Raw genomic sequence first — 45,117 nt, forward strand, 5'->3', positions numbered from 1 at the left:
AGGCTCCACCAGAGCCTGGGCTACCGCACGCCGGCTGAAGTCGAAACCGAATTTTGGGAACACCACCCCAGTCGAGAAATAATGGAAATCAAGGCACAAGCCTAGGAACAAAACCCGGGACACTTCACTCTCATTAGTTTACTGTGCCAGCATAGCCGACATTTTTCTTTGCTGGCGGAGGGTACGAAAAAGACCCACCGCCGGGCTCGTGCTTTAGAGCACAAGGGCGTTGGGTCTTTAATCGTGTCTGTTAAACGTCTGCGGGCAGCGACGCTTTAAGCGCGCAGCCCTGCTGCGCAGCCACTGCGCATCCCCTTTTTGCAAAGGAGACGGCTATTTAGCGGCTGTGGAAGGGCAGGAGTGCCATCTCGCGCGCGTTCTTCACGGCGGTGGCAACCTGGCGCTGCTGCTGCGGGGTCAGGCCCGTTACGCGGCGAGAGCGAATCTTGCCACGCTCGGAGATGAACTTACGCAGCAGGTCGTAGTTCTTGTAGTCAACCGTCTCAATGCCCTCGGCCTTGAGCGGGTTCTTCTTCGGGCGGCGGGACTGTTCCATCCGCGCCTTCTTCATGTTGGTGCGCTTCATTGTTAAAGCTCCCCCTTACCAGCTGGACTTGCGTACGCCCGGCAGCTCACCGCGGTGAGCCATGTTGCGGACACGTACACGGGACAGGCCGAACTTACGCAGGTAGCCGCGCGGGCGGCCATCGGCTGCGTCGCGGTTACGGACGCGAACCGGGGAAGCGTCGCGGGGCTGACGGTTCAGCTCCCACTGTGCATCCAGGCGCTCCTCGTCGGTGCTGTTCGGGTTTTTGATGATCTTCTTGAGCTCAGCGCGACGCTCCGCGTAGCGGGCGACGATTTCCTTGCGCTGCTCGTTCTTCGCGATCATGGACTTCTTAGCCATAAATTATCGCTCCTCGCGGAATTCGACGTGCTTGCGGGCGATCGGATCGAACTTCTTCAGGGTGATGCGATCCGGGTTGTTGCGCTTGTTCTTACGGGTGACGTAGGTGTAACCGGTGCCAGCCGTAGACTTCAGCTTGATGATTGGGCGGATATCGTTACGTGCCATAGTTAGATCTTCTCCCCACGGGCGCGGATCTTGGCAACGACAGACTCGATGCCGTCACGGTCAATGGTCTTCAGACCCTTAGTGGACACGTTCAGCGTGATGGAACGGCCCTCAGAGGGCAAGTAGAACGTACGACGCTGGATGTTCGGGTTCCAGCGACGGTTCGTGCGGCGGTGCGAGTGGGACACAGACTTGCCGAAGCTCGGCTTGCGTCCCGTGACCTGGCAATATGCCGACATGGGTTTTCTCCTTCCGCCGGAGATCAAAGGTGCCAGCGCCGCGCACATCTAAAACCCATGGTTAGACGGGCCTTGAGTTTTACGTGGTGGGGCGCTGTTTTTAGCCTTAAATCCGTCCGGCGATGACGTTTACATAGACAACAGCGGGAGCTAACTTTACCCCACGGGTGCGCTATAACCTAATCGCTCTTTGTGACGCCCTATGCTCCCGTCGCGCCGTGCTGTGACACCGTCCCAGCACGGCAAACGCGATTTTATTAATGAGGTGTTCGTTCGCTATCATAGTCCCTCGTTGTGCGACTAACCTTGTCGCGCCTTGATAGCTCCTCGGTAACCGAGTGGCCTGAAGGGCGTCAATAAAGAAGGCAGAGAAGGCGCACTGCTTTTTATGACCCGACTCAGGCACGACCTTCGTAACAGATTCGCAGGACCGACCTGATGTACACACACCTAAGGGAATAAGAGGAAACCATGAAGAAGGATATCCACCCCGACTACCACCCCGTAGTCTTCAAGGATGCGAGCACCGGACACCAGTTCATCACTCGCTCCACCGCTACCTCCGACCGCACCGTTGAATGGGAAGACGGCAACGAGTACCCGCTCATCGTCGTTGACGTGACCAGCGAGTCCCACCCCTTCTGGACCGGCGCTCAGCGCGTTATGGACACCGCCGGCCGCGTGGAGAAGTTCCAGCGTCGCTACGGCAACATGACCCGCCGCAAGAAGAAGTAAGAACTCTTCTCACTAAACAGATCCCAAGAAATCTATTTCACACCTTTAATAAGGAGGTAGAAGACAATGGCAGTACCGAAGCGCCGTATGTCTCGTGCAAACACGCACTCCCGCCGTTCCCAGTGGAAGGCCGACAACGTTGCTCTGCAGAACGTTAAGGTCCAGGGCCAGGAAGTTCAGATTCCTCGCCGTCTGGTAAAGGCCGCTCAGCTGGGTCTCATCGACCTGGACTAGGTCTGATTCCATAGCGATTTTAAAGCTACGTTCGTAGCGTATCGATCCCCACCGCACACACAGTGTGGTGGGGATTTTGCCTTGTTAAGACATATAAGAAAAGCTGTGTGTTCATTAAAAAAGTGGTTGCGCACGAGCATGGCCACAGATTCGAAGGCACAATGGTTCGTATGAAGATTCTTGTTGTAGATGACGACCAGGCAGTGCGTGAATCCCTACGCCGTTCCCTGATCTTTAACGGCTACACTGTCGTACTGGCGACGGATGGTGAAGAAGCTCTGGAATCCATCACCAATGAGCGGCCAGACCTTGCCATCCTTGACGTGATGATGCCGAAAAAGGATGGGCTGGATGTCTGCCGCGAACTGCGCAGCCATGGCGATGATCTGCCTATCCTTCTACTCACTGCCCGCGACTCCGTGGAAGAGCGCGTTGCCGGTCTCGATGCTGGTGCAGACGACTACTTGCCGAAGCCCTTTGCGTTGGAGGAGCTGCTGGCGCGTACCCGCTCACTGTTCCGTCGCGCTGCCCGCCCGGCGATTCAGGAGGGTGAGTCCCACGAACCGCTGCGTTTCGAGGATCTAACCCTCAACCCGGAGACTCGCGACGTGTACCGCGGCGACCGCCAGATCAGCCTGACCCGCACGGAGTTCGCCCTCCTGGAGCTGCTGATGAGCAACCCGCGAAAGGTTCTTTCTCGCAACACGATCCTGGAAGAGGTTTGGGGGTACGACTTCCCAACCTCCGGCAATGCTCTGGAGGTGTACATCGGTTACCTCCGACGCAAGACCGAGGCCAATGGCGAAAGCCGTTTGATTCACACTGTGCGGGGAGTGGGCTACGCGCTGCGTGAGACTGCACCGTGATCCTGCGTAGGCTCCCGGAGGAGAATCTTGCGGTCGAGCCCGGAACGGATTACACCCAGGCCGAGAAAGACGGTGGCTCTAGCGAAAGCAGAAGCGGCCGACTAGTAAAGTCGGTGCGTTTTTCTCTGCGCGGATTATCTCTGCGTGTCCGCTTGGCTGGGCTCACAGCCATCGTAGTGATGCTGTGTATCGCGATTATCACCGTAGCTTCCTATGCCACTGTCAAGCAGGTGCTATCGCAAGAAATGGATAAGACGCTGCAGACTCAGGCACAGGCTTATATCGATTCTGGATTCGAGTTTCCAACCAGTGAAACCGGCGAAGGGGAGAATTACCGCCCTCGCTTCTTTGACTCCGACAACAACATGAGTGTGCTCGTCGTCCCCGCTGAGCAGGCGGGACGGCAGGCAGATTTATCGAAGTTCGAGGGTATTCTCAGCGCCGACGAAGTCGGTGTGTTGGTGGGCGATGACCCATACGTTTTCGAAAGCAACGGCGATACCCGCAGTTTCGCCATTGCTGCGCTAGACGGTCGTGTCATCGTGCTGCGTCTGGATATTTCCTTTACCAATCAAACCCTGGAATCTCTGTGGCTAGTGTTGATTCTCATTGCCACGACAGGTTTTATTGCCTCGATTATCTTGGGCATAGCGGTGGCGAACTCCGGTGCTCAGCCGATCACCCGGCTGCGCCGGGCTGCTGATGAAGTCTCCCGTACCGGTGAGCTGCGGCAGATCCCCGTCTACTCTCAGGACGAGCTAGGGGCGCTGACCGTGTCGTTCAACAACATGATGAATGCGCTGCAAGAGGCCCAGACGAAACAGAAGAATCTGGTTGCGGATGCCTCACACGAGCTGAAGACACCTCTGACGTCGCTGCGTACAAACGTGGAGCTGCTGATGTTGGCGTCGCAAAGAAAAGACGGTGACGGTCCCGGCATAAGTGATGAAGACCGCAAAGACATAGAGCGAGACGTCATTGCGCAGATCGACGAAATGAGCGGTCTGATCGGCGATCTTGTTGACCTAGCCCGTGAGGACTCCGACCCAGAGGTCTTGAGCACTGTCGAGATTTCCGAGCTCATCGCGCAAGGCATTACACGCGTGCAAAGGCGTCGTCCCGACGTGACCTTCGATACCCACCTCATTGAGTGGAACCTGCGGGGAGATTCTTTCGCCCTGTCGCGTGCGCTGCTTAATTTGCTGGATAATGCGGCCAAATGGTCGCCCGAAGGCGGTGTGGTGCGGGTCTGGATGCAGCCGATCGCTGGTGAGGGATGTGACGCCGCAGCTTCCCATCTAGAAGATTCAGCATTGCAAGAGGTGGAGATTCGTGTGGCTGATTCGGGGCCGGGCATTCCGCAGGAGGATCGAGAACTTGTATTCGATCGCTTCTATCGGTCAATAAAGGCTCGATCAATGCCAGGATCCGGTTTGGGGTTGGCGATCGTGAAGCAAGTTATTGAGCGCCACCACGGTGTGATCGTGGTTGACGAGTCCGATGACGGCGGTGCTCTCATGCGTGCCGTTCTTCCTGGACTGCCTGGGGAATCGCAGGAGTGACGTGGGTCGGGAACATTTGTCCGCTGATTTTTCTTAAACTGGCAGAAAAGTTACAGCGTTCGTAGCGCTGACCTACATATATGACAGACATACTGGTGTCCATGAACGAAAGGGAACACGATATGGGTGAGAACACTTCGGGGAATGGGCAGCGAATGCCGGGCGAACCGGACTTTTCCGATGGGGGACGGGAAGCAGCTCAGAATCCTGGAGCTAGTGCAGGCGCTAGCGGCGCCAACGCGGACGCTAATGCAAACGGTAACGTCGGTGGTGGCACAGAGGCTCGCAAGATAGGGCGCGAGCATATTCATTGGAATGGCGAGCAAGGTACGCCACAGTATCCGGCAACGCACGCTGGCTCGCCGGTGCAACCGGGAGCGTGGCCAACGGGTCTGGAGGATAATCAGACTCAACAGATCCAGGCTCAGCACATTCAACCCCAGCAGATGCAGCCCCAGCAGGCGCAGAGCCAACCGTTCCAGGATCCGCTAGTGCCACAGGATCCGATGGCGCCGCAGCCACGGGAGAAGAAGCGTTGGTCGACACCAGCGGTTGCTGCGTTGTTGCTGACCGGTGCCGTGGTGGCCTCCGCGGTGACTTACGTGGGCATGGATGCCTTGAATGAGAACAAGCCCAGCAACAATGCCACAACGTCTTTCGACAGCTCTAACACCACCAATAAGTCCGCAAAGGAAAAAGAGGCTTCTAACCCGGTAGAGCCGGGAAGCACCTCCGATGTGGCTAACAAGGTTCTACCTTCAGTCGTGTCAATTCGCGTCACCACGTCTCAAGGCGGTGACGAGGGATCTGGCTCGATCATTTCCTCTGACGGTCTCATTCTGACGAATAACCACGTTGTCTCTGCCGCTGAAGGCGGAAAGGCGAAAATGAAAGTGGCTCTCAACGACGGTCGTACTCTCGAGGCGGAGGTCGTAGCCACCGATCCGCAGACTGATATTGCGGTGATTAAGGCCAAGAACGTCACGGACCTTAAGCCCATTGAGTTCGGTGATTCGAATGCTGTGAACGTGGGCGAAGACGTGATGGCGATTGGTTCCCCCCTTGGGCTATCGGCCACGGTGACGACGGGCATTGTTTCTGCTAAGAACCGTCCTGTACAGGCATCTGGCGAAGATGGTGGCGAAGCTTCTCTGATTGATGCGATCCAGACGGATGCTTCCATTAACCCCGGCAACTCCGGTGGTGCACTGGTGGATATGCAAGGCAAGCTCATTGGCATCCCCTCTGTTATCGCCTCCACTGGTGGTGAGTCAGCGGGCTCCATTGGCTTGGGCTTTGCCATCCCGATTAACCAGGCCGAACGCATCTCTAAGCAGCTGATCGATAAGGGTAAAGCAGAGCACCCGATTATCGGTGCGAAGGTCAATACTCGATCCAATGAAGTGGGCGCCGTCGTCGTCGACGTCAACAAAGACAGTCCTGCGGATAAGGCTGGTTTGAAGAAGGGCGACCTGGTTACTCACGTCGACGAGCGACGTGTGGATTCCGGCGTTGCTTTGATTGCGGCTATCCGATCGCACGCAGTGGGAGACACTGTAAAGCTCAAGGTTAAAGAAGGTCGCGATGGAGAAGAACGTGAGGTTGAGCTCACTCTAACTACCGCCGAGTAGTCCGGCATTCCCGTTCGCCTGTACAGCAGTAGGCGGACGGGATATTTTATTAGTTACGTTCGTTTATTTATTCAGGAGGATCGCAGTGGCCGTTCGGAAGGCTAACCCAGAGTCTGCGGACATCAATGAAGTCGCGGTCATGAAGTCCGTGGATCACGCACAGGTGGAGCGACTGGCAGAGGAGATCCCCGAGCCGGATGACGCACTGTTTCACTCCTTGGACGCCAAGGAGCGAACCCGCGAGCAGCTTCTCGATGATCCGCCCCTGCACGCCATGGTTGTTCTCGTAACCGATTTCCCTGAGGAAAAAGCGAAGAACGGGGAACTGGTTGCAGAGCTGCTGGTCGAGGAAGGTTTCTTGGTCGACGCCGTTCTCAGCGTTGAGTCCCGAAAGGGGGCGATCCGCAAGGCTATTCAAACCGCCGTTGTCGGAGGCGCGGATCTTGTTGTCACCATCGGCGGAACCGGAACCGGTCCGCGGGATAAGACGCCGGAGGCTACACGCGCGGAGTTGGATCGCAAGATTCCGGGCATTGCTGAAGCGCTTCGATCCTCGGGCTTGGCGGCGAACTCTTTGGATGCGGGCCTTTCCCGCGGTGTTGCGGGCATCTCCGGTTCCACCGTGGTGGTGAACATCGCCGGTTCTCGCGGAGCGATTCGCGACGGTATGGCCACTTTGGGGCCGCTGGTTCGGCACGTTGTCGACGATATGAATAACCGGGCTTAGCATGCCCCGACGGCACTCGGGTTCGAACCAACCCGGTTACCGCAACCGCTATGACCTAGAGGTTCCACAACCCGTTTCTGGTCGTCGCCGCAGGTTCTTCGGCAAGGTCGGCCAGGCGCAGAATCCGGGGACTTCTTTTCTTGACGCCATCGCCTCCAAAACGACGAAACCCCACTCAGACCTTGTTCAGGATGAGTGGGGTGATGAGCTGCCTTCTGCGGAATTGGAACGCCGCTACCTAGAGGAGCAGCGTCCACCGCATTGGGGTTAGTCCGGTGGACTTTAGTTGGCGTGCTTGCCGGTCGGCTCAGCCTCGCCACCGCGTTGCTCGATGAGCAGGTCTCGGATCTCGGCTAGCAGCTCAGTCTCGGTTGCAGTAGCCTCCTCCGGCTCAATGCCCTTACGGCGAGCGTTGATCTCTGCCAGCTTGTTCATCGGCATGATCATCAGGAAGTAGATAACGCCAGCGATGATCAAGAAGTTGAAGATTGCGGTCAGGATGCCACCGATATTGACGAAGGTGGCGGGGTTACCCTCACGCAGGTGGAAGCCAAGGCCAAACTCAGGGGATCCACCAACGGCTGCGAGCAGCGGTTCGATGATGCCACTGGTGAAAGCAGTAACGATTGCGGTAAACGCACCGCCGATGATAACGGCAACGGCAAGCTCAATAACGTTGCCGCGCATGATGAACTTCTTAAAACCTTCGAGCATTGTGCTGAAAGACCTTTCTTGTCCGCGACGCATGCGCGGTCAGTACAAGCAACTACATGACGGGAAAGAAACCGAGGTCGTTGATCACAGCGTCGACGACCAAGTCGTGCTCCCGGCTAGGGACGATGCGTGTGAACTCTTCGTGGTCCACCACTGCCCACACATTGATGTGTGAGGGGCGGTCGGCCAGTGCCCGGTCGTAGAAGCCACCACCTTGCCCGAGCCGTATCCCATGATAATCAATCGCCAGCGCAGGTGTAATAATTACATCCGCGCATGTTGGAAAAGTGTGAATCGCATTACCTTCCGGCTCAAGAATCCCCCAAGTTCCAGCAACCAGGTTCGGGTTTTCGGGGTGAAACTCGACCCATTCGAGGACAGGGACGTGAGTAGATCCTTCAACGGTGCCGTCGCTGGGGGAGCCGTTTGAAGCTGAGGCATTGTTTCGGGACACCCTTGGGAGAAGAACTCGCGCGCCAGTACTAGCAATAACGTCAGGGAGATCAGCGCCTCCGGGCTCGCCAGGTAAGGGGACATAGCTGGCGATAGTGAGAGTTGAGGGTGCTGCAGGCAATTTCGTGAGGGCTTTAAGAAGATGGGACTGGATTGCGCGGTCGCGCGCTGGGCGCTGATCAGTTCGGGCGGTGCGAGCGGCACGGACTGCGGCGCGGGCAAGTTTTTTGCTGGTAGAAAGATCTTTCATCGCCTTCGAGCCTACTGCAGAGGGCAAAATGCTTGATCTGGGAAAGAAAACTGTGCATAGGCGGTGTGTAGAGCACAAATCGGTTCATAGAAGCGCTACTATTCCGGCATGACTTCTAGCCCTACGATCTCCACGTCCGAGCAAGCTAACCTGCATACCGTTGTGGTGCCAGCTGCCGGACTTGGAACCCGTTTCTTGCCTGCTACTAAGACTGTTCCGAAGGAGCTGCTTCCAGTTGTAGACACTCCCGGTATCGAGCTAATCGCCAAGGAAGCTGCTGACGCGGGGGCTGGTCGCCTCGCTATTGTGACAGCCCCGAAAAAGGGAGGTGTGCTCGGTCACTTCGATACCGACGCTGAGCTGGAAAGCACGCTGGAACAGCGAAACAAGACCGAACAATTGGCAAAGGTTCGAGCCACCGATGGATTGATCGATGTGGTCGCTGTGGAGCAGGAAAAGCCTTTGGGGCTGGGGCACGCTATTGGGCTGGCCGAGGAGACGCTGGATGATGACGAGGATTGCTTCGCCGTCATGCTGCCGGATGACCTGGTGCTGCCGATGGGCGTGATGGAGAAGATGCTGGCCGTACGTAAGCAGTATGGTGGGTCGGTCTTGTGTGCCTTCGAGGTGCCACGTGAGGAAGTAAGTAACTACGGCGTTTTTGAGATCGACGAGGCTGACCACGCCGATGTCAAAGTCGTCAAGGGCATGGTTGAGAAGCCGGCGGTGGAGGATGCTCCGTCGAACTTCGTTGCAACGGGTCGCTATCTGCTGGACCGTCAGGTATTTGACGCGCTGCGTCGCACCAAGCCTGGTAAGGGCGGCGAAATTCAGATCACCGATGCCATCGAGTTGATGATCACCGAAGGTCACCCAGTACACATTATTGTCCACCATGGTCTGCGCCATGATCTAGGTAACCCCGGTGGGTACATTCGAGCTTGCGTCGATTTCGCGTTGCAGAATGAGACTTATGGCCCCAGCTTGAAGACTTGGCTGCAAGAGCGCCTGGCACAAGAGAACTTGGGATCATAGAGAACTAACAAGCTTTTTAAGCTGAAGGGAACCTCTCATGCGATCGGTTGAAGAACAGCTGGCAATCATCACCTCTGCGGCGGTGACGCCTGAGCCAGTGCGCATCGCCATCACCGAGACCCTGGGCCTGCGCTGTGCAGAAAGGGTCGAAGGTTCCGAGCCTTTGCCGGGCTTCGATCAGGCAGCGATTGACGGTTATGCCGTGAGAAGCGTCGACATCCGCCAGGCACTTGCCCTCGCGCGAGGCGGGGATCACGGTGATACGTCAGAGGGCGGTAAAGCGGCTGAGAACCTCAGCGGAGTGAAGGAAACCCTGCCGATCGTTGGCGATGTTACGGCTGGTTCTCTAAGGCCAATTCGCCTACAACCGCGCCAAGCTGTGCGTGTTGAAATGGGAGCTCCGCTGCCGACCCTTGCCGATTCTGTGCTGCCGCTGGACTGGGTGGAAAAGGAAGGCCGTAAAATCCGCCCGCTGGAAGCCATCGCGTCCGGCGAGTTCGTCCACCGCAAAGGCTCTGATGTTCAGCCCGGAGACGTGGTCGTCGAAGAAGGTGCCGTCATTGGGGCAGCTCAAGTAGGGCTTTTGGCGGCAGTGGGACGCTCCAAGGTGCTGGTGTACCCGCGCCCGCGCCTGTCGGTGCTCTCCTTTGGACGCGAACTATTGGATATCGACCGTGACCCGGCCGTGGGACAGGTTTATGATGTGAACTCCTATGCGCTGGCTGCTGCTGCACGGGAAGCAGGCGCGGACGTCCACCGCGTCGGCATCTTGAGCGGTGAACCGCGCAAGATGCGAGAGGTTATCGAAAGCCAGCTACTCCGCTCCGAGGTAGTCGTCATCTCTGGTGCGATAGGCGGAGCCGCCAGCGATGAGCTGCGCGAGATTCTCTCTGAAATGGGAGAGATGGATATTCAGCGCATCGCTATGCACCCTGGTTCCGTAATGGGATTCGGCACCCTGGGACAAGACAAGGTGCCAACGTTCCTGCTGCCCTCTAACCCCTCGGCGGCGTTAGTGGCTTTCGAGGTTATGGTGCGTCCACTAGTGCAGCTGATTCGCGGACGTCGTCAGGCCACTCGCCGGGTGGTGTCCGCCCGCACGATTGCAGCCATCGCCTCTGCCCCTGGTCGGCGTGGATTTATCCGCGGTCAGCTGATGCGTGACCGCGAAACCCGGGAGTTCCTGGTGGATCCACTTGGTGCGGTCAACGGCGGCGAGCCGACCCACCTGTTAGGCAGCCACGGACAGGCAAACTGCCTGATCGTAGTTCCTTCCGACGTCACCGACGTGGCGCCGGGGCAGGTCGTTGACGTGCTATTCCTCAGCAACAAGGAATAGTCCGCTCGTGTTGCACCGCCTGCGCGCCGCTCTTTCCTCCGCAGCGCTCGAAACCCGTGCGTCGGAACTGCGAACGCGTACCGTCCTCAGCCGCGGTCATCTTTATGGGACTGCCGAAGACACTGATGACGCCTTCACTCCCGGCCTGCCAGTCTCTCTGCGTCCCATTCGCGCAAGCGATGGCTCTCAGTGGAGAGCTGCGCGCATTGAAGATCAACACTTGTTGCAGCCATTTGAACCAACCACAGCCGTGGGGTGGGACGACGCACACAGCCCGGAGGCGTGGCGCAAGAACTTCCACAATTTGCAAGTTCTAGCTGCTGATCGCCTTATCGTGCCAATGGTCATCGACGTGGACGGGGAGTTCGCCGGCCAATTGACGATTGGAAACATTCAATACGGAACTATCTCAAGTGCCTGGATTGGTTATTGGGTTCACTCGCGATTCCAAGGTAGGGGAGTGGCCACCGCCGCTGTCGCTTTGGGCGTGGATCTGGGGATGCAAGAGGTGGGGCTGCACAGGATAGAGGCAACGGTCATGGCGGAGAACGTGGCGTCACGAAGAGTCCTTGAGAAAACCGGCTTCCGTACGGAGGGGCACCTGCGTCGAAACCTGCACATTAACGGCCAATGGCGGGATCACTATCTGGTGGCACAGACGCAGGAAGAAGTGCTGCCTGAGGGGCTGGTTCGCAGGTTGGTGAACCGAGGACTCTTGGGGCTGGCTGTGAACCGCCAATAGCCTCGGCGTGGCACCGCAGATTAGCCCACTGCACGGGTAGCGTGGCAAGCACTTGACCACTCACGCTGCCCGCATAAAGAACCCGAGGAGAACTGATACTCGTGTCCGGCTCCCTATTGCTCATCGCCGCCGTATGGCTGGTGCTGTTGGCGCCACTTTTGCTGCGCAACCAAAAACCCGTGCGACGGACTGCTCAGGCACTGAGTGAAACGAGGGTGCTGCACCGAGGGGGAAGCGAGCTTAATGCAAAGCGCAAGCTCAAGCCCGCAAAGGGGCTGTACATGAGCTCCGATGACGAGGAGCTGGAGCTGGTAGACGCGGAGCCGGAGTACGTCTTGCTGGAAGACGAGGATTCCAACGCGAACAAGAAGAAGGGCGCGTCGCGTGGGCTGCGAGATCTGATGACTTCTAAGAGCTCTGCGGATGAGGAGGCCGAGAAGGCCGCCGAGGTGATTGATGGTGAGGTTGTGGAGACCAACGATGACGACGTAGAAGACACCGGCGACGTTGCCGAAAAGGTCGTTTCTTCTGACGTGAAGGCTCCCTCGGCGACCGCCAATGTGTCGGGTGCTGCTGTGCGCTACACCGCTCAGGATGAGATGGACACTGGAGAGTTTTCCCCGGTGAAGAAGGCAGAGATGAGCGGTGAGGCAGACGCGGAAGGTGCTGATAGCGCCGCCTTTGGCGCGAATTCCGACAGCACCGGTGGTGCCGAAGTTGCCGAAGAAAACGCTGAAGAAGACACCCAAGAAAACACTGAAGAAAACACCGCTCGCCAAGCTGCGTACGCCGCAGTTCCTACCCAGTACGTGCGCGGCGGGGACGTGAAGGCGTCACCGGGCTTGGTCGATGAAGTCGACGCAGCTCCGGCAGGTAAGGCTGTGGATATCCTCGAGGATTCCGACGAGCTGAGCGAGGCCGACCTGAAGTACCTCGCTGCTCGCCGTGGCCGCGGCGTATATGACCCCGTGGCTTCCGCGGAGCTGGCTCGCCAGCGGCAGAATCGTCGCAAGAGGGTTCTGCTGGTTCTGCTCGCGCTGTGCGCACTAACTTTCGGTACGAGCCTCGCGCTGGGCGGCGCAGTGTGGCTGACCTTTATCGCAATGGTTGCATTCACTGCGTTCTATCTAGTTATGCTGCGCCGACAGGCCGTTGAAGAACGTGAACTGCGGCACCGTCGCCTGGCGCGCATGCGCCGCGCTCGCCTGGGCGTGCGCAACACTGAGGACGACGAGCTGGGTGTCCCGGATCGCCTCATGCGACCGGGTGCAGTGATCTTGGAAACGGATGACAACGATCCGGCCTTGAGCAATCTGGAATACGCCGACGGCGCCGACTTCTTCGACATGCCAGGCACCGAAACGCACGTGGGGCCTGGGGCGAACTCCAACACCAACTTCACTAACCCCCGCATTGCCGATCGCGACGAAGAATACCTCGACCCGCGCTCCGGCATCCGCGCGGTATAGGAGCGATCCGCGCGCATGCTGAACCACCCCGCCACGCGTGACGCGGCTCTGCTGTTGGTACGCCTCGTTACTGGAGTGATTTTCATCGCCCACGGCTGGCAGAAAGTCTTTATCGACGGCATGGATGGCAAAACTGGAACTATTGCCACCTTCGAAAGATTGCATATTCCGCAGCCGAAAATAAGCGCCTGGGCGGCCGCCATTTGCGAGATGATGGGCGGAGCGATGCTCATCGCAGGCTTGCTGACCACAGCCGTAGCCGGACTGTTCGTGATCTACAGCGCACTGGTGCTCTACTTTGTGCACTGGTCAAAGGGTTTCTTCGTTACCGAAGGTGGCATGGAGTTTATGTTGCTCTTGGTCGTCTCCCTTATGATGATTGTTGTTTTCGGTGCGGGACGCGCGAGCTTGGACAAGGCACTGTCGCGCTTCGGCTGAGGTTAATAAACACGCAAGAGACGGGATGAGCGCATGGACTGTCAGGAAGTCAGAACTTCCATGTCGGCCCGCTTGGACGGAGAGACTGCGGAGCTGTCCGACGAGCTCATTGATGCGCACCTCGCAGGCTGCGAGGACTGCCAACGCTGGTACGCCACCATCACCGCGCTGGGCCGTCGCATGAATCTCACCACAGCGCCCGCTGAAGAGGAATCGAACCCCGGTGCTGAACATGACGACCGAAAGGCTGCACTGCTAGAGCAGGTTCTTGCCCAAGCTGATAGCGATCCGCAGATCAGTGTAGGACTCCGCCGTCGCCAGCTGCCTTTCGCGTTCGGTCGTTTTGCCCTGGTAGGGGTCGCCCTGGTCTATCTCGTGTGGGGACTGTCGCTGTTGTTCGGAGGGCCGATTGGGGACGACGCCGACTCGTCTCAACTCCACTTCGTTTCCGACGCTGCGACGATGCGCTTTGCCCTGGCTAGCGGATTGCTATGGGCGGCCTGGCGCCCCAAAGTTGCCTCTGCAGTCTTGCCGATCTACTTGGCCATGTGGGCTTTCGGCCTGGGTTTTGCCACCAGGGAAATCGTGCTGGGGCTAATAGGGGAAAGCGGCAACCTCAACGCCCTATGGCTGTTGTTTGTGCATCTTTTCGCAGTAGTGGCTTTGATTATCGTGTGGGCTGGGCGACGAAACGTGTTCATGCCTCTGAAGCAATCGTTGCGCGCGCTCATGGCTCAGCCTGTCACTTTTAGCCCCAGCGATGCGCGCCGTCACTCTACGTACGAGGTAGGTCAACCTCGCCCGCGCGGATGGGAATAACCCATACCTCGCCTACTTCTAACGCCAAGAAGGCAACCACATGCGCATGTCGAAAGCAGCGTCATTGAGGGGTGCGGCTGTGTAAATCGGCAAGAAATACAGGAAATTCCAGACCACCAGCATCAAGTAGATGACGACCAGCAGCTGTCCAGGGCGAGCCTTGACGAATGCTCGAGGGGAGGAATACGGCTGGGTTACGCCCGGGCGCTGCCAGCGCACCAACTGACCCAGAGCCATAGCCAATGCGATGGCAAGGAATGGAACCAGGTTTGCAGCGTAGAACAAGTACATCTGGCGATCGAGGTTAAACAGCCAAGGAACAAATCCAGCTGCGAAGCCAAGAACCGGCACCACCCAACGGCGATCCTTGTGCACGATGAGGCACCACAGACCCCACAACATCACTGGAACGCATACCCACCACACAGCGGGAGTGCCGACCAGCAGGATCACCTTATGGATACCTTCATCGTTGGAGGGACTGTAATACATTAGCGAACGGCTGGAAACGAGCCATGACCAGGGCTTTGATTCCCAGTTGTGGTGGTGGCCATTGGAATTGGTCAGCTCAGTATGAAAACGCAGGACAGACACGTGGTAGTAGATAAAATTCTGCACGGTGTCTGGCAGGAAAGACCAGAACCAACCCTCCGTAGTACTAGCGAACTCACCGGATTCCACTGCGTGACGGAACACTCCCGCTTCGGAGGCGAACCACGCGCGCCAACTGACGACGTACAGGATTACGGGCACGATCACGATGGAGAAGAAGGAGGGTACAGCGTCGAAGAAGGCGGTTCCGAGAAGGGGACGGGCTACGCCGAAACGGCGGCGTCGAAAATAATCAACCGCAACGATCGTCACGCCGAAAAAGGCCATGTAGTAGAGGCCATTCCACTTGACCGCCAGCGACAGGCCCAGCGCGACGCCGGCGGTAAAGCGCCACCAGCGATAACCCATGCGGGGACCAAAAACCGAATCCTGGATGCGATCCGAAGCCCAGACGCGCTGGAAGCGATCCTCCATCTGCTCAGCATCGCGGACGGCGCAATAAGCGGCCAGGCACAAAAGAAATACCTGGAAATGGTCCAACATTGCCGAGCGCCCGGTGACGAAAAGAATGCCATCGCAAATGGCGATGGTGCCGGCGAACATACCCACCAAATCCGACTTAGAAATGCGCCGAGCAATGGAGGCGATCAGCAGAATCACAACGACAGCCAGCAGAGCGGACATAATGCGCCAGCCCCACGGCGTATAGCCAAAAAGGGCCATGCCTAAAGCTTCGATTTGTTTACCGAGCGGTGGGTGGACGACCAATCCATAACCCGGGTTATCCTCGATGCCGCCAATCAGCGGATTAGACCAGCTCTGAAAAATTTGCCAGGCCTGCGGCACATAGTGTTTTTCGTCGAACACGGGAGTGCTCGCATCCGTTGGCCGCTGCAGCATCATGAGGCGACTCAGGGCGCCCAGCACGCCGAGGGCGAGCATGATGCCAGTCCAACGGGTCAGTTTGAATGACCGTGCCCGCGCAGCGATAGTTGCCCGACGTGCGCTTTTCCGTGCCCTTTCGGGGGTTTTCGGGGTAGCTGCTTTCACAGGCGTCGTCGGCGGCGTGGGTGGGGTCGTTGACGAGGTCGGCACGAAAGACAACCTTAGTAGAAGCACCGGACAAGCGGGAGCAATGGCGGGCATACTGGCGGTTATGAGTGATGCTGTTGATGCCGTAGCTACCGTTGATGCCAATGCGCTCGTCGCCCGCGCAGTCGAGAACCGTCCCTTGCCACGGGGCGGGATTATCCTGGCGGCCACGCCCTTGGGCAATCCACTGGATGCGTCTATACGCCTTATCGACGCCTTGGCGAGTGCCGATATCGTGGCCGCGGAGGATACCCGGCGTACTCGCACACTCGCGGACACACTGGGAGTGGAGATCGCAGGCAGGCTCTATTCAAACTTTGACCACAACGAATCCGAGCGGGCCGAGTTCTTCGTCGAGCAGGCTGAGCAGGGGCGTCGTGTGCTGGTGGTCACTGACGCAGGTATGCCCTCTGTTTCCGACCCCGGTTTTCCGCTGGTCGTTGCCGCTCGGCGCGCCGGAGTGCCGGTGACCTGCTTGCCGGGGCCTTCTGCTGTGCCGACTGCCCTGGCGCTATCGGGTTTGGGCATGGGGCACTTTGCATTTCTGGGATTCGCGCCGCGCAAGGACGGCGCCCGGAGGTCTTTCTTTCAAGCTTTTAGTGACGCCACCTACGCGGTTTGTTTCTTTGAATCTCCGCACCGGCTGGCCAAGACTCTGCAGGTGGCAGCAGACGAATTGGGGGAGTACCGCCAGGCAGCGGTGTGCCGTGAACTGACAAAAACTTTCGAAGAAGTAAAGGTTGGCGGATTGGGGGAGCTGGCTCAGTGGGCGGCTGAAGGTGTGAAAGGGGAAATATGCGTTGTGGTGGATGCCGCTGCAGAAACAGAGGAACCAGATGTTGATTCTCTGGTCGAACTGGTGGAGCAGAAGGTTGCACAGGGCGACCGGTTAAAGACAGCAGCCGGAGAGGTGGCGAAAGCCAAGGGAGTGAGCAAGCGCGAGCTTTATGAGGCCGTCCTGCGCGGTCGCGGGGAATGAAGCGGTTGAAAAGTTCCAGCGTAACCCCCACTATGTAAAGAATGACAGTGTCAAGAGAAGAAGTGTTAGCGAAAGAGACTGAAGAGGTGGATGCTGGCCAGCTCATGGATGAGTCTGAGCAGGATCAACCGATCGATTGGGTGGTAACCGGCAGTGCTGCGGCTTTGATTTTGGCAGTCGTACTGTGGGGCGTGTTCGGTGGCGATAGCTTCGCCGCATTCGCTTCTACTGCCCTGAGTTACGTGGTGGGCGACTGGGGCTGGCTGTACGTGCTGGCCGGAACCGTGTTCGTCGTTTTCATTCTGTTCATTGCGTTCAGCAAGTTCGGGCACATCCGATTGGGGAAAGATAACGAATCCCCAGAGTTCAACAGTGTGTCCTGGGTGGCGATGATGTTCGCTGCGGGCATGGGTATTGGCTTGATGTTCTATGGCGTCACTGAGCCACTGACTTATTACCGCAACGGCGTGCCAGGATCGAAGGATCACGACGTGGCAAGTTCCTTTGCTTCTACACTTTTCCACTGGGGCCTGCACCCGTGGTCTCTGTATGCCATCGTGGCGCTTGCTATCGCCTACAGCACCTTTCGCTTGGGGCGCAAGCAACTCCTCTCCGCAGCCTTCATCCCACTGATCGGAGAGAAACGCGCCGAGGGAGCACTCGGCAAGATCATTGATGTCGCCGCTATTTTCGCCACCGTCTTTGGCACCGCCGCGTCTCTGGGTTTGGGCGCTGTGCAGATTCAGTCTGGCCTGAAAGCAACGGATCTTATTTCCAACCCGGGTACTTCCGTGATCGTCGGCACGATTGTGATCCTGGGTCTGTGTTTCCTGGTTTCCGCTGCGTCCGGCGTAGGCAAGGGAATTCAGTACCTCTCTAATGCGAATATGATCCTGGCCGGTCTTATTGCACTATTTGTCCTGATTGCCGGGCCAACTGTGGTGATTTTGAATCTGATCCCGACTTCGCTGGGCAACTATTTTTCCCAGTTCTTCAGCATGGCAGCCCGTACCGCCGACTCGGGCGAGGGCGCGGGCGAGTGGCTGGGCTCTTGGACCATCTTCTACTGGGCATGGTGGGTCTCCTGGTCCCCATTCGTCGGGATGTTTGTCGCACGTATCTCCCGCGGTCGTACCATCCGCGAGTTCGTATCCGTTGTGCTCATGGTGCCTACTGTGGTCACCATCATCTGGTTTTCGATCTTCGGTGGCTCTGCCGTTCACGCAGAGGACACGGGCAACTCCATCTGGGGCGATGGTGAGGCCACCAGCCAGCTATTTAACCTGTTGCACACTCTGCCTATGGGCAAGGTCGCAAGTATCGTTGCGATGATTCTGCTGGCGACCTTCTTCATCACGTCCGCCGATTCTGCGTCCACGGTCATGGGCTCAATGTCGCAGCGCGGCAAGCTTGTCGCTAACCGTGGTGTCACGGTTCTGTGGGGCGCCCTGACCGCAGTGATTGCTCTCATGCTGCTGCTCACCGGTGGTGACGAGGCACTAACCAACTTGCAGAACGTCACGATCATTGCGGCAAGCCCCTTCCTGCTGGTGATCATTGCGTTGATGTTTGCCATCTTCAAGGCCTTGTCCAACGATCCTCTCTACCTGGATCAGAAGGCGCAGCGAGAATACGCTCTGCGCATGGCACGCGAGCGTCGCATCAACAAGCAGCGAGAAGCTGCGAATGCAAAGAAATCCCGGCGCGTCGAGGGAGCTGCCAAGGAAGCTGCCAAGGGAACTCAAGACGCATAAACTGACGCTATAGAAAAGCAGCCCAGGTAACCTGGGCTGCTTTCGCATCGTATAAGCGGATCACCTAATCTTAAGGTTATGTCTAAACGAGTTCTCACCTCAGTTGCATGGCCTTATGCCAACGGCCCCCGTCACATCGGCCACGTCGCCGGGTTCGGTGTGCCCTCGGATGTTTTCGCACGCTATCAGCGAATGGTCGGCAACGAGGTGCTCATGATCTCGGGCACCGACGAGCACGGCACACCGCTGCTGGTGCAAGCGGAAAAAGAAGGCACGACCGTTCAGGAACTTGCGGATCGTTACAACCGCATCATCGTCGAAGATTTGGCGGGACTCGGACTTTCCTATGATTTATTCACCCGCACCACCACGCGCAACCACTACGCCGTAGTGCAAGAGCTCTTCACCGGCCTTTACAACAACGGCTACATGGTCACCCAAACCACTCGCGGAGCCATCAGCCCGTCAACGGGGCGTACCCTTCCGGATCGCTATATCGAAGGCACCTGTCCGATCTGTGGCGCTAAGGACGCCCGTGGCGACCAATGTGACAACTGCGGTAACCAGCTGGATCCTGAGGATCTCATCGCCCCGCGCTCCAAAATCAACGGCGAAACCCCGGAATTCGTCGATACCGAGCACTTCATGCTGGACCTTCCCGCTCTAGCCGACGCGCTGAGCACCTGGCTCAAAGGCCGCACCGATTGGCGACCGAACGTCCTGAAGTTCTCCCTCAACTTGCTAGAGGATATTCGCCCGCGCGCTATGTCCCGCGATATCGACTGGGGTGTGCCGATCCCCGTCGAGGGATGGCAGGACAACAACGCGAAGAAGCTCTACGTGTGGTTCGACGCCGTCGTGGGCTATCTCTCCGCGTCCATCGAATGGGCCTGGCGCATCGGTGACCCTGAGGCATGGCGCAAGTGGTGGAACGAACCGGAAGCGCTGTCCTACTACTTCATGGGTAAGGACAACATCACCTTCCACTCCCAGATTTGGCCTGCCGAACTGCTGGGATACAGCGGCAAGGGAGCCAAGGGCGGAGAGGCCGGCGAGTTGGCCGAGCCAGAGCTGAACCTCCCGACCGAGGTTGTGTCTTCCGAGTTCCTGACAATGTCGGGTTCCAAGTTCTCCTCTTCCAAGGGAGTTGTGATCTACGTCCGCGACTTCCTCAAGGAGTTCGGTCCCGACGCACTGCGTTACTTCATCGCCACCGCCGGCCCGGAGACCACTGACACCGATTTCACCTGGGATGAGTTTGTGCGCCGCATTAACTCCGAACTCGCAAATGAGTGGGGAAACCTGGTTAACCGCACGGTCTCTATGGCCTACAAGAACTTTGGCGAAGTGCCTACCCCAGGACCGCTCACTGCAGAAGACGAAGCACTGTTGGCCGAATCCGCCAAGGCTTTCGACGTGGTCGGCGACAACCTCAGCCGCTCTCGCTTTAAGGCCGGCATTACCGAAGCCATGCGCATTGCGGGTCGTGCCAACCAGTACATCGCCGCAATGGAGCCATGGAAGCTGGCGAAGGACGAATCGCAGCGCGAGCGTCTCGCCACGGTTCTGTACACCGCACTGCAGGTCGTCTCGGACGTCAACACCTTGCTCACCCCCTACCTGCCGTTCTCCGCGCAGAAGATTTATGAAACTCTCGGCGGGGAAGGGACTTGGGCAGCTCAGCCAGAGGTTATTGAGGTGACTGATGAGTCTCCGCGGGAGCCAATGGGCGTCGGCCTACCGGAAAAGGGACGTACGTACCCCGTCATCATGGGCGACTACACAAAGCAAAAGGCGACATGGGCACGCCAAGAGATTCAGCCCGGAACGGTACTGCACAAGCCAAAACCACTGTTCCCCAAGCTGGACCCAGAGCTGGCTGAGACCGGACCCGAGTGGGCTCCTGTCCAGAAGTGACGCGGAGCTAGTCCGCGCGGCGTAGACCCGTAATCGGCATCAGCACCTCGTGGACGGATTCCACGCCCCGCCATGGGTATGCGTTCCAGCCACGGCGATCAGCAGCATCCAAGTTGGTCTGGCGATCGTCAAAGTAAACCAGGGAAGCGTCCTCGTAGCCGGCTGCGGCCGCGGCCTGCTCGAAGCGACGGAACGCGCCCTGGTGGGGCTTAGTGAACCGCAGGTCGGGGGAGAAACAGGTGACGGCTGCACCATCGGTCCAATCCTGGCTCAGCACCGCCTCCATCACCGGTCGCGGCGCGTTGCTGAAAATGCCCCATGGCTGATCAATAGCGTTGAGGTGGTTCAGCAGGTTGAGCACAGACGTGTTAACGGTGGAGCACAGTCGGGTGTCCGTCTCCTGCAACTCGGCGAGGAGTTCCGGGGTAGGGCTTACCCCAGCTGCGCGGCAGAGCGTGGTGAAATAGTCGTTCGGTCCCATCGAAAGACTATAGCTTTCGCGGTAGCGGCCATAGGCGGCCTCGAAGCTGAACGGATCAGTGATGATGGTCGGAACGCTAGTCTGACTGCCGGTATTGTCGCGGGACTGGATGCTGGCGTGGCGGATCATCACAGTGGTGAGCTCGCGCAGAGTGTGGCGGCGCTGAACCAGTACGCCACCCAAGTCGAAGACGATGAAGTGTTCCATGGTCAGAGTGCTTTCCTTTGCAGTTGCAGTGGTGTGGGAAGTAGCTGGTGGGAACTAGTAGGTTTAAAGCTAGTGTGCCTCGCCTGCATGGCCAGAAGGTGGCGCCAACGCGAAGCTAAAACGAACCGGGGGTGAACAAAATGCCGACTGTGCGACAAGGAGCGCGTCGCATCCCTTCCGCCGTCGCTTTCATTGCGGCATTGGCGGTATTGCTGACTAGCTCCAACTTGCGCAGCCCTGTGAGCACTTTTCCGCCCATCGCGGACCAGGTCGCCGATGGGCTGGAGGCTTCCGGGCTATTCATCGGCTTAGTGGGAATGGCCCCTACCGCAATGTTTGCCGTTGCCGCGATCCTTTCTGGTCCCATGGCCAAGGCGTTGTCTTTTCGGGCCGTCATTAGCACGGCAATGGTGCTCGCTACCGCCGGATTTGGACTAAGAACTATCGCATCCAACGAGATGCTGTTCCTTGCCGGCACCATGATCGGGCTGGTTGGGGTTGGTATAACCAACACCCTCTTACCCGCCGTGATTAAGGACTATTTTCCTTTCAAGCTCACGGTCATGTCCATTGCCTACATGGCAGTCGGGCAGGTCAGCATGGCCACTGCTTCTGTCGTTGCCGTGCCGCTCGCCGAACTCGGGGGCTGGCGTGTGGCGATCGGAGTGTGGGCCATCCCGCCGCTTTTGGCGCTGCTGTGCTGGGGTGTGCTTGTGTTCGCTGTGACTCCGGGAACCGCCAGCCAACGCGGTGGCGAGATGTTGCGACAAGCGCACCCACGGAAGCTGATGGGCGTCATAAACAACAAAAACAACGAGTCCCGCGGCGCCTATAGTCATATTTGGAAAAACCCCGTGAGCTGGGGGATTGTGGTCATGTTCGCCATGACCTCCTCGATTTCCTACTGCTTTATCACCTGGGCGCCAAAGATCATTGTGGAGTCCGGTGGCTCGGCACAGCTCGGTGGGGTTATCGGCGGAGTGTTCGCCATCGTCGGCACGGCGTCATCCTTCTTGGTGCCGTGGATGACCTCGCGCTTCGAACGCGGTGCGGCGGCGGTGACGATCCTCTCTTGTAGCTGCATGTTCGTTGCGCTGCTGATGGTGATTACTGACCCCATGCGCCTGCCGGTGGTGTGGATTTCGTTGGTGTCGCTGGGATGCTCGACCTTCCCGCTCGGGTTGATGCTGATCGCGACCCGCACTCGCGAACCGAGGGCCGCCGCGGTGCTCTCGTCGGGCGCGCAGGGCATCGGGTACACCGTCGCCTGCATTGGGCCTTTTGGTTTTGGTGCTCTTTATGACGCCACTGCGTCCTGGACCATCGGACTGAGTGTTCTCGTGGGATTTAATGTCGTCTTGCTGGGCGCGGGATTGGTGGCTAGTCGGAGGGTATTCGTCGACGATCGTTGACGGCCGATGACGGTTGCTGATAACCAGCCGCCAAAGGGTATTAAGGTGGTGCGCATGGCTAAAAAGAAGCGTCCCACCCCTGTTCCGCCCGAGCCGATTGTGCCCCTTTTCGATGCGCACACTCACCTCTGGTCCACGGTATTGAAGAACCAGCGCAGGGAGGATGCGGATGCTCGCGAGTTCGGCGAGGGCGATCACCGGCGCTTGGTGGGGGAGTTTATGGATCGCGCATATGCGGTTGGTGTGCGCGGGGTATGCACGGTTGGCGATGGTATTGAGGAAACGGAGAAGGCCTTGCAGGCCGCGGAGTTTCATGATCGTGTATGGGCGGCCTGCGCTGTGCATCCCACAAAGGCACAGACGGTGACAAAAAAGGTGCGCGAGCGTTTGCGGGAGATGGCCTTTCACCCACGCTGCGTGGCGATTGGTGAAACTGGATTGGATTCCTATTGGATTGGCAAAGATGCAGGAGATGGGGAGGAGACCCCGAGCATTGAGGTGCAGGAGGAGGCACTGCGCTTCCATATTGACCTGGCCTGCGAATCCGGCAAGGCGTTGATGATCCACAACCGTGAAGCGGAGGCTGATCTATTGCGAGTGCTGGCCGATGCGCCCCAACCGGAGAACGTGATTCTGCACTGTTTTTCCTCTCCACTGGAGGTGGCCAAGGAAGCTCTGGATCGTGGCTATGTGCTCTCCTTTGCGGGCAACGTGACTTTCAAACGCAATGAGGAACTTCGTGAAGCGGCACGGATTGCGCCGCCGGAACAGATTCTCGTGGAGACCGACGCTCCCTATATGACGCCTGAACCTTTTCGCGGTGCACGCAACGAGCCGGCTTTTGTGGGCTACACGGCGGCGTGTGTGGCGAAACAACGAGGAGTAAAGCCGCAGGAGCTCGGTGAGCTAGTGACAGCCAATGCTGCACGGCTCTATGGGATCGAACTCCGCTAGTGAGGTGTGTGTTTCTGCTGTGACGCGAGGTAACGAAAACGTATAAAAATTAACGCAAGTTAGCCTGCGTGTTTGCTGTTGTTGCAGATGTACCCCCATATTTGTGATTTGTGGAACATTTTGCCCCGGATCTTTGTCTCGCAAGGATCGTTATCGTATTGTGACAAAAGTTGAAAAAATCGGCGTTCGGGCGCCCCGAGCAACAAGCGCAGTCGAGACCTCGGGGCGTCACAATGAGAGAGGCAACGATCTAGTGTCACCGAAGAAGAAGTCCCACCTGCACCGCATTAACAACACCAACTCCACCCCGCTGCGCATCGCCACGGGTGGCATGCTCGCCACCCTGGTTGTCGGCGGCGGCGTTGCGGTCGCTGGGCAGAAGTCGGTCACCCTCGACGTCAACGGTGATATCATCCAGGCCAGCACCATGTCCGGCGACGTCAAGGGCGCCCTAAAGTCCGCTGGCGTGGAAATCGATAACCGTGCCATGGTTACCCCGGCACTCGATGAGGCCATCGGCGACAACTCCACGATCACCGTGCGCAGCGCTCGCACCGTGGCGCTCACCATCGACGGCAAGCAGGAAAAAATTGATACCACCGCGCTGACCGTAGGCTCCCTGCTGGATCAGATTGGTCGTAGCGATGCTGCAAACCAGCTGTCTCAGACGCGCAACAAGGAAATCCCGCTCGACGGCATGGAGCTGGAGATCGTTACCCCGAAGAAGTTCACCTTGAACGACGGTGGTGAAGAGGGCCGCATGAGCCTGCCCGCCCGGACCGTGGGCGAGATCTTCGAAATGCGCGGCACCCCGCTGGGCAAGGAAGACAAGGTCACCCCGGCCGCAGACACCCCGCTGGCAGAGGGGATGCACATTGACGTCACCCGCATCGCCACCCGCGATGAAACTAAGGTGAAGGAAGTTCCGGCTCCGGAGCGTGTGAAGGAAGACCCGAACATGCCAGAGGGCAAGGAAAAGATTGTCGAAAAGGGTGCTCCGGGCAAGGCTCGCGTCACTGTCACCGTCCGTACCGTCAATGGCCAGGAAGTAAGCCGCGACGAGAAGTCCTCCAAGGAGATCGCTGCTCCGAAGGAGCGCGTAATCATCCGCGGCACCAAGAAGGCTGCCGACAGTGAGGATTCCAAGGACTCCAACACGGGCGCAGCTGCACCGTCTGTAGCCGACGGTTCCGTATGGGATCAGCTGGCACAGTGTGAGTCCACCGGCAACTGGTCCATCAACACCGGCAACGGTTTCTCCGGAGGCCTGCAGTTCACCCCGTCCACCTGGGCAGGCTTCGGTGGCACGCAGTACGCACCGGCTGCCCACATGGCAACCCGCGAGCAGCAGATCGCCGTAGCCAAGAAGGTGCAGGCTGCCCAGGGCTGGGGTGCATGGCCTGCCTGCACTTCCAAGTTGGGTATACGCTAACCCGCTCGCCTCACTGCGCACCTTCGTCGGTTTTTATCGGGCACTAGCTCGACTATCCTGTGAATGGTGAATGAACGGAAGATTCGGCTGCTGGGGCCAAATGAGATCCGGCAGCTTGCCGAAGAGCTGGACCTAAACCCCACCAAGAAGCTGGGGCAGAACTTCGTCCACGACCCCAACACAGTGCGCAAAATCGTGAAGGCCGCCGACGTGTCCGCCGCGGACAACGTGGTAGAAATCGGGCCTGGCCTGGGGTCTTTGACTCTAGCGTTGCTGGAAACTGGAGCGAGTGTCACTGCCGTCGAAATCGACCCACGACTGGCCGGGAAACTACCCGCAACCCTTGCAGAACAAGGCGCCGAGGGGCTTGACGCTGCAGTGATTCTCAAGGACGCAATGGTCGTCACCGCCGAGGACTTTGCGAACGCGGGACGCCCACTTCCCACCGCACTTGTCGCGAATCTTCCCTATAACGTTTCCGTGCCTGTGCTCTTGCACATGCTGGAGGAATTCCCCAGCATCGATCGCGTGCTCGTCATGGTGCAGCTGGAAGTTGCAGACCGCCTAGCTGCGACTCCTGGCTCCAAAATCTATGGAGTGCCCAGTGTGAAGGCTGGTTTCTATGGTTCCGTCAACCGCGCGGCGACCATCGGTAAAAACGTTTTCTGGCCTGCCCCCAAGATCGACTCTGGTCTGGTGCGGATAGACCGCTATGCCGAGGGAGAGCAGCCATGGGCGGAGATCGTCCGTGAAGCTGGCGAAGACACTGAATCAGAAGACACTGAATCAGAAAACACTGAATCAGAGGCGCTGCGCCGTGAAGTGTTTGCTTTGGCTGATGCGGCATTCCTACAAAGGCGCAAGACCTTAAGGGCCGCACTGTCCGGCCATTTCGGTAGCGGTCAAGCTGCCGAGGAGGCGCTGCGCAGCGCGGGGATCGATCCAACCCTGCGTGGCGAGAAGCTCTCCACCCAGCAATTTGTGCAGCTTGCCGTGACCTCCCTGCAAGGAAGTCAGCGAGGGGCTCGATGAGTGTGTCGCATATTTTTGGACCCCAAAAACCTCCATATCGCTCCATAACGGCGAGTGCGCACGGTAAGGTTAACTTGCACTTAGGCGTAGGTCCGGCCAGGGAAGATGGCTACCATGAGCTGGACACGATCTTTCAGGCTGTCTCCCTGAAGGAGGAGGTCACCGTAGCTCTGCGCGAGGATGATGATCCCGCGGAGTGCACGTGGAGCGTCTCCGGCTTTGACGCACACCTGGTACCGCAGGATTCCAGCAACCTGGCGTGGAAGGCTGTGGCTGTTATCCAAGACTTGGCACGGAAAGCTCATGTGCCCTGGGCAGACAAGCCCGTGCATATCCATATCGACAAAGGGATCCCCGTTGCTGGTGGCATGGCCGGTGGTTCGGCAGATGCCGCGGCCGCGCTGATTGCCGCTACAGAGCTGTACTTTCCGGCCCCCCGTGCTCCGCGTCGCCCGGATAGTGCAAAACTGGTAGAACTGGCCGCTGACCTGGGAGCAGATGTTCCTTTTTGCCTCCTCGGCGGCACCGCATGGGGCACAGGCAAGGGCGAGAACCTCATGCCCGTGATAGCCACAGGTACATATCACTGGGCCATCGCCACTGATAAACGCGGCCTGTCCACCCCGTCGGTTTTCAAACAACTCGATCAGCAGCGTGCTAGTGCAGAAGTGAACAGCCCAAAGGCCACCCGCGCGGGCAGCCCCGAAGCTTTGATCACTGCCCTTCGCGGGGGTGACCCCAAAGAGGTAGGCAAACTTCTAGTCAACGATCTGCAGGCACCGGCCATTAGTCTGCTGCCCAGTCTGCGGGAAACCCTCAGAGCCGCCGCTGAAGCCGGGGCCATTGCCGCAATCGTTTCCGGCTCCGGCCCGACCGTGGCCATGCTGTGTGCTTCTGCTGACGACGCGGTGGAGGTTGCCACAGCCGTAAGCGTCGCTGGAAAAGCCAGCTCCACAATGACGACTAATTCCCCAGCTGCAGCTGCGGGCGTCATAAAAAGGGAGGAAGTACGTGACTAACCTCATCAACCTAGAAAAAGTCTCGAAGAGCTACGGGCTAAAGACCCTTCTCGATGACGTGAGCCTCGGCGTGGATAGCAACGACCGGATTGGCGTAGTGGGACTCAACGGTGGGGGTAAGTCCACCCTGCTGAATATTCTGAGCAAGAAGGACGAACCGGATTCCGGGCGTGTGAGCCACAACAACGACCTGCGCATGGCCATGGTCACCCAGGATGTACTGCGCGACGCACCGGCAGCTATGACCGTTGCCGGGGCAGTGCTGGAACCACTAGGGCTGCAGGAGTACGAATGGGCGGGCAATCCGAAGGTCCGTAGCGTACTTAACGGATTGGATATCGCCCGCCTGGGGCTGGATGCGAAGGTGCAGGAGCTCTCCGGTGGCGAGCGTCGTCGCACGGGCCTGGCCGCTGCTCTAGTGCAGGATCTCGACCTGTTGATTCTGGATGAGCCGACCAACCACCTGGATGTCGAGGGCGTGCAGTGGCTCGCTGAGCACCTACTGAGTCGCAACACTGCGCTGGTTATCGTCACCCACGACCGCTGGTTCCTGGACACCGTCGCCAACCACACCTGGGAGGTACACGACGGAGTGGTGGACGTGTACGAGGGCGGCTACAACGACTGGACTTTCGCTCGCGCGGAACGTGCCCGCCAGGCCGATGCCGCTGAACAGCGACGTCAAAACTTGGCGCGTAAAGAATTGGCGTGGCTGCGCCGCGGCGCACCGGCGCGTACCTCCAAGCCGCGATACCGCATTGAGGCCGCGGAGTCTTTGATCGCCGATGTGCCGCCGATGCGAAACAAAGTGGAGCTCATGAGCTTCTCCGCACGCCGACAGGGCAAAAAGGTCATCGATCTGGAAGACGCGCGTATCACCACGCCCGACGGGCGCACTCTGGTCGATGACCTGACCTGGCGCCTCGGCCCCGGCGAACGCATTGGCCTGGTCGGAGTAAATGGCTCTGGAAAGACCACACTGCTGCGCACTTTGGCCGGTGAAGCGCCATTGGACAACGGACGTCGTGTGGAAGGCAAGACTGTGCGCCTGGGATGGTTACGCCAGGAGCTGGACGACCTGGATCCCACGAAGCGGTTGCTCGAATCCGTTGAGGATGTTGCCAGCTATGTGACCTTCGGGGAAAAGGAAATCACTGCTTCGCAACTGGCTGAGCGCCTGGGCTTTAGCGCGAAGCGGCAACGCACACCCATCGGCGATCTTTCTGGTGGCGAAAAGCGCCGCCTGCAGCTCACTCGCGTGCTCATGAGCGAACCGAACGTGCTGCTGCTGGACGAGCCGACCAATGACCTCGATATCGATACGCTGCAAGAGCTCGAAAGCTTGCTGGATGAATGGCCCGGTACGCTCGTGGTTATTTCCCACGACCGGTATCTGATCGAGCGCATCTGCGATTCCACCTGGGCGCTTTTCGGCGATGGACAGTTGACTAACCTGCCCGGTGGAATTGAGCAGTACCTAGAGCACCGCAAACAACAGGCCAGTGCGGAAGAACGCAAGAACACCCTGTCGTTCGACGCTGCTGGTTCGGTCGCCGGTGCAGAGTCTGACGCTGTTTCTTCTGGACGCCCCAGCCTCGGTGCCAAGGAAGTTCATGCTCTCACTAAGGAAATGAGTGCGCTGGAAAGGAAGATGACCAAGGTCGAAGCAAAGATCAATTCCATCCACGGGAAGATGAATGAGGTGGCAGAGAAGGCGGCCACTGGGGAGCCTGTCACCGAGGAGTTAGCTGCGCTTGATAAAGATTTGAAGGCAGCCCAGGATGAACACGGCGAGCTAGAGATGAAGTGGCTGGAAATTGGGGAGAAGCTTGAAGATAGCTGATGTTGCCTCCGATGCCGAGGAGGAGCTTGCGGAGAGGTTTAGCGCCGCCAGGGATCAGTGGGAGTCCCACGTTGATCCCGGTGGCGTGGTTGTCGGCGCGCTGTTGTTTGCAGCCTCGCTGACCCCTTCGCTGTTGCCACGCGACTGGCTTTTCCAGGGAGTCGTCGCTGGTATCTCCGGTGGTACGGGCTACATCATGGGCGTCTTTCTGCATTGGCTGTGGGAGGCGTTTCTGCACAAATACTTCAGCGAACCTCTGTGGAAGTGGCGCCGCAAAGCCAGGGAATATGTGCGCCGCTTCCAACTCCGCGCTGGTCTGAGTGACCAGAGGATGGGGAAACTCAAGACCGGCCTGGAGGTCGTCTTCGTCCTTATTGTGATTCTGGCTCTATTGGTGTGGATCTCCTTCGCTGTCCGCTGGCAGCAGGAGCTGGCAAACCTAATGGGCGCGGAGGCCTATACGGCGGGAGAGTTCCTGTTGGTGTTGCCCGTTGGCATTGGCTTGTGGGCGCTGATTGTCCTTGTGGGCAAGGGGTTGCTCTGGCTGATCGAAGTCTTGGAGGAAGGCCCAGTCGGGCGCCGTCTCGGCGGAGTTACTCGACAATTGTTTGCCTGGATGGCGGTTGTGCTGGCTTTGGGGTTCGTTGTGGATACGGTTGTGCCCGGCACGATCGTGCACGCAACTGAAAATGTGTTTTCTGTCCGTGACCAGGAGATTAGAGCGGACCTGAAACAGCCTCATGTGCCGGAGCGTTCCGGTAGTTCGGCGTCACCTAATAAATGGGAAGACCTGGGTGCTTTCGGTACGCGCTTTGTTGGACTGGGGCTCTATAAGAACGAACTTGAAGAGCTCACCGGCCGCCCTAGCAAAGAACCCATCCGGGTGTATGCCAGCTTGAAGAATGGCAGCGAAGATACCGACGCGGCGCGCGCGGAAAGTGTGGTCAATGAGTTGAAACGGACGGGGGCAAAGGATCGTCGGGCGCTGCTTGTGGTCCCCGCGACCGGCACAGGGTGGGTGAACCCCACGGCTGCTCAAGCTTTCGAGCTGATGTTTGATGGTGACTCCGCTATCGCCTCGGCGCAATACTCGTACCTGCCTAGCGGCGTACAGTTCATCGCTGATCAGCAGCGTGTGGAAGACGCTGGCGAGGCGCTAGTTTCCACCGTCGTCGACTGGTGGCACACTTTGCCGAAGGACCATCGGCCTAAGCTCTACGTCTATGGCGAATCTCTAGGTACCAATGCCGGCAGCGGCGCGTTTTCAGGTGTTCGGGACATCGCCGCCAGCGTTGATGGTTTGTTATGGGCGGGGCCACCGAATTCCAACAAGTTGTGGCACGGCCTGGTTGACCGGCGCGATCCCGGTTCGCCGCAGGTTTCTGCGGAATACGCGGGCGGGTTGAATGTGCGCTTCGCCGAAAACACCGATGAAATCTGGAGTTGGCGCGATGAGGTGGACTTGAATTCCCCAGGTGGTTGGCACCATCCGCGCATCCTTTTCCTGCAACACCCCTCTGATCCAGTGGTGTGGTGGTCACCGTCGCTGATAGCCAGGGAACCAGACTGGTTAAAGGAACCCGCTGGGTTCGACCGCTCGCCGTCGATGTCGTGGATTCCTTTTGTTACGTTCTGGCAGGTAACAATGGATCTTCCCGTCGCCGCCAATGTGCCGAATGGACATGGGCACAATTACGGCAATGGGGTGCTGGACGCCATGCTCGCGATGGTCGGCGGGGAAGACTTCAACCCTGTTCGAGCTGAAGAACTGCGGAAACAACTGGACGAGGCAATGCTCACCCAGGGGCCGGAGAAAGAAGTCGGGGTCGACAACGGCTAATACGAGCCGGGGCTGCTTGCATACCGCAGAAAAGCGTAGGCTGGGGAACCATGATCCTTATCAACGTTAAGTACAAGGTTCGCCCGGAGTTCGCCGACACCTTCCTGCAGGAGGTCTCCTGGTTCACTGAGTCCACCCGTGCGGAGGAGGGCAACATCTTCTTCGACTGGTTCCGTGATCCGGAAACCCCGAATGAGTACCTACTGATCGAAGCTTTCCAGGACGATAGCGACGTTGCGCACGTCGAGTCCGAGCACTTCAAGCGCGCCTGCGATGAAATGCCGAAGTACCTGCTGGAGACCCCGGAGATCATCAATACGAAGATCCCGGGCAAGACCGAGTGGGATCGCATGGCTGAGTTCCGCGTCGAGGACAACTAGCCCAGTAATCAGCATGACCGTCAGTGTTTTCGATCTCTTCCAGATCGGCGTAGGCCCGTCATCCTCACACACCGTCGGACCCATGCGCGCGGGGCTCTCATTCGCGCAGCAGGTCAAGGCGCTTTTTGCCGATGACGCCGCGTCCCCTAGCGCCACCGATTCAGGTTCCGACGAGGGCTTGCACCCGCTGGGCGCTGACAAGCTGGCGAGCGTTGTGAGCTTGCCCGATGAGGGCGAGAACGGTCCCAGCATCAGCATCATCCTCTATGGCTCGCTGGCGGCTACGGGCGCGGGCCACGGAACGCTCGGAGCGTGTCTGCTGGGGCTGGATGGTGCCGATCCGGCGCAGATCGACCCGGATTATATGCAGACCCGCCTGGAGGAGATCCGGGCTACGCGCACCATCCATCTGGCAGGGGACAAAAACTTGCCGATCACATGTGGCTTCGAGGACATTGTCTTGCGTCCCACTGTGCGTCGCTCGGTGCATACAAATGCGATGACCTTTGTGGTCAACGGTGTGAATGGCGTGGAGCCACTAAAACAGACCTACTATTCCATCGGCGGTGGCTTCATCCGCACCGAAGAGGAAGTTCCCACTCTCGATGAACTATCCGGTCCGTGGTTATTCGAATCCGGTGACAAGCTGATCTCGCTGGCCGAACACGAGGGATTAAGTCTGGGAGAGGTGCAGCGGCGCTGTGAGCAATCGTTGCGCACCGATGAGCAGATCAATGCGAACCTGGATGCTATTGCACAGGCCATGCAGGATTGCGCCAAGCGGGGCGTGTCCTTTGCCGGAGTACTGCCCGGCGCTCTGATGGTACGCCGCCGCGCCAAGCGCTGGTACGACCAGCTCATGGAGGAAGATCCGCATCGCAGCGCGGAATTTTCCGAGGACTGGGTGAACCTGGTGGCGCTCGCCGTCAATGAGGAAAACGCCGCCGGTGGACGGGTGGTGACCGCCCCGACCAACGGAGCGGCAGGCATTATCCCGGCTGTTATGTTCTATGCCCGCGAGTTCACCCCTGCGGGGAAGCAGGATCCTTTTGACGTCAACCGGCGATTCTTGCTGGCCGCGGGAGCGATTGGATCGCTGTACAAGGAACGCGCCAGCATCTCCGGAGCTGAGGTCGGCTGCCAGGGCGAGGTTGGCTCCGCTGCCTCTATGGCCGCAGCTGGATTGGCGGAGGTACTGGGCGGTTCACCACGCCAGGTCGCCAATGCAGCGGAGATTGCCATGGAGCATTCGCTGGGGCTTACGTGCGATCCGATCGGTGGTTTGGTGCAGATTCCATGCATCGAAAGAAATGCCATCAGCGCCGGGAAAGCCATCAATGCTGCGAAGATGGCTATGCGCGGGGACGGAGACCACCATGTCACCTTGGATGAGGTCATTGAGACCATGCGACAGACCGGAAGGGACATGTCCGAAAAGTACAAGGAAACTGCCGGCGGAGGCTTGGCGACAAATGTTTCAGTCAATGTCCCTGAGTGCTAGGACACGCTAGTTCTGTGTCTCAGCGGGGGACGGAGGGACAGGGCGGCTCTTGTGGGACAACGCGAAGTGAATGGTCATCACTGCCAACGCAAGGATGGTCCACCACAGGTAAGAGTTACCCACAATGACCTGCCAGAGATTCCAATCCAGCTCACGCTGTTCCTGGAAGGGGACGAAGGCGGTGGGTTCGAAGGCGAAGGCCGCGAACCCCAATACCACCAGGGAAGTCCACAGCCAGCGCGGGGTGCCCACAGGGGAGGCAGGGGTGGCGAAGGCGTAGCCCGCCAATGCCACCAGAAGTACCGGTGCCCAAGACCAGTGGTGATTCCAGGAAATCGGGCTGGCTAGCAGAGCAAAGAGCGCATTGACGCTAAGAGCAGCGATGGGAGCCTGGGCCTTGAGCAAGCTGAACATGACGAAGGTGATGACCACTAGCGAGACGCACACCAGGATTATCCACAGCAAGCTTGAGGAGTCCTGCGTCTGTAGCCCGAAGCGGTGAAGGAGGCCGTTAAGGCTTTGGTTCAAGGCATACTCATGGTTGCCGATGCGTCCGGTTTCGCGCAGCGTGTGAGTCCAATATTCCTTGGAGTCACTGGGCAGAATCAGCCAAGCCAGAGCCGTGGTACCCAGCGTGCCCGCACCCATGCGCACGATGGAACCCCAGTCCTTGCGCAACAGGAACCACAGGCCGAACACTGCGGGCGTCAATTTGATGGCTACCGCAGCACCCGTGAGCAGACCCCGATAACGACGAGGAACGACCAGTGCATCGGCAAAAACCATGCCCATCAACAACACGTTGATCTGCCCATAGGCAAAGGTGGTGTGAATGGGGCTCAGGTGGATAAGAACAGTTGTCAACGCGACCGAGACCCATGCGGCAGAGGTGCGATCCACCCTCGCCGCCATGTGCAGAGTGTAGGCGAACATCCACCAGGTAAGGAGCGCCGTGGCGGAAGCGAGCAACACGGCGGAGAGGTCATAGGGAAGTACCGCAAGAGGAGTGAACAATACCGCCGAAATAGGAGGATAGGTAAAAGGCAAGAATGTATCGCCGATGATGTGGAAGTGGCCGCTATAAAGCTCCTGACCATCCAGTACTCGCTGCGCGCCCACCCGATAAACATCGAGATCCAGGTGATAGTGGAAGCCCCGAGTGTTCACAATCGTGGGAAGGAAAGACAGCACCGCGAGTACGCTGAGTACGACTTTCAAAGGGACGCCGATTTTGAGGTGCCTGAAATCTTCGACGTGCGCCGGGGTGTCTTCCTTAGTCTGCATAAAGGCTTATTATTCCATCTTCATCGCGGAAGGTTCGCGAGCGGTTGACGATGGTGGTGCATTAGGCGTTGCCGCCTGCAAAGAACTAAGCTTGGAACAATGAACAACGCACTACCCAAGCTGGACAAACAGGCCTATGAAGAGGAGCTGAAGAGGCTCCAGGCGGAACTCGTCGAAATGCAGCAGTGGGTGGTGGAAACCGGCGCGCGCATCGTCATTGTGATGGAGGGGCGCGATGCAGCGGGCAAGGGGTCCGCGATCAAGCGCATCACCCAGTACCTCAGCCCACGTGTTTGTCGCATCGAGGCGCTGCCCGCGCCGAACTCTCGCGAACAAGGTCAGTGGTACTTCCAGCGCTATATTGAGAAGCTGCCGACGGCCGGTGAGATCGTTATCTTCGACCGCTCGTGGTACAACCGCGCTGGTGTCGAGCGCGTGATGGGCTTCTGTACAACCCAGGAGTACCGTCGCTTCCTGCACCAGGCGCCTATCTTTGAGCGACTGTTGGTAGAAGACGGCATTATCTTGCGTAAGTACTGGTTCTCTGTTTCCGATGAAGAGCAGATTCGTCGCTTCCAATCTCGCCAGTCGGATCCACTGCGCCAGTGGAAGCTGTCCCCAATGGATTTGCAGTCCATCACCCGTTGGGAGGACTACTCGCGTGCGAAGGACGAAATGTTCGTCCACACCGACATCCCCTCCGCCCCGTGGTACACAGTGGAGTCTGAGGATAAGAAACGCTCCCGCATCAACGTGATCAACCACCTGTTGAACACGATTCCGTGGGAGTATGTCGAAAAGAACGTTCCGAAGATCCCGGAGCGGCCGGAATCCGAATCCACCTATGAGCGCCCGCCGCGTACCCAGTTCCGTTATGTCCCGGATGTGGCGAAGATGCTGGAGAAGGATCTGGTTAAGAAGGAAGCCAAGCGTGTGGCCGAGGAGGCTGCGGCGTCCAAAAACGGCAGTGACGGCAAGAAATCCAAGTCCAAGAAGGGCGATAAGGAAAAATCCAAGGACAAAAACAAGAAGGATAAAGCCAAGTCCAAGTCCAAGAAGAGTGACAAGAAGTCCAAGAAGAAGAAATAGGAGTTCTCAAGGTCACTAAAAGCTAGGCAGGTCTGAGAATCTGCCTAGCTTTTTTCTATTCTGATGAGGGAAAACTTACTTTAGGCTGCGCGCTTTTCTGGTTCCTGCAATCATAGTTGCATGGCAGACAAGAAGAGGAAGCAGCCGATGTATGACCCGGAGGCGGAGGTTACCGCTGTTGTAGCGGGACGCGTCGGAGTGATCGAGCTGAATCGCCCGAAGGCTCTCAATTCCTTGAACGCGGAGATGATTCGCCTGATCCGCGAGGCGGTCGATAGATGGGCCGATGACGATTCGATCCGCTTCATTGTCATCAAGTCCTCCTCCGATCGAGCATTTTGTGCCGGCGGCGACGTGCGCTACGTGCGCACGCGGGACATGAAGCGCATGTACCGATTCGGTGACGCCTTCTTCGAGGAGGAATACGACCTCAACGAACGCCTGTCCATAGTCAACAAACCCGTCATTGCACTGCTTGAAGGAATCGTTATGGGCGGGGGTATGGGCATTTCCGTACACGGATCGCACCGCATCATCACTCCCCGTACGCTCGGCGCTATGCCAGAGGCGGCGATCGGGTTCGTGCCCGACGTAGGGATGTCGCACAAGCTGACCCATCTGGATGTTCCGCCAGCCATTGGCCTGTTTATCGCTACGACAGGGTGGCGCCTAAGCCCGGCAGATATGCTTTACACCGGGCTGGGTACGAACCTGGTGGCAGATGTTCACGCTTTCGAAGCTGCTTTGCAAACTGATGAATTGCCAGAGGCACTGCGCGAACATGCGCTGGAACTACAAGAGCTGGACGAACCAGTTTCTACGCTGCAGAGCCACTCCGAGTGGATTGAGCAGACTTTCGCCGAAGGCTCGTGGGCCGAAATCGAGGCCCGGATTGCTAAGGATGCGGATTCTGTTTCTGACGCCGAGTTGGCGCAGTTCATAACCAAGGTGACAGATTGCTTGAAGGGAGCCAGCCCTGAGAGCCTGGTGGCTACCGTGGAGCTGTTCCGTCGTGCGGAAAACTCAACACTGCGTGAGGCTTTGGACATGGAGTACAAGGTTGGCTCAGAGCTGCGTCGGGGGAAGAATTTCATTGAGGGTGTTCGCGCTGTACTGGAACACAAGGATTTCAATGCTCAATTTGAGCCTGCGTCCACGGACGAAGTGGATGTGCAGAAATGGCAGGAGCTGCTGGGATAGTTAGGGGATTAGGCGCTTTCCTTACGTTGCACCCGCAGCCATACGAAAAAGCCCCACAGAACGAATGCGCCGTAGACCAGGTATAGCGCTGCTGAGGGGTAGTAGCCGGCGGACAGTAGGAGAGGCACCCCTACGATGTCCACGCCGATCCAAATGAGCCAGAACTCCGTCCAGCCTCGAGCCATTCCGAAGGTGGCGAGGATAGAGCCGGTGAAAATCCAGGCGTCTGCCCATGGACCCCAGGAGCCCAGTGCATCGAAGACGAGTGCGAAGCCGATGGTGCCGAAGACGGCGAAGGCGAGCATCCCCAGGCGTTCCTTGGTGCTGGCCCAGCTGGGCTGAACGGCGGCACTGTCCGCCGCGGGTTCACTGACGATGGAGCGCGAAGGATCAGTGTTATCTGGTTCGCGCAGACCGGCGGTACGGGCGCGATTCCACTGATACCAGCCGTAGACAGAGACGATCAGGAACATCACCTGGCGCCCAGCTTGGCCATAGAGGTCGAGGTCTTGTGGGGTGTGGAAGAGTCCGCCCAGGAATACGGTGAATAGCAGGATATTGCCAATGATGCCGACGGGCCAGGCCCAGACCACGCGCTTCATTCCGCCGACGGCGGAGGCGAGGCCGAACAGATTGCCGATGATCTCTCTCCAGAGGATCGGGTAGCCGCCTATGAACAGTGTTGCGTTGAGAAGTGTTGTAAAGATTCCCTCGGATTCCACAGTCACCATCTTTCCCCATTCGGATCCGCGGCAGAAAACCGGGTAAGCACTTCAGAGCGTATTAGCCCTTTAACTGCATTGGTTTTTTAACTGCGATCTACGCTAGCCAGCATGTCGAAGGCTCGATCGTAGAGTTCCCGCGGGGTGGCATCGCCTGTGAGCCTCTCGTCCGCCGCGGCCTCCATAGCCCGCAGAGCAATGCTGAAAGCAACATCTAATAGAAGGAAAGCATCGAAGGGGGTGAGGTTGGGATCGATCTCACATAGCGCCTGAGTGCCGGGCTCGGTAAGGGTTGGGAGATCTACTTCCAGGCTGTCGCCGCTACTGTTCTGATGAGGATGTTCCAGCATGATGAGTAAAGGCTTGAACTTGCGGACATCTGGGGTGATGGGGTCGGAGATCTGTGAAGAGTTGTCCCCGGACTCCGGCCCTAGTGGGGAGCAGTAGATCCACATGGTGTCGCGCAGAATATCGGCGGTGCGGCCAGTGCGGTGGTCTGTGGCGACCTCTTTGACGCGCCGGGCGAAGTTCTCAAAAACGTCGTGCAAATAGTATGCGAAGACATCGTCGCGGCGTTCGAAATAGTTGTGGAAGGTACGGGGAGACACACCAGCGTTCTTAGTAATGGCATGTACCGTGGCTGCATCCGGCCCGTCGTTCAAATACAGATCGATCGCGGCATCAATAAGGTTTTGTTTAGTCTCGGCCTTTTTCTGTTCACGCCTAGAAGCAGAGGGCTCGGGAATGGTCGCGTTTGTCGCCATGAGAGTGAGGAAACCTTTCAATCTGCCCAATGAGTTCAATGAGCGCGATAAAGCTGATTGAAGAGTAGTGTAGCAGGACTGCTGCAGCTGAAGCTTGAACTCGATAATGAAAACTGTCCATCTAGCGTTTTCTAAGAGTTAACGGAGTTCTGAGAGGCCATTTGCCAGTAATTGGAAAACGTTTCGAATATCTTGTTCGGTGGTGACATCGCCCGTCTTATTGAGCTCCACGAAGATGCCGGGAATGAACATCATGGTATTGATGAGGAGTAGTGCATTGACAGTGGATAGGGTGTTTCCTGCCCGCTTGCTGTATTGCTGAAAAGCTTCTACAAGTGGGGAAAAGAACTCCACGCCGGAACTGAAGTGCCGCTGATCCTCTGCGAAAAGTTCCTCTCGTTGATGAGGTGGAATACTGCGGAGGTGGTCAGCGAGGCGGGGGAGAGTGTCGATACTCCTGGGATTTTCTGACGGGCGATTATAGAGGTTTACCGCAATGTTCTCGGCGATTGAGATTAAAGGTTGGCCGGGTCTTGCGACTTCCACAATGTTAACCATTTCGTCGACAAATTGATTAAGTATGAATAACAAAGCTGCTTCCCGGTGGGGGAAATAGTTGTGGAAAGTGCGCGCGGAAATGTCCGCCTTTTCTGCGATACGGGCAATTGTCGCATTCTCTGCTCCCTCGTTGACCAGAATTTCAACGGTAGCCTGGGCAATGCGTTCGCGAGTCTCAGCTTTCTTGCGATCTCTTAGGTCAAGTGTCTTTTCCGCAGGTTGATTGCCGTTTTGGTTACTCATTTCGCGCGCCATCCTTCTTTGACTACTGTTCGCCTGTTTGCCTAACGACGCCCTCTATCGTCCCTCCTGCTGGGATTCTTGAAGGTGCGCCCCGTCAGCTTTGGCTTCAGGTTCCGAATCGCGGCTTCCGTCAGCTTTGAGACCGATCAGGCTTTCGCCTTCGACATCGACCGTGGGGATGATCTTCCCTAGCCACTTGGGGAACTTCCACGCATGCTCGTCGAGAAGGAACATAGTGGCTGGGATGAAGGTCATGCGGACAATGAAGGCGTCAAAAAATACGGCGGCGGCTAGAGCAAAGCCCATCACCTTGATGAATGGCTCGTCGGCGAGAGCGAACGCAGCAAAGACCGACATCATAATGAGCGCTGCGGCCGTAACTACTCGGGCTCCGTGCTTAAAGCCATTGGAGGTAGCGTTGCCGGCAGTCTTGCCGTGCGCCCAGCCTTCGCGCATACGGGTAACAAGAAAGACTTGGTAGTCCATTGCGAGGCCGAACACGATGCCGATCAGCATGATTGGCAAGAAGGAGATGATCGGCTGCGGGTCGTCGACAATACCTCCGAAACCTTCCTGCCACAGTGCGACGGTAACGCCGAACGTGGCGGCCACCGACAGTCCGAAGCCGACCGCTGCGATCAGCGGCACCCAAATGGAGCGGAAGACGACCATGAGCAGGATGAATGCCAGTACCAGGACGATTGCGATGTAGGGGATGAGAGCCTCTGATAGACGCTGAGAGATGTCCTCGTACATCGGGGTTACACCGGTAATGGCGTAGGTGGCACCGGTCTTCTCGGCGTAGCTGGACTCCTCAGCGCGGATCTGTTCGAGTACGTCAGCAGCACGGGCATCCGTAGCGCCATACGACGGGGTGATCATCACCTGAGCGGCCGTGCCCATGTCAGCAGGATTCTGTGGGTCGCCGTTGGTCTGAACCAACTGGGCATTTTCAACGCCGTCGGTGCCCTGGATGGTAGCGACGGCCTGCTGGGCGGCTGCGGCCTTTTCCTTGCCCTTTAGGTCCGGATACTCCACGAGTGCGAGCATTGGAGCATTCCGGCCAGCACCGAAACCCTCCTCCGTCATCTCGTAGGCGATGCGGTTGGGAGTGCCCTTGGCCATGGATCCGTCAGATGGCATGGCGAGCCGGAGGTTCATTGCAGGGATGGCAAGCAAGACCAGTAGTACTGCCGCGCCGATTAGCCACAAGGCGGGTTTCTTACGGATGATGCGCACCCACTTTAGACCCATTGTGGGCTTTTCGTTTTCCGGATCCGGCGCCTTCACAATCGGGGTACGGCCAGCGAAAACCTTTGTGCCGATCAGACCCATGATGGCGGGCAAAAGGGTGATTGCGACGATGACTGCAATGGCTACGGTGCCGGCTGCGGCCAGAGCCATGGCGGTAAGGAACGGAATGTTGATGATGGACAGTGCGGCCAGAGCGATCAATACGGTGAGGCCTGCGAAGACCACTGCGGAACCGGCCTTGCCGACGGCGAGACCAGCCAAGTGGGCGCGGTCCTTGACCGGAATAGTCCTGAATTTTTGCTGCAGTTCCTTGGGCTCGAGATCCTGCCCGTCCACGTGCGCGATCAATTCGCTGCGGTAGCGGGAGAGGATGAATAGAGCGTAGTCAATGCCCACAGCCAGGCCGATCATGGATGCCAGGGTGGGGGTCATAGAGTTGATGCTGTCGGTGACGGAGGTGGCTGCCATGACGATGCCGATGCCAGTGCCCACGCCGATGACTGCGGACAATAGCGGCAGGCCAGCGGCCACAAGGCTGCCGAACGTGACGATCAGGACGATGGCGGCGACGGCCAGACCAATGATCTCGGAGGTCATGTTCATTTCGGGTTGCTGGAATGCGTTGCCGTTCCAGCCGACCTGGAGATTGCCTTGGTGATTCTTGACCGCTTCTTCGAACTTCTGGATGTCTTCGGCGGGCACGTCGGTGGCGGTCTCTGCGTCGAATGCGACTTCGATCGTGCCAGTACGCTTATCGGGACTCAGCGGGCTCAAAGCTGCGATGTCAGAGGCGATCTGCTCCTTCGGCATGCCCTGCTTCTGTTTCATCGGAGCCATCTGCTGGTGCATGTTTTCGCTAGCCAGGACGGGAGAGACGAGTTTTTCCTTGTCCTTCAAGAAATCGAGTTCTTGCAGCGCCTGCAAAACGTCCTCAGTTGCCTGGGCGGCTTCACCTTTGGCAAGTGTTTGCCCCTCGGGAGCCTGAATAACTAGCTTGCCCTTTGCGGCCTCTAGCTGGTTGGTGTTTTCACTATTAGGAAAGTCCTCCTTGATCTTCTCCTGGGTCTCGATCGATTCCAGGCCCGGGATGGTGAAGGACTGCGAAGTGGGTTTGGTGAGGAGGGCGGAGGCGGTGCCCACGCCAATCAGCACGATCAGCCAGACGGCGAGGAAGCGCCATTTGTGTTGGTAGGCGGAACGGCCTACGTGGTAGAGAAACTTTGCCATGCGAAAAATATTGCACAGGTAGCGAAGAATTGCAATACCTGTGCAAGGTTATGGCGGGAAGTCGTTCCCAGCAAGGCTGGCCTTACTAGTAGGCACTAGTCGGCGACCAATGTCTCCATCGTTAGCTCTGGGTGTTCCTTTTCCACAAAGGCCAGTTTCCACTTGTCGCCGAAGAGAGCAATGAGTTCCCCGTCGGTGCGGGTGAAAATTTCCACACCGCGCTGCTTCGCCAACATCGGCGCGGATTCGGCGTCGGTACGTCGCGCGACAGAGTAGGGCACAGGATCGGCCACTGTCTCCACGTTGTACTCAACATCCATTCGAGCTTGCATGACCTCGAACTGCATGGGGCCGACTGCGGCCATCACTGGGTTCGCGTCACCGCGGGCATCGTTGCGCAGAATCTGCACAACGCCCTCGGAATCCAGCTGCTCAAGAGCCTTACGGAACTGTTTGTACTTGCCTAGCGACTTCGCGCGCAGAGTGCGGAAATGCTCGGGGGCGAACTGCGGCATGGGTGGGAACTGAACCTTCTTGCCGCTGTAAATCGTGTCACCGGGAGCGAGCGAGCCGGCATTGACGAGCCCCACGATGTCGCCGGGGTAAGCAGCTTCGACTGTCGCACGAGTGCGGCCAAAGACTGTCAGTGCGTACTTCGTGGAGAAAGATCTGCCCGACTGCGCATGGGTGACCTGCATACCACGTTCGAAAACACCCGAGACCACTCGCATGAAGGCCAGGGAATCGCGGTGGTTGCGATCCATGCCTGCCTGCACCTTGAAGATCACGCCAGAGAATTCGTCAGTCGGGTCGCGATGCTCATCGATGGAACCGGAGTTCCCACCTGCAGCGGCTTCCAACACCTTCGGGTCGGAATCACGGCCAGCGGGTGCAGGTGCCAGGGCGCAGAGGGTATCCAGGATCTGGTGGACGCCGAAATTCAGCATGGCGGAGGCGAAAATCAACGGAGAGGTGGTGCACTCCAAGAACAATTCTTGGTCATGTAGTGCGCCATCGGCAGCCAGCAGCTCAACTTCCTCGGCTGCGGTATCCCACGCATCTTCCTCTCGCTCTGAGGCTTGTTCCGGGGTGTAGTGCTCTTCCGGGGCAATCGTGGAACCACCCGCCGTGCGAAGGAAATGAATGTATTCCTCGGCTTCACCGTCGTCGTTAATGCGCGCCAAGCCACGGAAGTCTCCGGCCTCGCCGACCGGCCAGAACAGGGGAGTGGGCTGTAGCTGGATCTCGTTGACGATTTCGTCGACCAGTTCTAGAGGGCTGCGTCCTGGACGGTCCCACTTGTTTACCACGGTCACAATAGGTAGGCCACGCGCCTTGCACACGCGGAACAACTTCAGCGTCTGAGGCTCAAGGCCCTTTGCTCCGTCAATCAGCATCACTGCGGCGTCAACAGCAGAAAGAACGCGGTAGGTATCCTCCGAGAAGTCGGCGTGACCCGGGGTATCGACGAGGTTAATCATGAACGGCTCGCCCTCGTGCCCTTCCGGTGCGTACTCGAACTGAAGGGCAGAGGAGGCAATGGAGATACCGCGATCCTTTTCCATGTCCATCCAGTCGGAAACTGTGGACTTGCGGCCCGCCTTGCCGTGCACTGCGCCTGCTTCCTTAATCATGTGGGCATGCAGGGCAAGTGCCTCTGTGAGAGTGGATTTACCGGCATCCGGGTGGGCGATGACGGCGAATGTGCGGCGGCGTGAGGCTTCGGATGCGGTTGTACTCATAGTGCCAATTAGTCTAGCGGGTTAGCCCTCAATGGCTGGAAACGCATTGGCACACAACGCCCTGAGGAGAGCACCTAGGCGCAGGAGGACGTGGTCTTCTTCTTATGGGCTGAGGATTGCTCGAGAGCTTCACCGAATGCCTTCGAGTACTCCTCAGCGCCTTCCGGCATAGGGTGAACGCCATCTTCGAACAGTAGATCCGGATGGGCTTGCGCATGGCCACACCAGTCCGCCATGTAGACGTTGTCATGGGTCTTGGCTGCTTCGATGACCTCCTGGCGTGCCTGTCCCATCCACTCGCGATCGCCGTAGGGGGTAGCCATCACAATCGTGTGATCCGGCCCGATGAGGTTGATCATTTCTTCCATCTGATCGGGGAATGCAGCGCCGTTTGTTCCGAATCCCAGGAACACCGTGGAACGCAACTGTCCGGAATCCTTAAGCTGTCGCAGTACCTCGACGCCTGCGGTGTAGTGGCGGGATACATCTGCGTCGATAAAAATCCCGGGGTAGTCGGCATTCAGGGCTTGGCTTGCTGCAAGCATCACAGAATCGCCTACGGCCGTAATGTCTTTACCTTGAACCGGAGCTGACTTCTGGTCAGGCTTCGGGGATGGAGCGGCAGGTGCAGGCGCGGCCTTCTTGTTGTTATTTGCCGACTGGTTCATTTGTTGCAGCTGATCCAGCTGTTGTTCCAGCTCAGTCTTATCGTTCGAGTTGACCACACCGTAGATCACGCCGCCTACACTAGCTACGACAAGAAGCGGTACGAAAGGCCAGGCGACCTTCTTGAACCCTTCATTGATCTCGTGATAGCTCGGTCGTGCGTTCACGTAGTTCTTCCACGTCTGCTTGTAGCCGCGACGGCGGAAGGGATTCTCGACGTGCTGGTAGGAGATCTCGGAGATGAGCAGAGCAATGGGGAGCGCAACTAGCCCCAGAATCCATTCGTGCTGCATGCGTCCGTCCTCATTAAAGAGCTCTCGCAGGATCATGATGACGGGCCAATGCCATAGGTATAGAGAGAACGACCGCTGCCCCAACCAACGCATGACTTTGGTCCGGAAGATCAAAGTCAGTGGGCCTGTTTCGCGGATCACGCCCCAGATCATCAGGACACCCAACACGCTGGTGAGAGCCAGGCCACCACGGTAGGTGAAAGCAAGGTCGTCACCCATGAAGAGAAGCTGCGCAGCGTAGCCGATGAAGGCCAGGAAGCCGATCGCTCCGGCTACGCGTGCTTCGAACTTACCTACTGACGCCCACGAATCCACCCGCGGGTCGTTCTGAGTTGACGTGACAAGGAGCGAGAAGAAAGCTCCGATGAGTAGGCCAAAAGCATGTGTATCGGTGCCGTAGTAAACCCGTGTTGGATCCTCACCCGGGGTGAAGAGCAGCCACATACCCAGCACGGAGGCAACTGCCAGAAGAACCGTTACCAACATGGGAACTCGCCGTGGGGCACGGTGGAGTCTGCGCTGGGTAAAGGTAAACATGGCCAGAGTTAAAAGTGGCCAAATGATATAGAACTGCTCTTCGACGGCTAACGACCAGTAGTGTGCGAACACCTGAACTTCGTTTTCAGCGAAGTAGGACTGGGAAGTGGCGATCTGGGTCCAGTTATTGACGAAGAACAGAGTACCCAGGAATTGCTCCCGAATCCCCACTGCTATGTCCCCGCCAATGGCGGTGACCAGCGCAGTCACTATGAATAGTGTGACGAGCGCTGCGGGAAGAATGCGCCGAAAACGTCTAATCCAGAAGTCTTTGAGACTGATTGTCTGACTTACGCGATACTCGCGCACCAGAAGCGAGGTAATCAAGAATCCAGAGAGGACGAAGAATAGGTCTACGCCCAGATAGCCACCAGGCAGTATGTCGCCGAAAAAGTGGTAGATAACTACGGCGAGTACTGCGAGTCCGCGCAGGCCATCCAGTCCCTTGACTTGGCGCAGGCGAGCGCGGCGATCCTGTTTTACAGTCTTGTTTTCCGGCGGAATTGCCAACGCTTCGGGCACGTTCTGCCGAGGTCGCTTCTGAACGGCAACTGGTGCAGGCGCTGCCTTTTGCTCAGCCTTAGGCGTAATTTTCTTTGGCGCGGGCTTGGCTGCCGGCTTTTGGGCAGCGTTTGCTGCTGGCTTTTGAGCAGGCTTGGTTTCCGGTCGTGGTGCAGGCTTGGCTGCCGGCTTTGGTGCAGCGTTTGCTACTGGTTTTGTTGCAGGCTTGGTTTCCGGTTTCGGTGCTGGCTTTTCAACAGCCTTTGGCGCAGGCTTTGCTGCTGGCTTTTGTCCCGTCTTGGGTAGCGTCTTGT

42 protein-coding genes are annotated in these 45,117 nt (G+C 58.1%); 27 read left to right on the forward strand and 15 right to left on the reverse strand.

What is annotated here, in order from left to right; all coding sequences use genetic code 11:
- Positions 1-337 precede the first annotated feature (337 nt).
- From rpsR to rpmB, 4 genes are read right to left on the reverse strand one after another with little or no spacing between them, the layout of a single operon-like run.
- Positions 338-586: a 30S ribosomal protein S18 gene (gene rpsR, locus ACUY2T_RS09290; protein WP_005293672.1), complete on the reverse strand. Its 249-nt coding sequence runs from the start codon at positions 584-586 to the stop codon at positions 338-340.
- Between the two features lie 15 nt (positions 587-601).
- Complete coding sequence (rpsN, locus tag ACUY2T_RS09295) at positions 602-907, reverse strand: 30S ribosomal protein S14 (protein ID WP_005293669.1); 306 nt, start codon at positions 905-907, stop codon at positions 602-604.
- Positions 908-910: 3 nt separating this feature from the next.
- Positions 911-1,075, reverse strand: a complete 165-nt coding sequence (gene rpmG / locus ACUY2T_RS09300) for a 50S ribosomal protein L33 (RefSeq protein ID WP_005279910.1) — start codon at positions 1,073-1,075, stop codon at positions 911-913.
- A gap of 2 nt (positions 1,076-1,077) precedes the next feature.
- Positions 1,078-1,314 (reverse strand): 50S ribosomal protein L28, encoded by a 237-nt coding sequence (gene rpmB, locus ACUY2T_RS09305; protein WP_005293665.1) that lies wholly within the window; start codon positions 1,312-1,314, stop codon positions 1,078-1,080.
- 471 nt (positions 1,315-1,785) lie between these two features.
- Here rpmB and ACUY2T_RS09310 point away from each other — a divergent pair, with 471 nt between their 5' ends.
- The 7 genes from ACUY2T_RS09310 (at position 1,786) to ACUY2T_RS09340 (ending at position 7,340) form a co-directional block, all read left to right on the forward strand.
- A complete protein-coding gene (locus ACUY2T_RS09310) occupies positions 1,786-2,049 on the forward strand; it encodes a type B 50S ribosomal protein L31 (protein ID WP_005293662.1) in 264 nt (87 codons plus the stop codon).
- Between the two features lie 66 nt (positions 2,050-2,115).
- Positions 2,116-2,283, forward strand: coding sequence for a 50S ribosomal protein L32 (gene rpmF, locus ACUY2T_RS09315; RefSeq protein WP_293790963.1), 168 nt, complete (start codon positions 2,116-2,118; stop codon positions 2,281-2,283).
- 170 nt (positions 2,284-2,453) lie between these two features.
- Entirely contained in the window at positions 2,454-3,149 is a 696-nt protein-coding gene (locus ACUY2T_RS09320) for a response regulator transcription factor (RefSeq protein ID WP_293790964.1), read from the forward strand.
- On the forward strand, positions 3,146-4,711 hold the full coding sequence (locus ACUY2T_RS09325) for a sensor histidine kinase (RefSeq protein WP_448308367.1): 1,566 nt from the start codon (positions 3,146-3,148) through the stop codon (positions 4,709-4,711). Before ACUY2T_RS09320 ends, ACUY2T_RS09325 begins: the two co-directional genes overlap by 4 nt.
- A 101-nt stretch (positions 4,712-4,812) precedes the next feature.
- Positions 4,813-6,342 carry a S1C family serine protease gene (locus ACUY2T_RS09330; RefSeq protein ID WP_448308368.1) on the forward strand — a complete coding sequence of 510 codons (1,530 nt, stop codon included), beginning with the start codon at positions 4,813-4,815 and terminating at the stop codon, positions 6,340-6,342.
- 139 nt (positions 6,343-6,481) lie between these two features.
- Positions 6,482-7,069, forward strand: a complete 588-nt coding sequence (locus ACUY2T_RS09335) for a MogA/MoaB family molybdenum cofactor biosynthesis protein (RefSeq protein WP_448308393.1) — start codon at positions 6,482-6,484, stop codon at positions 7,067-7,069.
- Between the two features lies 1 nt (position 7,070).
- A complete protein-coding gene (locus tag ACUY2T_RS09340; RefSeq protein WP_448308369.1) occupies positions 7,071-7,340 on the forward strand; it encodes a hypothetical protein in 270 nt (89 codons plus the stop codon).
- Between the two features lie 11 nt (positions 7,341-7,351).
- Here the strand turns inward: ACUY2T_RS09340 and mscL are convergent, their stop codons facing one another.
- A complete protein-coding gene (gene mscL, locus ACUY2T_RS09345) occupies positions 7,352-7,783 on the reverse strand; it encodes a large conductance mechanosensitive channel protein MscL (RefSeq protein WP_293790969.1) in 432 nt (143 codons plus the stop codon).
- A 52-nt stretch (positions 7,784-7,835) separates the two neighbouring features.
- Positions 7,836-8,486 carry a 5-formyltetrahydrofolate cyclo-ligase gene (locus ACUY2T_RS09350; protein WP_293790970.1) on the reverse strand — a complete coding sequence of 217 codons (651 nt, stop codon included), beginning with the start codon at positions 8,484-8,486 and terminating at the stop codon, positions 7,836-7,838.
- A gap of 108 nt (positions 8,487-8,594) precedes the next feature.
- Between ACUY2T_RS09350 and ACUY2T_RS09355 the strand changes: the two genes are divergently transcribed.
- The 6 genes from ACUY2T_RS09355 to ACUY2T_RS09380 all read left to right on the forward strand — a co-directional run bounded on the left by ACUY2T_RS09355 (position 8,595) and on the right by ACUY2T_RS09380 (position 14,328).
- The gene (locus ACUY2T_RS09355) at positions 8,595-9,521 is read left to right on the forward strand and encodes a UTP--glucose-1-phosphate uridylyltransferase (protein ID WP_293790971.1); all 927 of its coding nucleotides are present in this window, start codon (positions 8,595-8,597) and stop codon (positions 9,519-9,521) included.
- Positions 9,522-9,558: 37 nt separating this feature from the next.
- Positions 9,559-10,860 (forward strand): molybdotransferase-like divisome protein Glp, encoded by a 1,302-nt coding sequence (gene glp / locus ACUY2T_RS09360; protein ID WP_448308370.1) that lies wholly within the window; start codon positions 9,559-9,561, stop codon positions 10,858-10,860.
- Positions 10,861-10,867: 7 nt separating this feature from the next.
- Positions 10,868-11,602: a GNAT family N-acetyltransferase gene (locus ACUY2T_RS09365; protein WP_448308371.1), complete on the forward strand. Its 735-nt coding sequence runs from the start codon at positions 10,868-10,870 to the stop codon at positions 11,600-11,602.
- 101 nt (positions 11,603-11,703) lie between these two features.
- A complete protein-coding gene (gene sepX / locus ACUY2T_RS09370; protein ID WP_448308372.1) occupies positions 11,704-13,071 on the forward strand; it encodes a divisome protein SepX/GlpR in 1,368 nt (455 codons plus the stop codon).
- Between the two features lie 15 nt (positions 13,072-13,086).
- Positions 13,087-13,509, forward strand: a complete 423-nt coding sequence (locus tag ACUY2T_RS09375) for a DoxX family protein (protein ID WP_293790975.1) — start codon at positions 13,087-13,089, stop codon at positions 13,507-13,509.
- A gap of 60 nt (positions 13,510-13,569) precedes the next feature.
- Positions 13,570-14,328 carry a zf-HC2 domain-containing protein gene (locus ACUY2T_RS09380; protein WP_448308373.1) on the forward strand — a complete coding sequence of 253 codons (759 nt, stop codon included), beginning with the start codon at positions 13,570-13,572 and terminating at the stop codon, positions 14,326-14,328.
- An 18-nt stretch (positions 14,329-14,346) separates the two neighbouring features.
- Here the strand turns inward: ACUY2T_RS09380 and ACUY2T_RS09385 are convergent, their stop codons facing one another.
- Positions 14,347-15,822 (reverse strand): dolichyl-phosphate-mannose--protein mannosyltransferase, encoded by a 1,476-nt coding sequence (locus tag ACUY2T_RS09385; protein ID WP_448308374.1) that lies wholly within the window; start codon positions 15,820-15,822, stop codon positions 14,347-14,349.
- A 214-nt stretch (positions 15,823-16,036) separates the two neighbouring features.
- On the opposite strand from ACUY2T_RS09385, the gene rsmI reads away from it, so the two are divergent.
- The 3 genes from rsmI (at position 16,037) to metG (ending at position 20,622) form a co-directional block, all read left to right on the forward strand.
- Positions 16,037-16,951, forward strand: a complete 915-nt coding sequence (rsmI, locus tag ACUY2T_RS09390) for a 16S rRNA (cytidine(1402)-2'-O)-methyltransferase (RefSeq protein ID WP_293791039.1) — start codon at positions 16,037-16,039, stop codon at positions 16,949-16,951.
- Positions 16,952-16,992: 41 nt separating this feature from the next.
- Positions 16,993-18,705 carry a BCCT family transporter gene (locus ACUY2T_RS09395; protein ID WP_448308375.1) on the forward strand — a complete coding sequence of 571 codons (1,713 nt, stop codon included), beginning with the start codon at positions 16,993-16,995 and terminating at the stop codon, positions 18,703-18,705.
- A 78-nt stretch (positions 18,706-18,783) separates the two neighbouring features.
- The gene (metG, locus tag ACUY2T_RS09400; RefSeq protein WP_448308376.1) at positions 18,784-20,622 is read left to right on the forward strand and encodes a methionine--tRNA ligase; all 1,839 of its coding nucleotides are present in this window, start codon (positions 18,784-18,786) and stop codon (positions 20,620-20,622) included.
- A 7-nt stretch (positions 20,623-20,629) separates the two neighbouring features.
- Here metG and ACUY2T_RS09405 read toward each other — a convergent pair whose 3' ends face one another.
- The gene (locus tag ACUY2T_RS09405) at positions 20,630-21,310 is read right to left on the reverse strand and encodes an HAD family hydrolase (protein WP_448308377.1); all 681 of its coding nucleotides are present in this window, start codon (positions 21,308-21,310) and stop codon (positions 20,630-20,632) included.
- Positions 21,311-21,459: 149 nt separating this feature from the next.
- Between ACUY2T_RS09405 and ACUY2T_RS09410 the strand changes: the two genes are divergently transcribed.
- The 9 genes from ACUY2T_RS09410 (at position 21,460) to ACUY2T_RS09450 (ending at position 32,723) form a co-directional block, all read left to right on the forward strand.
- On the forward strand, positions 21,460-22,722 hold the full coding sequence (locus ACUY2T_RS09410) for an MFS transporter (protein ID WP_448308378.1): 1,263 nt from the start codon (positions 21,460-21,462) through the stop codon (positions 22,720-22,722).
- Positions 22,723-22,776: 54 nt separating this feature from the next.
- Positions 22,777-23,676, forward strand: coding sequence for a TatD family hydrolase (locus ACUY2T_RS09415; RefSeq protein WP_448308379.1), 900 nt, complete (start codon positions 22,777-22,779; stop codon positions 23,674-23,676).
- A gap of 253 nt (positions 23,677-23,929) precedes the next feature.
- The gene (locus ACUY2T_RS09420; RefSeq protein WP_293790982.1) at positions 23,930-25,108 is read left to right on the forward strand and encodes a resuscitation-promoting factor; all 1,179 of its coding nucleotides are present in this window, start codon (positions 23,930-23,932) and stop codon (positions 25,106-25,108) included.
- 63 nt (positions 25,109-25,171) lie between these two features.
- Complete coding sequence (rsmA, locus tag ACUY2T_RS09425) at positions 25,172-26,140, forward strand: 16S rRNA (adenine(1518)-N(6)/adenine(1519)-N(6))-dimethyltransferase RsmA (protein WP_448308380.1); 969 nt, start codon at positions 25,172-25,174, stop codon at positions 26,138-26,140.
- Positions 26,137-27,159, forward strand: a complete 1,023-nt coding sequence (locus tag ACUY2T_RS09430; RefSeq protein WP_448308381.1) for a 4-(cytidine 5'-diphospho)-2-C-methyl-D-erythritol kinase — start codon at positions 26,137-26,139, stop codon at positions 27,157-27,159. The genes rsmA and ACUY2T_RS09430 overlap by 4 nt, the downstream gene beginning before the upstream one ends.
- Complete coding sequence (locus ACUY2T_RS09435) at positions 27,152-29,002, forward strand: ABC-F family ATP-binding cassette domain-containing protein (RefSeq protein ID WP_448308382.1); 1,851 nt, start codon at positions 27,152-27,154, stop codon at positions 29,000-29,002. The genes ACUY2T_RS09430 and ACUY2T_RS09435 overlap by 8 nt, the downstream gene beginning before the upstream one ends.
- Positions 28,989-30,842, forward strand: coding sequence for an alpha/beta hydrolase (locus tag ACUY2T_RS09440; protein WP_448308383.1), 1,854 nt, complete (start codon positions 28,989-28,991; stop codon positions 30,840-30,842). The genes ACUY2T_RS09435 and ACUY2T_RS09440 overlap by 14 nt, the downstream gene beginning before the upstream one ends.
- Positions 30,843-30,892: 50 nt before the next feature.
- Positions 30,893-31,222 (forward strand): putative quinol monooxygenase, encoded by a 330-nt coding sequence (locus ACUY2T_RS09445; protein WP_448308384.1) that lies wholly within the window; start codon positions 30,893-30,895, stop codon positions 31,220-31,222.
- 13 nt (positions 31,223-31,235) lie between these two features.
- Positions 31,236-32,723 (forward strand): L-serine ammonia-lyase, encoded by a 1,488-nt coding sequence (locus ACUY2T_RS09450; RefSeq protein WP_448308385.1) that lies wholly within the window; start codon positions 31,236-31,238, stop codon positions 32,721-32,723.
- Positions 32,724-32,729: 6 nt separating this feature from the next.
- On the opposite strand, the gene ACUY2T_RS09455 is transcribed toward ACUY2T_RS09450, so the two are convergent.
- Positions 32,730-34,007 (reverse strand): glycosyltransferase 87 family protein, encoded by a 1,278-nt coding sequence (locus ACUY2T_RS09455; protein ID WP_448308386.1) that lies wholly within the window; start codon positions 34,005-34,007, stop codon positions 32,730-32,732.
- A 99-nt stretch (positions 34,008-34,106) separates the two neighbouring features.
- Between ACUY2T_RS09455 and ppk2 the strand changes: the two genes are divergently transcribed.
- Both ppk2 and ACUY2T_RS09465 read left to right on the forward strand, forming a co-directional pair.
- A complete protein-coding gene (ppk2, locus tag ACUY2T_RS09460; protein WP_448308387.1) occupies positions 34,107-35,096 on the forward strand; it encodes a polyphosphate kinase 2 in 990 nt (329 codons plus the stop codon).
- Between the two features lie 120 nt (positions 35,097-35,216).
- Positions 35,217-36,296 carry a 3-hydroxyisobutyryl-CoA hydrolase gene (locus tag ACUY2T_RS09465; protein WP_293790991.1) on the forward strand — a complete coding sequence of 360 codons (1,080 nt, stop codon included), beginning with the start codon at positions 35,217-35,219 and terminating at the stop codon, positions 36,294-36,296.
- An 8-nt stretch (positions 36,297-36,304) separates the two neighbouring features.
- Here ACUY2T_RS09465 and ACUY2T_RS09470 read toward each other — a convergent pair whose 3' ends face one another.
- From ACUY2T_RS09470 to ACUY2T_RS09495, 6 genes are all read right to left on the reverse strand, one after another.
- Entirely contained in the window at positions 36,305-37,027 is a 723-nt protein-coding gene (locus tag ACUY2T_RS09470) for a nicotinamide mononucleotide transporter family protein (RefSeq protein WP_448308388.1), read from the reverse strand.
- Positions 37,028-37,104: 77 nt separating this feature from the next.
- A complete protein-coding gene (locus ACUY2T_RS09475; RefSeq protein WP_448308389.1) occupies positions 37,105-37,782 on the reverse strand; it encodes a TetR/AcrR family transcriptional regulator in 678 nt (225 codons plus the stop codon).
- A 138-nt stretch (positions 37,783-37,920) separates the two neighbouring features.
- Positions 37,921-38,583 (reverse strand): TetR/AcrR family transcriptional regulator, encoded by a 663-nt coding sequence (locus ACUY2T_RS09480; RefSeq protein WP_448308390.1) that lies wholly within the window; start codon positions 38,581-38,583, stop codon positions 37,921-37,923.
- Between the two features lie 54 nt (positions 38,584-38,637).
- Positions 38,638-41,064: an MMPL family transporter gene (locus ACUY2T_RS09485; protein WP_448308391.1), complete on the reverse strand. Its 2,427-nt coding sequence runs from the start codon at positions 41,062-41,064 to the stop codon at positions 38,638-38,640.
- 95 nt (positions 41,065-41,159) lie between these two features.
- Positions 41,160-42,806 carry a peptide chain release factor 3 gene (locus ACUY2T_RS09490; protein ID WP_293790996.1) on the reverse strand — a complete coding sequence of 549 codons (1,647 nt, stop codon included), beginning with the start codon at positions 42,804-42,806 and terminating at the stop codon, positions 41,160-41,162.
- A gap of 74 nt (positions 42,807-42,880) precedes the next feature.
- Positions 42,881-45,117: acyltransferase family protein (locus tag ACUY2T_RS09495; protein WP_448308392.1), on the reverse strand; the 2,237-nt coding region annotated here is incomplete at its 5' end.

The organism is Corynebacterium sp. 22-2729 (assembly GCF_053479475.1).

Bases quoted from the DNA above. Each gene is read 5' to 3' on its own strand.
- rpsR (WP_005293672.1), bottom strand. From the start codon at position 586: ATGAAGCGCACCAACATGAAGAAGGCGCGGATGGAACAGTCCCGCCGC.
- rpsN (WP_005293669.1), bottom strand. From the start codon at position 907: ATGGCTAAGAAGTCCATGATCGCGAAGAACGAGCAGCGCAAGGAAATC.
- rpmG (WP_005279910.1), bottom strand. From the start codon at position 1,075: ATGGCACGTAACGATATCCGCCCAATCATCAAGCTGAAGTCTACGGCT.
- rpmB (WP_005293665.1), bottom strand. From the start codon at position 1,314: ATGTCGGCATATTGCCAGGTCACGGGACGCAAGCCGAGCTTCGGCAAG.
- ACUY2T_RS09310 (WP_005293662.1), top strand. From the start codon at position 1,786: ATGAAGAAGGATATCCACCCCGACTACCACCCCGTAGTCTTCAAGGAT.
- rpmF (WP_293790963.1), top strand. From the start codon at position 2,116: ATGGCAGTACCGAAGCGCCGTATGTCTCGTGCAAACACGCACTCCCGC.
- ACUY2T_RS09320 (WP_293790964.1), top strand. From the start codon at position 2,454: ATGAAGATTCTTGTTGTAGATGACGACCAGGCAGTGCGTGAATCCCTA.
- ACUY2T_RS09330 (WP_448308368.1), top strand. From the start codon at position 4,813: ATGAACGAAAGGGAACACGATATGGGTGAGAACACTTCGGGGAATGGG.
- ACUY2T_RS09335 (WP_448308393.1), top strand. From the start codon at position 6,482: ATGAAGTCCGTGGATCACGCACAGGTGGAGCGACTGGCAGAGGAGATC.
- ACUY2T_RS09340 (WP_448308369.1), top strand. From the start codon at position 7,071: ATGCCCCGACGGCACTCGGGTTCGAACCAACCCGGTTACCGCAACCGC.
- mscL (WP_293790969.1), bottom strand. From the start codon at position 7,783: ATGCTCGAAGGTTTTAAGAAGTTCATCATGCGCGGCAACGTTATTGAG.
- ACUY2T_RS09350 (WP_293790970.1), bottom strand. From the start codon at position 8,486: ATGAAAGATCTTTCTACCAGCAAAAAACTTGCCCGCGCCGCAGTCCGT.
- ACUY2T_RS09355 (WP_293790971.1), top strand. From the start codon at position 8,595: ATGACTTCTAGCCCTACGATCTCCACGTCCGAGCAAGCTAACCTGCAT.
- glp (WP_448308370.1), top strand. From the start codon at position 9,559: ATGCGATCGGTTGAAGAACAGCTGGCAATCATCACCTCTGCGGCGGTG.
- ACUY2T_RS09375 (WP_293790975.1), top strand. From the start codon at position 13,087: ATGCTGAACCACCCCGCCACGCGTGACGCGGCTCTGCTGTTGGTACGC.
- ACUY2T_RS09380 (WP_448308373.1), top strand. From the start codon at position 13,570: ATGTCGGCCCGCTTGGACGGAGAGACTGCGGAGCTGTCCGACGAGCTC.
- ACUY2T_RS09385 (WP_448308374.1), bottom strand. From the start codon at position 15,822: ATGCTCGCCCTCGGCGTGCTGGGCGCCCTGAGTCGCCTCATGATGCTG.
- rsmI (WP_293791039.1), top strand. From the start codon at position 16,037: ATGAGTGATGCTGTTGATGCCGTAGCTACCGTTGATGCCAATGCGCTC.
- ACUY2T_RS09395 (WP_448308375.1), top strand. From the start codon at position 16,993: ATGACAGTGTCAAGAGAAGAAGTGTTAGCGAAAGAGACTGAAGAGGTG.
- metG (WP_448308376.1), top strand. From the start codon at position 18,784: ATGTCTAAACGAGTTCTCACCTCAGTTGCATGGCCTTATGCCAACGGC.
- ACUY2T_RS09405 (WP_448308377.1), bottom strand. From the start codon at position 21,310: ATGGAACACTTCATCGTCTTCGACTTGGGTGGCGTACTGGTTCAGCGC.
- ACUY2T_RS09415 (WP_448308379.1), top strand. From the start codon at position 22,777: ATGGCTAAAAAGAAGCGTCCCACCCCTGTTCCGCCCGAGCCGATTGTG.
- rsmA (WP_448308380.1), top strand. From the start codon at position 25,172: ATGGTGAATGAACGGAAGATTCGGCTGCTGGGGCCAAATGAGATCCGG.
- ACUY2T_RS09430 (WP_448308381.1), top strand. From the start codon at position 26,137: ATGAGTGTGTCGCATATTTTTGGACCCCAAAAACCTCCATATCGCTCC.
- ACUY2T_RS09445 (WP_448308384.1), top strand. From the start codon at position 30,893: ATGATCCTTATCAACGTTAAGTACAAGGTTCGCCCGGAGTTCGCCGAC.
- ACUY2T_RS09450 (WP_448308385.1), top strand. From the start codon at position 31,236: ATGACCGTCAGTGTTTTCGATCTCTTCCAGATCGGCGTAGGCCCGTCA.
- ACUY2T_RS09455 (WP_448308386.1), bottom strand. From the start codon at position 34,007: ATGCAGACTAAGGAAGACACCCCGGCGCACGTCGAAGATTTCAGGCAC.
- ppk2 (WP_448308387.1), top strand. From the start codon at position 34,107: ATGAACAACGCACTACCCAAGCTGGACAAACAGGCCTATGAAGAGGAG.
- ACUY2T_RS09465 (WP_293790991.1), top strand. From the start codon at position 35,217: ATGGCAGACAAGAAGAGGAAGCAGCCGATGTATGACCCGGAGGCGGAG.
- ACUY2T_RS09470 (WP_448308388.1), bottom strand. From the start codon at position 37,027: ATGGTGACTGTGGAATCCGAGGGAATCTTTACAACACTTCTCAACGCA.
- ACUY2T_RS09475 (WP_448308389.1), bottom strand. From the start codon at position 37,782: ATGGCGACAAACGCGACCATTCCCGAGCCCTCTGCTTCTAGGCGTGAA.
- ACUY2T_RS09480 (WP_448308390.1), bottom strand. From the start codon at position 38,583: ATGAGTAACCAAAACGGCAATCAACCTGCGGAAAAGACACTTGACCTA.
- ACUY2T_RS09485 (WP_448308391.1), bottom strand. From the start codon at position 41,064: ATGGCAAAGTTTCTCTACCACGTAGGCCGTTCCGCCTACCAACACAAA.
- ACUY2T_RS09490 (WP_293790996.1), bottom strand. From the start codon at position 42,806: ATGAGTACAACCGCATCCGAAGCCTCACGCCGCCGCACATTCGCCGTC.